Origin of the sequence: Nocardioides sp. zg-1230 (genome assembly GCF_013155335.1) — a bacterium.
GTDB lineage: Bacteria > Actinomycetota > Actinomycetes > Propionibacteriales > Nocardioidaceae > Nocardioides.
On record NZ_JABJQZ010000009.1, the window covers coordinates 1 to 54,375 of the forward strand.

The window sequence follows — 54,375 nt, forward strand, 5'->3', positions numbered from 1 at the left end:
CCTGTGCAGGTTCCACCACCGGCTCAAGACGCACTCGCCCTGGCGCTACGAGATGGTCGCGCCCGGGGCGTTCGAGTGGACCAGTCCCCACGGGCACCGCTACCGCCGCGACCACACCGGCACCAGCCCGATCGATGAGGCCCCGCACGACCCGGGTCTCGCGACGGGCGCCATCGCGCTGCCCTCCTCGACCACCGACCGCGATCCGCCCGGCATCCCACGACCGCGACGACCATGACCCCGCCCCACACCCCTGGCCGACCTACCAGGGGTGCGAAGCACGTGCTGGACCGCGGATCGCAGCCTCACAGCTGCGGCGTCCGCCGACGTCGACGTGCGGACGACGTGCACGCAGACAACCTCGCTCAGCGCACACCCGACGAGTTGCGCCACCGAAGATGGACCAGTCCGTCCTGCGTCACGGTCCGCTCGGCGGTCTCCGCCATGGCTGTGTTCAGCTCCTCGTCGAGGACCCAGGCGACTTCTTCTGCCCAGTCCTCCAGCGACTGGCACGTCTCACCGGTCTGGGGTCCCTCGGGCATCCGGACGAGGGAGAACCGGACGGCGAACAGCTCGGCATGCCTGCCGTAGCGGAAGACGACCCTCAGGTCGCGACCGTCCGACGTGACCTCGACGGGGCGACAGACGTCCACTCGCGCCGGCAGGTTCGTCTTCTCGAGTCGCGCGCGCACGACTGCTGCCACATCATCGGCAGGCCAGAACAAGTCCATGGGCGATCGTTGCCGCCACCCACGACGTACGCAACTCGGCGTCGCGAGTTGGCATGATGTCGGGCGTGCCCGAGCTGACGATCGACACGCTGGACGGCCGGGTGGCTGTCCCCGACAGCTGGCTGGCGTTCGTGGCGCGAGAGCTCCGCGAACCGGACCGGTACGTGGTGGTGAAGGACGGTCGCCGCCACTCGTACGCGCAGGTGTTCAACAACGAGGGGACGCTGCTGCTCGAGTACCGCGACGGCTCCCCCCGGCGTCACTTCCAGGTGGAGGGCGTGGGGATCGGCGAGGTGGCCGACGCCCTGTCGCAGTGGTCCCGGGGCGAGCGTGGATTCGTGGACGGGCACCAGTGGACCCGACTGACCGACTGGGACGGACCAGAGGACGGCTCGTCCGCGTCGACCTGAGACGCACCGCGGAGCGAGAAGAGCGTCAGGTCTCGGGGAACCACACGTCGGTGACCGGCAGCTCGCCCCCCAGGCGGGCGGCGAGCGCGGAGAATGCCGAGGCCGCATCGAGCCCGAAGGCCGCGATCCCGGTCTGGTCCGGCATGTGTACGGTCACCCCCACGACCGTGAGCGGACCGAAACGCTCCTCGTCGGCCGGCGACAGCACCGCGCCCTCGGGGAGGAGCTCGATGGCCGCTGCACGTGCGGCCTCCTCCTCGGGCGACCGCGTCTGGGCCGCCCACGGCTCGCGGAACTCCCGACTGGCCGGTGCGATCGGTGGCGGCGCCCACTGCAGGGACGTTGCGGCTGGCCCGGGCACGGCGGAGGCGATGGCCCGCACGGCCTCGACGCCCCCGAGGGCCATCGCGACCACGGTGCGATCAGGTCCTTCGACCACTGCGCCGTACGTCCGGTGCTTCACCGGACGCCTGCCGACGAGCCGGTTCCGGAGCTCCTTGAAGGTCCACCCCTCCGGAAGGGTCCCCTCGAGCGACGCGATCGCCTGTTCCTCGTCGGGAGTGAGGTCCGTCCCCCGGAGCGCGTTGACCAGTCCCATGCCTCGCAGCATGGCCGACGCGAGGCCCACTGGTCCAGACCACCGTTAGGGTGCTGCCCATGGCTGACGCGACCTCGACAAGCTCGACCGAGCAGACCACTGCGCCCCGCTGGAGGATCATCGGGCCCGGGCTGGTCGTCGCGGCGACCGGCGTGGGCGCCGCCGACCTGGTGGCGACGCTGATCGCGGGCCAGAAGTTCGGCTACACGCTGCTGTGGTGCGTGGTCGTGGGCTGCCTGATGAAGATCGTGCTCGTCGAGGGTGCCGGGCGCTACTCGCTGTCGACCGGGCGGACGATCTTCGAGGGCTGGCGCTCGCTGGGCGCCTGGACCACCTGGTACTTCGCGCCGTACATCGTCATCTGGGGCTTCGTCTACGGCGCCGCAGCGATGGCCGGCACCGGCCTGGCGCTCTCCGGCCTCACCGGCGCCCTCTCCACGACCTGGTGGGGCATCCTGTCCGGCGTCCTGGGCCTGGTGCTGGTGTGGACCGGGCGCTACAGCGTCTTCGAGAAGGTGCTCGCCGCACTGGTCGGGATCATGTTCGTCACGATGGTGGGCGCCGCGCTGCTGACCCTGCCCAACCTCGGTGAGCTCCTTACCGGTCTGGCGCCCCGGATCCCCGAGGACGGCCTGGTCAACACCCTCGCGCTCGCCGGCGGCGTCGGCGGCACCATCACCCTCGCCGCCTACGGCTACTGGCTGCGCGAGAAGGGCTGGAACACCCCGCGCTACATGCGGGTCATGCGCATCGACAACACCGTGGCCTACGTCGTCACCGGCATCTTCGTCCTCGCGACCCTGGTCGTCGGTGCCGAGCTGCTCTACTCCACCAGCGTCGCCATCGAGAGCGGCGACCAGGGCCTCCTCGACCTCGGCGTCGTGCTGCAGGACCGCTACGGCCAGTGGGCCGGGAAGCTCTTCCTCGTCGGCTTCTGGGCCGCCGCGATGTCGTCGCTGGTCGGCGTCTGGAACGGCGTCAGCCTGATGTTCGCCGACTTCATGACCCACGTGACGAACGGCCCCGCCGAGGACGCCCGCGCCGGCGGCAAGTGGTACCGCGCCTACATCCTGTGGCTGACCTTCCCGCCGATGGTGATGATGTTCCTCGGCAAGCCGGTCTGGCTGATCCTCGCCTACGGCGTGCTCGGCGCGTTCTTCATGCCGTTCCTCGCCGTCACCCTGCTGTGGCTGCTCAACACCGACCGCACACCGGCCGAGTGGCGCAACAAGCTGCACTCCAACGTGCTCATGGTGATCATCGCGCTCGCCTTCGTCGCACTGTGCGTCAACGAGGTCCGCAAGGCCGTCAGCGGGGCCTGAGCCTCACGCCCCCGTCGGGTGCCGGACCCACACGTTGGGCTCGACGTACGTCGCGGTGCCGTGCTCGGCGTCGCACATCACCGGCGCCAGCGCCCCGGGCACGACGACGGGCCCGGTCGTGTCGAACGGCAGACCGGTCCACTCGCGCCACTCCTCGACCGTGCCGGGGATGACCATCGACCGCGGCGCGACGCGGTCGAGGCGTCCCCCGGCCCGGACGTGCACGCGCAGCCACGGGTCGACGGGCAGCCCGTCGTCGCGGGTGCGGGCGGCGTACGCCCTCATCGACTCGTGCACGTCGGTCTTGCCGTTGGGCCGCACGGGTGCGAGCAGCTCGGAGAAGCCGAGACGGCCGGCGTTGTCGCGCAGCGCGCCGACGATCCGCCCCGACAGGCCGGTGCCCTGCAGGCCGGGCTCGATGGCGATCTCGACGGCGGAGACGGCGTTCGGCTCCTCCCCCCGCAGCGCGGCGAGCAGGCCGCTGCGGATCGCGAAGTCCCACCCGGCCTCGGGCAGCTCCTCGTCGTCGAGCCGGAAGGGCACGGAGTGCGCCTTGGCGACCTGGCGCCCCGTGTCGTCGAGGCAGACCAGGACGAAGTCGGCGAAGTGCTCCAGCGAGGCGTAGTAGCCGTTGCCGATCGGGTCGTGCTTCATGAACTCGGGCCAGGACGTCTCCATGTCCCAGAAGGTGTCCATGAGGTCGGGCCGCTCGGCGAGGGTGACGATCTCGAGGTGCATGGCGCCATCCTGTCCGAGCCGCACCACCGGCGCCCGGGGTTTTCGGGCGCCGCGGCGACGCAGCACCGCCCCCGGCCGGATGGGGCCGGGGGCGGTGCCTCGTGGTCAAGGCTCGGACTAGCTGCCCGAGATGATGTTCGGGAGGGCGGCGTCGAACATCTCGATGACCGTGGCCGCGGGGAGCACGGTGCTGCGGGGTCGTGCGGCGGCCGCCAGGTCCGCACCCCAGTCGGCCGCGCGCTCACGCTGCAGCGGCGTCCCGTGGTGCCCTGGGCTGGCGAAGGAGCAGTCGCCGACGGTGTAGAAGCTCAGCAGGGCGTCGCTGACCCGCTTCGCGTTCAGCGCGAGCCCCTTCTTGTGGGTGGCGTAGTACGACGCCATGGCGTCGGCCATGAGCTCGGTGCGGCGCGTCGCCTCCGCCGGGTCGGACGGGCCGGTGTCGAACGTGCCGAGCTCGAACTGGACGTGGTGGGCGAACTCGTGCGCCATGATCACGCGCGGCCCCACGTCCCCCAGCCCGATGGCGTCGTACGCAGCGAGGATGCCGTCACCGAAGACCAGCTTGTCGGGCAGGGCGGCGATGAGCGGGTCGGTCTCGCCCTCCGCGGAGAAGGCGTAGGCGTTGAGCGTCCAGAGCGGGTTGTCCTGGAACGACGCGTCCTGGGCCTGCATGTACGTGGCGACGGTCTCCGCCTCCTCCGCGATCTCGGCGTCGGTCATGGGGGCAAGCTCGCCGGTGTCGACCATCGCCTCCAAGGTCCGCGCGATGCGAGCGGCATCGAGCAGCACGTCGCTGTGCATCGCCATCAGCTGGATGTCGTCGGACTCGATGTCCCAGAACCGCTGCAGGTCCCGGAAGGTGTTCTCCAGCTGCCGGGCGTGGGAGTCGAGGGCGTAGGCGGGGTCGCCGGCGGTGCCGAAGAAGAGGGCGTCGTAGGTCGGCACGGACAGCAGCACGACCTGGTGCTCGACGAGGAAGGCGAACTGCTCGTCGGTCATCTCGGCGAAGAGGCCGTCGATGTACCCGTCCAGCAGCGTCGTGCTGCACTCGCTGGGGGCGACGGCCTCCTGCAGGGCGGCCTGGGCGGGGACCTCGACCAGGGTGTGCCGGGCCTGGGCCGGCGCTGCGCTCGGGGCGGGCGCTCCGGTCGCGGTGGCGGCCGGGGCGAGGAATCCGAGCGGGAGGACCGCGGCGCCGAGCGCCAGGGACCAACGGAAACGTCTGCTCACAAGGTTCTCCTAGGGTGGGACGTGTCTGGGCTGCTCCGTCCTGGTGAGGACGGTCCCTCCAACGTAGGACGACGGCGCCCCGGCCCGGAAGACCCTCAGAGGCGCTCGGCGACGCGGCGGGCCGCGATCTGGAGGACCTCCCAGGTGGTCGCGAACGGCGGCGCGTAGGACAGGTCCATCCAGGCGAGGTCGTCGACGGAGCCGCCCGCCCACAGCACGGCTGCGGCGGTGTCGATGCGCTTGCCCGCGCCGTGACCGCCCACGACCTGCACGCCGAGCAGCCGCCTGGTCGTGCGGTCGGCCATCACCCAGATCGCGATCGGCTCGGCCTCGGGCATGTAGCCGGCCGCCGTGGTGCCCTCGGTGACCAGCGCCACCGGGTCGAACCCGGCGCTCACGGCGTCCGCGCGCGACAGCCCGGTGCGGGCGATCTCCAGGTGCACCGCGCACGCGGAGAAGCGGGTGATCGAGGTGTCGACCATGCCGTCGAAGGACAGGTCGCCGCCCGCCAGGCTGTCGCCGAGCGCCCGGCCGTGCTTCGAAGCATGGGTCCCCAGCGGCCGGAACACCCACTGGTCGTCGATGCGACGGCGCACCTCGCAACAGTCCCCCGCCGCCCACACGTGGTCGGCCACACGGCCGTGCGGGTCGGGCCGCAGCGCCCCGTCGTCGGTCATCTCCAGGCCGCTGCCCGCCAGGAAGGTGGTCGCCGGCCGCACGCCGACCGCCACCACCACCAGGTCGGCCTCCCGCGACCCGCCGTCCCAGTGCACCCCCGTCACCCGGTCGCCGTCCAGCTCGAGACCGGTGACCTCGGCGCCGAGCACCAGCTCCACCCCGGCGTCGACGAGACCGGTGTTGACCAGGTCGGACATCTCGTCCTCGAGCATCGCCATGCCGCGGGTGCGGGTCAGGACGGTGACGCCGAACCCCTGCTCGAGCGCGGCCTCCGCGACCTCGACGCCCACGTAGCCCGCGCCCACGACCACCACGTGCGCGCCGGGGCCGACGCGCGTGAAGCTGCGCACCCAGGCGGCGCCGTCGTCGAGGGTCTTGACCACCCCCACGCCGTCGTACGACGTCCCGTCGGGGCGCAGCGCCCAGTCGGGCACCACGGCCGGGGCGCCGGTGGCGACGACCAGGTCGTCGTACTCCAGCACCTCCCCCGCGGCCGTCGTCACCGTGCGGGCCGCCAGGTCCGCGGCGACCACCTCGGTGCCGAGGCGCAGGTCGATGCCGGCGTCGCGGTGCTGCTCGGGCGTGCGGGCCACGAGGTCGTCCCCGCTGTCGACGTCGCCGGCCATCCAGTAGGGGATCCCGCAGGCGCTGTAGGACGTGTGGCTCCCCGCCTCGAGGGCCGTGATCGCCAGCGTCTCGCCGCGCCTCGCCGCAGTGCGCAGGGCCTGGTGCGCCGCCGACATGCCCGCGGCGTCCGCGCCGACCACGACGACCCGGCGGGAGGCCGTCACGACTCGGTCTGCTTCGCCCAGAGGTTGACGCCCGAGTCGACGGCGAAGCGGTCGATCTCGGCCAGCTCGGCCTGGGTCAGCGGAGGCGCCGCGAGGGCGTCGAGGTTGGTGTCGAGCTGCTCGACGCTGGAGGCCCCGATCACCGCGCTCGTCACGCGGTCGTCGCGCAGCACCCACTGCAGCGCCAGCTGGGCCAGCTTCTGGCCGCGCCCCTCGGCGATCGCGTTGAGCGAGCGCACGCGCGTGAGCGTCTCGTCGTCGAGGCCGGTGAGGGTGGAGTCGTCGCGGGCCGCGCGGGAGTCCTGCGGGACGCCATCGAGGTAGCGGTCGGTGAGCAGCCCCTGGGCGAGCGCGGTGAACACGATGCAGCCCATGCCCTGCTCCTCGAGCTCGTCGAGCAGCCCGCCCTCGATCCAGCGGTTGAGCATCGAGTAGGACGGCTGGTGGATCAGCAGCGGGGTGCCGAGCTCGCGGGCGATGGTCGCGGCCTCGCGCGTCCGCTCCGGGGAGTAGGACGAGATGCCGGCGTAGAGCGCCCGCCCGGAGCGCACCGCGGTGTCCAGCGCCATCATCGTCTCCTCGACCGGGGTCTCCGCATCGAAGCGGTGGCTGTAGAAGATGTCGACGTAGTCGAGCCCCATCCGCGCCAGCGACTGGTCGAGCGAGGCCAGGACGTACTTCCGCGAGCCGCCGCCCTGCCCGTAGGGCCCCGGCCACATGTCGTAGCCCGCCTTGGTGGAGATCACCAGCTCGTCGCGGTAGGGCGCGAAGTCGTCGGCGAGGTAGCGCCCGATGTTCTCCTCCGCACGGCCGTAGGGCGGGCCGTAGTTGTTGGCCAGGTCGAAGTGGGTGACCCCGCGGTCGAACGCGCGCCGCAGGATCGCGCGCTGCGTCTCCTCGGGCCGGTCGGTGCCGAAGTTCTGCCACAGACCGAGGGACAGGGCCGGCAGCCGGAGGCCGCTGCGGCCGGTCCTGCGGTAGGGCATCCCGGTCGCGTCGTCGTACCTGTCGGGGGCTGCGTCGTAGGCCATGGGCCACATCCTGCCCGGTCGGTCATCGGGGATGCCCCCGGGCTGGACCGGGGCAATACCCGATGGCCCGATCGGCCCCACACGGCCTGTACTGGTCGCATGGCTGCTTCTCCGGGCTCGCGGGTGCGCAGCACCGCGCTGCGACTCGCCGTCTCGTCCGTGCGACGGGTCCCCGCCGGCGTGCGGTTCCCGCTCCAGCGCGACGGCGTCGACCCCGTGCCACGGCTCGAGGCGAGCCGCGCGGGCGGCGACGTCGTACGCCTCGCCCGGCTGCTCGGCACCCGAGTCTGGCTCGTCACCGGGTACGACGCCGCGCGAGCCGTGCTCGCAGACCACGACGCGTTCGCCAACGACGTGCGTGGCCTCATCGGTCGTCAGGACCGGGCGCCTGCCGAGCGGATCGGCGGGCTGGGCATGACCGACCCGCCCGACCACGAGCGCCTGCGACGGGTGCTGACGCCGTACTTCACGCGGCGCCGGCTGACCGAGCTCCAGGACGACGTCGACCGCGTCGTCGCGGCGGCCCTCGACGACATGGCCGCGCACGGACCGGAGGTCGACCTGGTGGCTCGTTTCGGCTTCGCGGTGCCCTTCGGCGTCATCTGCGACCTGCTCGGCATGCCGGCCGTCGACCGTGACGAGTTCCGGCGGCGCGGGGCGGCCCGTTTCGACCTGACGGCCGGGAGCGCACGCCTTTTCGACACCGCGGCCGGCACCCGGCAGTTCCTCATCGACCTGGTGTCCGCCGAGCGCCGCTCGCCCCACCTGCCCGAGGGGCTGCTGGCCCGCATGGTCGCCGAGCACGGCGCGGACCTCGACGACGTCGAGCTCGGCGGGCTTGCCGACGGGGTGTTCCTCGGCGGCTACGAGACCAGTGCCAGCATGCTCTCGCTCGGCACCTGGGTGCTGCTCCAGCACCCGGCGGCGTGGGCGACGTTGCGTCGCGGCGAGCCCGCGGAGGTCGACCGCGTCGTCGAGGAGCTGCTGCGGTTCGTCTGCCCCGTGCAGGTCGCCTTCCCACGCGTGGCGCGGCACGAGGTCCGGGTGGGTGAGCAGCGGGTCCGCGCCGGAGACGTCGTCGTCGTGTCGCTGACCGGCGCCGGACGCGATCCGGCCCGCCACACCGACGCGTCCCGCTTCGACCCCACCACTGCCTCCGCCGGCACGCTCGCCTTCGGCCACGGGCTGCACCGGTGCGTCGGGGCGGAGCTGGCCCGGATGGAGCTGCGCACCGCGCTCGTCGCCCTGGCCCGTCGCTTTCCCGACCTGGCGCTCGCCTGCGACCCGGCAGACCTGAGGTTCACCGAGCTCGCCATCGTCCACGGCGTGGAGGCGCTGCCGGTCCGTCTCGGGTGAGGCCCACCACCCGCTGCGTACGGTGGAACGGTGGTCCGGAGCGTCGTCGCCCTCCTCGCCGCGGCCGTCGTCGCGGTGGTGTCGGGCTGCTCGGGCGAGGGCGCCGGACGCTCGGGGACGGCCTCGACGGAGGCGCCCGCCGAGCGACGTACGACGAGCACGCCCGCCGCGACGCCCACCAGCCCGCCGAACCCCACCCCGAGCACCACCCCGAGCACCACGTCGTCCGCCACCCCCACCGAGGAGCCGACCGCGGAGCCCGGGCCGGCGGCGGCGCGGGAGCCCCGCCGCTCCTTCGTCACCATCCCCGCGATCGGCCTGCGCGACTTCCCCGTCGTCCGCTACCGCGGCAGCCCCGACGACGCCCCCGGGACGGCGCTGCAGAACGCCGGCGAGATGGCCTCGCCGCGCGGGCCTCGTGGCGGCGCCGGCCCCGGCGAGGTCGGCAACTTCATCGTGACCGGCCACCGACTGACCGGCACCGCTCCCCTGCGCTACTCGCCGTCACTGGAGAAGGGCGACCGGATCCTGGTCCGCTCGGGCGACACCGTCCACGTCTACGAGGTGCGCCGCACCCGGTGGACGTCGTTCCGCCAGCCGGCCTCGCTCCGCGCCCAGCGCGCGGAGGTCCCCGGCCGCCCCGGCCGGAGCGCCACGCAGTCGATGATCACCCTCTCCACCTGCGCCACCCTCGAGGACCACGCCAACGGCAACTACTGGTCCGACGAGTTCGACAACCCCGAGCACCGCATCGACAAGATCGGCGTCCTGGTCGCGACCCGCCCCGCCTGACGAAACCCGGTTGCCCGCCGGGCGAGCGGCGCGGTGGAATGCCGACCATGCCCGACACGCCCGAGCTCACCGCCAGGTGGCGTGACTCCGCCTTCCTCGACGCCGCACACGCGTGGATCGCCGCCCGGCTCGCCGAGCACGACCGCGCCGTCGTCGGCACGATCGAGCAGCCGCACGTCACCGACTGGTCGACCGTCATGCGGGTGCCGACCGCGGACGGGCCGGTCTGGTTCAAGGCCAACGACGAGAGCATGCGCCACGAGGCGGCCGTCACCGCGCTGGTCGCTCCGCGCTCCGCCGGACGGGTCCCGGTGCCGCTGGCGGGCGACCCGCACGCCGGCTGGCTCCTGATGGCCGATGCCGGGCCCCGCCTGCGCGATGTCGTCCCCGTGGAGCGCAGCCTGCGGCGGTGGCACGACGTGCTGGAGGCCTACGCCCGGATCCAGCTCGCGTGCGAGGACGAGGTCGACGCGCTCCTCGCCGCTGGGCTGCCCGACCGGAGGCTCCCCACCCTGCCCGCGGCGTACGACGCCCTCCTCGCGCAGCTCGACGACGTCGACCCTCGCCTCCCGGACACCGGCGCGATCGCCGACCTGTGCGAGCGGCTGGCCGCCTCCGGGATCCGCGAGACCGTCCAGCACGACGACCTCCACGACGGGCAGGTCTTCCTCGGCGACGGCGTGCACCAGGTGCTCGACTGGGGTGACGCCTGCGTCTCCCACCCGTTCTTCACCCTCGCGGTCACGCTCGAGGGCGTGGTGGCCTGGGGTGTCGACGACGAGGAGGGGTCGGAGGACCTCGAGCCCTACCTGGCGTCGTACCTGCGTCCCTACGCCGAGCGCTACCCGCTCACCGGCGCCGACCTCCGCGAGGCCGCGCAGCTCGCGATGCGCCTGGGCTGGGTGTGCCGCGCGATCAACGGCGCTCTTCCGCAGGACCCGGGCCAGACGCACACCCGGTTGCGGATGTTCCTGGACGGCAGGCCCTAGGAGGGCGCTTCGGCCCGCCTGGTCTCCAGCACCCGGAAGCCCTTGCTGCTCGCCAGGCGCTCGGTCGGCCAGCCCTGCTCGGTCAGCCACCGCTGCAGCGAGTCGGCACCGAGGTTCTTGCCGACGACCATGACCATCCGCCCGCCCGGGGCCAGGCGCGGCAGCCACGTCAGCAGCAGCTCGTGCAGCGCCTCCTTGCCGATGCGGATGGGCGGGTTGGACCAGATCTCGTCGAAGACCTGGTTGCCCGGCACCTGCTCGGGCAGGCAGGCGACGAAGCGCGAGTCGAGGCCTGCGGCGCGGGCATTGTCGTTCGCCAGGAGCAGCGCGCGCTCGTTGACGTCGACACCGGTCACGTTGGCCAGCCGCACCGCCTTCGCGATCGCCAGGCCGATCACGCCGTAGCCACAGCCGAGGTCGAGGAACTGGCCCTGCACCGGCGGCTCGAGCTCCTTGAACAGCACGGCGGTCGCGTGGTCGAGGTGGCCGCGGCTGAAGACCCCGGACCCGGTGTCCAGCGTGAAGGTGCTGCCCCACAGCTCGGCGGTGAAGCTCTCCCGCTCGAAGGGGACGCCGGGGTCGGCGGAGAAGTAGTGCTCAGGCATCGATCGCCTCTCGTCGGGCTCGTGCGCGCTCGGCCTGGGCGGCCAGCTCGTCGTCGTCGGGGTAGCCGACCTCCTCCAGCGTGAGGCCGTGGGCGTGCACCACGCGCACGCCCTGGTCGCGTCGCCGCCCGGCCATCACCTCGGCCGGCCAGGTGACGGGCCGGCGCCCCTCCCCGACCGCGAGGAGGCAGCCGACCAGCGCGCGCACCATGTTGTGGCAGAAGGCGTCGGCACGGACCGTGCCCACGACGAGGCCGGCGTCATCGCGGCGCCAGTCGAGGTCGAGCAGGGTGCGGACGGTGGTGGCCCCCTCCCGCTGCTTGCAGAAGGAGGCGAAGTCGCGGAGGCCGACCAGGGGCGTCGACGCCTCGTTCATCGCGTCGAGGTCGAGGCGCCGTCCCCAGGTGAGCACGTGGCCGCGCACGAGCGGGTCGGCGAGCTCCTGCGCGTCGGCGATCCGGTAGGCGTAGCGCCGCCAGATCGCCGAGAACCGGGCGTCGAACCCGTCGGGAGCCTCCACCACCCGGCGTACGCGCAGGTCAGGCGGCAGGATCCCGTCCACCCGCCGCGCCAGGGCCTGCAGCGGCGGGTCGGTCGAGCGGCCGGCGGAGGCGGCGACCACATCGGCGTCGACGTCGGCGTGGGCCACCTGGCCGCGCGCGTGCACGCCGGCGTCGGTGCGACCGGCCACGGTCACCCGCACCTCCGGCACGCGCAGAGCGGTGGCCAGCGCGGCCTCGAGCGTGCCCTGGCCCGTACGACGTCCCGGCTGGGCGGCCCAGCCGGAGAAGTCGGCGCCGTCGTAGGCACAGTCGATCCGCAGGCGCACGACAGCGATCCTAGGCGGCGACCGCGCGCGACCTACCCGCACCCCGACTTTGTTCAACCAGATGGTTGACAAGCCCGTCCGCGCGGGCCTACCGTCTATTCAACCAATCAGTTGAAGAAGGTGCTCCGTGACCGACCAGCTCTCCCGCGTCTTCGCCGCCCTGGCCGACCCGACCCGTCGGGACATGGTCGCCCGCCTCACCGAGGGCGACCACACGGTCAACGACCTGGCCGCGCCCTACGACGTGAGCCTCCAGGCCGTCTCCAAGCACCTCAAGGTGCTCGAGGACGCCGGCCTGGTGACGCGGACACGGGAGGCACAGCGACGTCCGGTCCACCTGGAAGCCGAGGTGTTCGACCTCATGACGAAGTGGATCGAGCGCTACCGCCAGCAGGCCGAGGAGCGCTTCACGCGCCTCGACGCCGTGCTCGCGCGGATGCAGGACGCAGACGACCCGAGCCCCACCCGACCGCAGGAAGGAACCGCATCATGACCACCACGCAGTCCCCCGACGCCGCCACCCGCTACCCCGAGGCCGCGATCGAGCCCGATCCGACAGTGCCCGCCATCCACATCTGGCGCGACTTCGCCGCCACCCCCGCGCAGCTGTTCCGGGCGCACACCGACCGCGAGCTCTTCGCGCAGTGGAGCGGACCGAGCAGCGTCGGCGCCGAGATCACCGAGTGGGACGCCCGCGACGGCGGCAGCTGGCGCTACACCGCCCGCGGCATGGACGGCCGCGACGAGTTCGAGACGTCGTTCCACGGGTGCTTCCACACGGTGCGTGAGGACCGGATCGTCCAAACCTTCACGTGGGACGGCATGCCCGACGACGTCGCCCTCGAGACGATGACCTTCGAGGACCTCGGCGACGGCCGCACCCGGCTGCACGCGTTCAGCCTGTGCGACTCCTTCGAGGCGCGCGACGGCTGGCTGAGCAGCGGCATGGAGGTCGGCGTGCACGACGGGTACGCCGCGATCGACCGCCTCCTCGCCGACGGCACCCTCTGATGGCACTGCCCGACGACCCGGCCGACCGCCACGCGGCGGTCGCCGGGGGCTTCGGCCGGCTGGTGACGCAGACCATCGACTGGTCCGCGCCCGCGCCGGTCGACGGATGGACGGCCCGTGACGTCGTCGAGCACCTCGTCACGTGGTTCCCTGGCTTCCTGGCGGGGGGCGGCGTCGACCTGCCCACCGGCCCTTCGGTGGCCGACGACCCGGTAGCCGCCTGGCGGCACCACTCCGACGCCGTGCAGTCGGTGCTCGAGGAGCGCGGCGACGAGTCCTTCACCCACCCCCGCGCCGGCAGCCACCGGCTGGCCGACGCGGTCGACCGGTTCTACACGTCCGACGTCTTCATGCACTCGTGGGACCTCGCCCGCGCCGGCGGCCGGGACGCCGGGCTCGACGAGGACTTCGCCGCCCAGCTGTTGGGAGGAATGCGCCCGATCGAACAGCTGCTGCGCGACTCGGGACAGTACGGCCCCTCCGTCCCGGTCCCCGACGACGCACCGGTCGTCGACCGGCTCATGGGGTTCATCGGCCGCGACCCCGCCTGGCAGCCCGTCGACCGTGGCGCCTCATGAGCACCGTGGTCATGAACAACGTGGTCTCGCTGGACGGGTTCATCGCCGACCTCCACGACGACCCGGGCCCCCTGTTCGACTGGTACTTCAACGGAGACCGGCCCCTCGACGCGCAGGACATGGACGACCCCGCACCCGGGGGTCTGCGCGTGTCGCAGACGTCGTACGACTACGTCCGGCCCGTGTGGGACTCCATCGGCACGATGGTGATCGGCCGCCACCTCTTCGACATCACCAACGGGTGGGAGGGACGTCCGCCGACGGGCGACCACGTCGTCGTGGTGTCGCACCGACCGAAGCCCGACGGTTGGCACCCGGAGGCGTCGTACCACTTCGTCGACGACGTGGCCACAGCGATCGAGACCGCTCGCGAGCTGGCCGGGGACCGGGTCGTCGCCCTGGCCGCGGGGGACGTGGGCGGTCAGGCCCTCGCACTCGGCCTCGTCGACGAGGTGGCGATGGACGTCGCGCCGGTGGTGCTCGGCAGCGGCAAGCGCTATTTCGGATCGATCGAGACCCAGCACCTGCTCGAGGACCCGCACGTCGTCGTCCAGGGCGACCGCGTGCTCCACCTCCGGTTCCGCGTACGCCGCTGACCGACCGCGACCGGGTCGGACCCTCCTCGTAGGGTCGACGCATGCGATACGTGGTGTACGGCGCGGGTGCCGTCGGCGGGGTCGTCGGAGCCCACCTCCACCTCGCGGGCAGCCCCGTCACGCTCGTCGCCCGTGGGGCGCACCTGGCCGCGATCCGCGATCGGGGACTCACCCTCGACGCCGGCGACGGCCGCCACCGCATCGACGCCCCGGGCACCGACACGGCGGCGGAGGTCGGCTGGACCGACGACACGGTCGTGGTGCTGGCGGTCAAGTCCCACCAGGCGGCGATCGCCCTGACCGACCTTCGTGCCCACGCTCCCGCCGACGTGCCCGTGGTCTGCGCCACCAACGGCATCGCGACCGAGACCGCCGCCCTGCGCCTCTTCGCGCGGACGTACGCCGTCTGCGTCATGCTGCCCGCGACCCACCTCGAGCCGGGCGTCGTCGTGGCCTCCTGCCACCCCACGCCCGCGATCCTCGACATCGGCCGCTTCCCCGGCGGCACCGACGGCCTCACTGCCGCCGTTGCCGACGACCTCCGCGCCGCGGGCATCGAGTCGGAGGAGCGCGCCGACATCATGGCGATGAAGCGCCGCAAGCTCGTGATGAACCTCGGCAACGGCGTCGACGCGTCGTACGCGCAGGGCGAGGCGGCCGACCGGCTCGCCGAGCTCGCGCAGGCAGAGGGCGAACGGGTGCTCGCCGCGGCCGGGCTCACGGTCGTCTCCGCCGAGGAGGACCGCGAGCGGCGCGGGTCGATCCTCCGGCGCCGGCCCGACCTCGTTCGCCGGGGCGGCTCGACCTGGCAGAGCCTCACCCGGGCCACCGGCGACTCCGAGATCGACTACCTCGCCGGCGAAGTCGTGCTGCAGGGCCGCCTCCACGGCGTACCCACCCCCGTCAACGAGGCCGTGGTCGCCGCCACCCGCCACCTCACGGCCACCGGCGGCCCGGCCCGCAGCCTGGACGCCGCCGAGGTCCTCGCCCGCCTCTGACCCCCCGGAGACCCACGAAGGCCCGCCACCCCGAACGGGGTGACGGGCCTCGCGAGGACCTGGGTGATCAGGCCTTGGACTCGTCCGACTCCTCGGCAGCCTCGGCGGCGGCCTCGTGCTCAGCGGCAGCGGCCTCGTGCTCGGCAGCGGCGGCCTCGTGCTCGGCGGCAGCGGCCTCGTGCTCGGCAGCAGCGGTCTCAGCGGTGGTGTCCTCGGTCTCGACGACCTCGGTCTCCTCGGCGGAAGCAGCAGCGGGCGCCGGAGCGGCAGCAGCCTGGGTCTTCTTGGCCGAGGGAGCCTTCGGGCTGTAGGCCTCGGTCACCAGCTCGATGACCGCCATGGGGGCGTTGTCGCCCTTGCGGGGGCCGATCTTGGTGATGCGGGTGTAGCCACCGGGACGCTCGGCGAAGGTCGGCGCGATCTCGGTGAACAGCGTGTGCACGACCGACTTGTCGCGGATGGTCTTGAGGACCTCACGACGGTTGTGCAGGTCGCCGCGCTTGGCCTTGGTGATCAGCTTCTCCGCGACCGGGCGCAGCAGGCGCGCGCGGGTCTCGGTGGTGGTGATCCGGCCGTGCTCGAACAGGGCGGTGGCCAGGTTCGAGAGCATCAGGCGCTGGTGGGCGGGGCTGCCGCCGAGGCGGGGGCCCTTCTTGGGCTTGGGCATGTGGTGCCTTCCTTCTCTCGGGCCGTGTCAGGTACCCGGGTAGACGACCGGCCCAGCCATGCGCTGGGCCCGGTCGGTTTTGGTGGTACGACCCTCGTGGCGAGGGCCGGGAGATCAGAGCTGCTCGTCCTCGATGAACGCATCGTCGTCGTCGTCGCCGTAGGCGGCGAGGGCGGCGTGCGGGTCGAAGCCGGGCGCACTGTCCTTGAGCGAGAGGCCCATCTCGACGAGCTTGGCCTTCACCTCGTCGATGGACTTGGCGCCGAAGTTGCGGATGTCGAGCAGGTCCTGCTCCGAGCGCGAGATGAGCTCGCCCACGGTGTGGATGCCCTCACGCTTGAGGCAGTTGTAGCTGCGGACGGTGAGCTGCAGGTCCTCGACCGGCAGGGCCAGGTCGGCGGCGAGCTGCTCGTCGACCGGCGACGGGCCGATGTCGATGCCCTCGGCCTCGACGTTGAGCTCACGGGCCAGCCCGAAGAGCTCCACCAACGTCTTGCCGGCCGAGGCGATCGCGTCGCGGGGACGGATCGACGGCTTGGTCTCGACGTCGATGACGAGCTTGTCGAAGTCGGTGCGCTGCTCGACTCGGGTCGCCTCGACCTTGTAGGTCACCTTCAGCACGGGGCTGTAGATCGAGTCGACCGGCATGCGGCCGATCTCGTTGTCGGCGCCCTTGTTCTGCACCGACGAGACGTAGCCGCGGCCGCGCTCGACGACGAGCTCCATCTCCAGCTTGCCCTTGTCGGACAGCGTGGCGATCTTGAGCTCGGGGTTGTGCACCTCGACACCGGCGGGTGGGGTGATGTCGGCGGCGGTGACGTCACCGGCGCCGGACTTGCGCAGGTACATCACGACCGGCTCGTCGTGCTCGGAGGACACCACGATGCCCTTGAGGTTGAGGATGATCTCGGTCATGTCCTCGGTGACGCCCTCGATCGTCGAGAACTCGTGGAGGACGGAGTCGACCTTGATGCTGGTGACCGAGGCACCCGGGATCGAGCTGAGGAGCGTACGACGCAGCGAGTTGCCGAGCGTGTAGCCGAAGCCGGGCTCGAGGGGCTCGATGACGAACCGCGAACGGAACTCGTCGACGGTCTCTTCCGTGAGGGTCGGGCGCTGAGCGATAAGCACGGAGTTTTTCCTTTCCGGATCCACCCACTATTTGACGGATCCGAACCTGATGAGGTTGGCGGAGAAGAAGGAATGGGACGAGCTGCGCCGGTGGCCGCCCGCCGAGGGCGACCACCGGCGGTGGATCACTTCTTGGAGTAGAACTCCACGATCAGCTGCTCCTGGACCGGGACGTCGATCTGGGCCCGGACCGGGACCTGGTGGATCAGGACGCGCATCCGCGACGGGATGACCTCCATCCACGCGGGGGTGACGCGCTCGCCGTGGGTCTCACGGGCCACGATGAGCGGGGTCAGCTCGAGCGACTTCTCGCGCACGTCGATGATGTCGTGGTCGGTGACCTGGAAGGACGGGATGTCGACCTTCTTGCCGTTGACCAGGAAGTGGCCGTGCACGACGAGCTGGCGGGCCTGGCGGCGCGTACGGGCGAAGCCGGCGCGGTAGACCACGTTGTCGAGGCGGCACTCGAGGAGCTGCAGGAGGTTGTCGCCGGTCTTGCCCTGGCGCCGGCTGGCCTCCTTGTAGTAGCGGACGAACTGCTTCTCCATCACGCCGTAGGTGAAGCGCGCCTTCTGCTTCTCACGGAGCTGCAGCAGGTACTCGGACTCCTTGATGCGACCGCGGCCGTGCTGGCCGGGGGCGTAGGGACGCTTCTCGAAGGCAGCGTCGCCGCCGACGAGGTCGACACCGAGACGGCGCGACTTGCGGGTCATGGGACCGGTGTAGCGGGCCATGTGTCAGTCTCTCTTTCTCAGTCTCGGGGTCAGACGCGGCGGCGCTTGGGCGGCCGGCATCCGTTGTGCGGGGTGGGCGTGACGTCCTGGATGGTGCCGACCTCGAGGCCGATGGCACCCAGCGACCGGATGGCGGTCTCACGACCCGAGCCCGGGCCCTTGACGAAGACGTCGATCTTCTTCATGCCGTGGTCCATGGCGCGACGGCCAGCGGCCTCGGCAGCCATCTGGGCGGCGAAGGGGGTGGACTTGCGCGAGCCCTTGAAGCCGACGGTGCCGGCAGAGGCCCACGAGATCACCGCACCGGTCGGGTCGGTGATCGTGACGATGGTGTTGTTGAACGTGCTCTTGATGTGGGCTTCGCCCTGGGCGACGTTCTTCTTCTCCTTGCGGCGCACCTTGGTCGCGCGGCTCTTGGGAGGCATTCAGTAACTCCTGATGAGGTCTGGTCTGGAAGCTTCGGTGACGACGAGGATCAGCGCAGGGCGCCGATCACTTCGCCTTCTTCTTGCCGGCGACGGTGCGCTTGGGGCCCTTGCGGGTGCGCGCGTTGGTCTTGGTGCGCTGACCGCGGACCGGGAGGCCCATGCGGTGGCGGCGACCCTGGTAGCTGCCGATCTCGATCTTGCGGCGGATGTCCGCCTGGACCTCACGGCGGAGGTCACCCTCGATCTTGAAGTTGGCTTCGATCTCGTCGCGAAGCTTGACCAGCTCCTCGTCACCGAGCGTGTGAACGCGAGCGTTCGGGTCGACGCCGGTGGTCTCGAGCAGCTGCTGGGCGCGGGTACGGCCGATGCCGTAGATGTAGGTGAGAGCAACCTCGATGCGCTTGTCGCGCGGGAGGTCAACACCAACGAGGCGTGCCATGTGGCGGTTCCTTGTCTGTTCTCGCATCGGTTTCGGTTCGTGTCGCGTCCCATCCCGCCTCGGGTGGGCTCCGGCCGGTGCTCCGGAGGTGACTTCAGTCCGTCTGGGCGGACCTAGCGATCACGTTGTGTGGTTGTGCGGTGTTGCTGGTCTCAGCCTTGCCGCTGCTTGTGGCGCGGGTTCTCGCAGATGACCATGACCCGGCCGTGACGGCGGATGACCTTGCACTTGTCACAGATGGGCTTGACGCTGGGGTTGACCTTCATGTCAACAACTTCCTTGCTTCTCGGCTGGCTGACCTGCGCTGATCGGTGATCTCGCAGGCTCGATCACTTGTAGCGGTAGACGATGCGACCCCGCGTGAGGTCGTACGGCGAGAGCTCCACCACGACCCGGTCCTCGGGGAGGATCCGGATGTAGTGCTGTCGCATCTTGCCGCTGATGTGCGCGAGCACCTTGTGCCCGTTGGCCAGCTCCACACGGAACATGGCGTTGGGAAGGGCCTCCACGACGGTGCCCTCGATCTCGATCACGCCTTCTTTCTTCGGCATGTCCTCCACAATCTGTCGTCTTGTTGTCTACCGTGACCCGGGAACCGCCCGGCACCCGCGAGGGTGGCCGGTGGACCTCGTGAGGCGGTCCGGGGAGCCTCTTCCCGGGCACGCGCGCAAGCGTCTGGGACGATCGCACGAGATTCCGGGCAGCCGCGAGGCGCCACGAAACACAGCCCACGTTGGGCCGACGCACCAGTTTAGTCAGGCGTGCGTCGAGAACGCCAATCAACGAGGCCCCGCACCCGCCGGGCGGCCGCCGTGACACGCCCGGGCGCGGGGGCCGGGCCCTCGACCGCCGTCGGCTCGGCGTCGCGCACCGGCGTGGACGTCGTACGACGCAGGGAGCGGAGGCTGATGGCGGCCCGGACCCGCTGCCAGCGGCCGACGTCCTGCGACATCGCCCGGCGCTCGGCGTCGACCGACTCCCAGTAGGTGCTCGCCGCCGCGACCTCGGGCACGCTCGGGCCGAAGACGAAGCTGTCGGCCCGGCGGGCCAGCGCGCCGGCCTGCCCGGACACGATGCCGGCCGACTGCTCACGCCGGGTGACCGTCGGACCCAGCGGCACCGGCTGTCCCAGGTCGCGGGCGTGGTCGACCAGCTCGCGCCAGGCGCCGACGAACCGCGCCGACGGCGACGCCGCGCTCCGGCGACGGTGCCGTCGCCACGCCTTGAGCCCGATCACCGCGGCCAGCAGCAGCGCGACCACGAGCAGGGGCAGGCCGACGTACGTCATCACGACACCGATCCACGCGGGGACGCCCGGGATCAGGCCCTCCTCGTCCTCCTCGGCCTTCTTCTTGCGCGTGGCCTTGCGCTCCTTGAGGTCGGCGTCGCTCTGCTCCCCCGCATCCGACGGCGGCGGGATGGGGTTGGGCGGCGGGATGACCGTCCCGGACATCGGCGTGTTGGTCTCGGGCTGCTGGTCGGCCGGCGGCGTGTCCGACATGAACTCCTCGGTCGGCAGGGTCTTCCACGACCCGTCGGCGGCCCTGAGCTCCACCCACGCCGCGACGTCCTTGCCGGTGACCCGACCGCCCTCCGGCACGACGGCGCCGAGCACCACGCGGGCGGGTACGCCGATGTCGTTGGCGATCAGCGCCATCGTGGCGGCGTACTGCTCGTCGTTGCCGACGATCTGCGGCGCGTTGACGAACTCGTCGGACAGCCGCCAGGCGCTGTGGCCGGCGACGTAGATGCGCTCCGTGCGACCGATGCCGTCGGAGTACTTGCCCTCGGTGCGCAGGTGCTCGGCGGCCGCCAGCACGCGGTCCATCGGGTCGGTGCCGGCCCCCTCGGTCCACTTCTCGGTCGGGCCCTGGATGAAGGACGCCCCCGCCGGGAGCGGCGTCAGGTCGGCGGACCCTACGGTCTCCTCGGTGAGCTCGTCATCGGGCTGGACGGAGGTGAAGGAGTAGCGGTCGCCGCGCTGCATCCCGGTCGGGACGACAGCGGTCGAGGTGGCGAGGTTGTAGCGGAACACCTCAGCCCTGGCGCGTGCGTCACCGGTCTGGAAGTCCATCGACCGCAGCGCGCCGACGGTGGGCAGCCACACGCCGCTCCACCCCTCGCCCAGGGTGACGCTCGCCTCGACCTCCTCGCCCTCGACCGGGTTGTCGATCGTGGTCGACACACGCTGGAACGAGTCGTCGGCCGGGCCCGGCAGCGCGTCGTCGGTGGCGCCCCAGACCATCCCGTCGTAGCGATCCATCGCCGCGAAGCGCACCCGAGTCCCCGCCGGGACGCCCTCGATGTCGAGCAACGTCTTGTCGTAGACGTTGGCGGGGTTGGGCTCGCCCTTGAGGTCGACGTACTTGCGGAAGCCGGCGAGCGGCGAGGGGTAGCGACCGATGTCGAAGGGCGGCTCCACCCAGGTGCGGGCCACCGCGCGCCGGGAGTCGTCGGCGACGAACAGCGCGCTGGCCGGGTGCGCGAGCAGGGCAGCGAGGCCGAGCATCACGACGGCGCCGACCCCGCGGACGTACGACGTGCTGCCTCCGTGCACGGCGGCGCTCGCCCGGCGGGCCCGGACCGCCAGCCAGGCGAGGGCCAGCGCGGTGAAGAGCGCACCCTGCACGACGAGGGACTGGGGGTGCCGCACCCCGAGCAGGATCGCGCCGGAGAGCACGACCGTCATGCCGGCCACCGGCAGCAGCGCCGCGAGCCAGGCCCGGCGCACCGACTGGTGGGCGAGTGCCGTGCCGACCAGTCCGGCCACCATCCCCGACAGCCACGGCAGCACCAGCAGCGGGCCGTCGCCGTCGACGGGCGGCAGCGTGGTGAGCAGGTCCTTCCAGCCGAAGATCGCCTGGTCAGCGACGCGGGCGAGGGTCGAGCCGCCGGGGAGCGTGTAGGTGTCGCCCAGCGAGCGCAGGCAGAGCGGTCCCCCGAGCAGGAAGAACAGCACGAGGCAGATCACGACCGCGGAGATGACCGGCCAGCCGGCCGCGCGGGTCAGGTGGGTGACCACGACCGCGATCACGGCGCCGAGCAGGCCGACCACGAGGTGGGCCGAACCGGTGAACGAGGAGCCGAAGGCCGACAGCGCCACCGCGGCCAGGGCGAGCGCGAAGCCCATGTCGACCCACGAGTGGCGGTCGGGCACCAGCGCGCTGCGGCGCACGCGCGTGCGGGTGCCCGTCTCAGAAGACCTCCGGGGCGCTTCGGGGGTGTTCGTCATCGGACGCTCCAGCGCAGGAGACCGCCGAGGTCCTCCTTGGCGGCGAGGTGGAGCACGGGGAGGCCGCCCGTCTCGGTGACGCGGCTGTTGCCGTGGGGCTCGACCACGATGCCGAGGCGTCGCACCTCAGGCGGGAAGGCCGCCGACGCTCGCAGCAGGTCGGTGAACGGCGACTCGCTGCCCCCGATGAAGAAGGCGAGGCTGGTGTCGGGGGCCAGCATGCTGGCCTGACGCCCGGACTCGACCAGACCGCGGTCGCCGAAGTCGGCACGGCAGACGGCGTCGAGGGCCAGGTGGCCGTCGGCGCCCGAGGAGGCGTGCGTGCCGCACACGAAGGACACGTCGAACTCGTCGAGCACCGCCCGTACGGCGATGGACGCAGCGACCGCCATCGCGGTCTCGAAGTCCTCCGGGTCGGACCACGCGTCGAGGCGGTCGTCGACGACGATCGTGGCGTGGCTGCGGCGGGTGTCGAGGTACTGGCGCACGAGCAGGGCCGACTCGCCGGTCGAGGCCATCACCTTCGCCGACGACCGCCAGTGGATGTGGCGCAGGTCGTCACCCGGGACGTACTCACGCAGCGCGTGGAAGGCGAGGTCGCTCTGGCTGACGGCGTCGGTGGAGACGCCCTCGAGGTCGCGCAGCAGTCCGGCACCCAGGGACTCCATCGGGACGAGGTGCGGGCGCACGAGCACCTCGCGCACCGGGGTCCAGACCACGTCGCGGGAGAAGATCCCGACCGGGTCACCCCGGCGGGTCATCGCCGGGCCGACTGCGATGACGCCCCGGCGCTCGGTGCGGATGGTGAACGACTCCTCGTGGGCCGCCCCGGGCGCGAGCGAGCTGATGCCGTAGCGGTGGACGGCCGACCCGACCGGGACCTCGAGCGTCGTCGGGACCAGGCGGGAGGAGGCACGGTTGACGACCTGGACGCCGGCCGCGACCGACTCCCCCGCCGCCACCCGCTCGGGCTGCAGACGCAGGTCGACCGACACGGACGTCCGGCCGAGGAGGAAGGGCAGCGCGAGCACCGTCAGCAGCAGGCACCCCGTTCCCAGCACCGCGAGCTCGCGCCACTGCGCGACGACGGCGACCAGGAGCGCACCCAGGCCGAGACCGAGGACCAACCAGCCGATCGGCTTGATGACCTCGAGCGCGTCGTTCAACCGCTGCCTCATGGACCCCATCGACGCGTCAGGCCCCCACGCGGTCGGTCGGCGGGGCGACGGCGTCGAGCAGGCGCGAGATGACCGTCTGGACGTCGACACCGCTGAACTGCGCCTCGGCGTCGAGCAGCAGGCGGTGCGAGAGCACCGGCTCGGCGAGGTCCTTGATGTCGTCGGGCACCACGTGGTCGCGACCGTCGGCGGCAGCCCACGTCTTCGCGACGCGGACGAACGCCAGGCAGCCGCGCGCGGACAGCCCGAGCTTGACGTGCGGCTGCCGGCGCGACTCCTCGGCCAGCTCGGCGACGTAGCCGATGACGGCCGGGTCGACGTAGACCTCGTCGGCCAGGCCGCTCATCTGCGCGATGGTGGCGGCGGTGATCACGGGCGTGACCAGGGCAGCGCGGTCACGGACGGCGGCGTTGTTGAGGAGCTCGACGGTCGCCTGTCGGTCGGGGTAGCCGACCGAGGTCTTCATCAGGAAGCGGTCGAGCTGCGCCTCGGGCAGCCGGTAGGTGCCGGCCTGCTCGATGGGGTTCTGGGTGGCGATGACGAGGAACGGCTTGCCGACCGGGTGGGCGACGCCGTCGACGGTGACCCGACCCTCCTCCATCACCTCGAGGAGCGCCGACTGCGTCTTGGGCGACGCCCGGTTGATCTCGTCGGCGAGCACGATCGTGTGGAAGATCGGGCCGGGGTGGAACTCGAACGTGCCCTTGTGCTGGTCGTAGACCGTGACGCCGGTGACGTCGGAGGGCAGCAGGTCGGGCGTGAACTGGATGCGGGCGTGGCTGCCCTGCACCGTGTTGGCCAGCGCGCGGGCCAGCATCGTCTTGCCGGTGCCCGGGAAGTCCTCGAGCAGGACGTGCCCCTCCGAGAGCAGGCAGGTCAGCGCGAGCCGGACCACGTGGCGCTTGCCGAGGACGGCCTTCTCCATGTTGTCGGTGAGCTGGTCGAAGGTCGACTTGAACCACTCGGCCTGTTCGTGGCTGATCGTCAAGAGGTGCTCCTGGTGGTGTGGGCGGATCGGTGCGCGGCGGGCGGGGACGGCGCTACGGGAACGGTGTCCTGAAGATGACGTTGCCGAGCCCGTTGGCGAAGCTGCAGTTGCCGACGACCTGCTCACCCGAGGCGTAGTAGGCGTCGACCTGCCCGGAGAAGTCGCCCGAGCCGCCCTTGGAGCGCCGGGGCCAGAACTTGTCGAAGTCGCAGCTCCAGTTGGTCGCCGTCCCCTCGGCGAACCTGATGGTGATGACGGCGTAGGCGCAGGTGTCGGCGGTGCAGGTCCTGCCGGCGGCGACGTCGACAGCGTCGGCGCACGCCGGTTGGTCGGCGGAGCCGTCCTGGCAGCGGTCGCCCCGGCTGATGCCGATGGTCGGCGGGGGCGGCGGCGCGGAGTTGACGCTGCTCGACCCCGAGTCCTGGCCGCGACCGCCCGGTGCGTCGTCGCTGACGGTCACGAAGATCTCTTGCTCCTGTGCCCAGTTCTCGGTGCTGAACGCAGGGGTGGTGAAGCTGAAGGCCCCGACTCCCGTGGGCCGGAACCGCTGGATGCCGGTGCTGCCACCGCCCTTGTTGCGGATCTCGTACTCCACGACCGCGGGGTCGCCGTTGCTGGTGCCCGACACCACCCACTGGATCGACTTGCCGTTGACGATCGGCTGGATCGACCCGAGCGCGTCGTCGAGGCGACCGAAGCTCTGCACGTTCTGCACCCCGCTCAGCGTGCAGCCCGCCGGGGCGTCCTCGTTGCACACGCGGAGCTGGACGGAGTAGGGCTGCTCGTTGCTGGGGGTCGGGATCCGCTGGGTGTTGGTTCCGGTCTGCTGCGGGATGGAGTGGACGACACCCCCCGCCACCAGGATGTCGACCTTGCTCACGTCGCCGCGGGAGTCGGGCACCGTGTACCTGACCTCGGCCTCCTGGCTGGTGCCGGTGGGGTAGACGTCGAACGCACCCCAGGCCGCCGGGCGGCCGACCGCCTCGATCACGGTGCCCGCGCTCGGCTGGGAGCGCTTGCCGGGTTGCTCGGGAGGCTGGTTGGCCGCGACGACGGTGTAGGTGTAGGTGAGGCCGTCGTAGGGCACGCCGGCGTGGGTGCACGTCAGCGAGGCCAGCCGCTGGCAGCCGGGCACGACGCCGGCGGTCACGCCGTTGGAGTAGCTGACGGTGTAGACCGTGGGACCGGGCCCCTCCGGCGGGACGGCCTGCCACGCGATGCGGATGCTGGTCTGGTTGGCGCCCGACTCGAGATCTGTCACCGCAGGGGCCGCCGGCGCCGGCGGCGTGCCGAGGGGCTGCATGGGCGAGGAGGTGCGCGGGAGCGAGTAGCCCACCTTGTTCTGGGCCTTGATGGTGAAGGGGTAGGTCTGGTTGTTGTCCAACCCGGTGATGGGGTACGACAGCGAGCTGCCCGGGACGACGATCGGGCCCCCTCCTGGCCACGTGATCGTGTAGTCGAGGATCCTCGAGGTGTTGGTCGACGGCTTGTCCCAGGCGATGGTGATCTGCCCGTCGTCGCGACCGATCATGCGGATGTCCTGCACGCGACCTGGCTGGGTGTCGGCCCGCGCCGAGCGGGACAGGTTGCTCCAGTCGCTGGCGCCGACGCGGTTGACCGCCTGCACACGGAAGCTGTAGTTGCCTCCTGTCTTGAGCTTGCGGAAGACGCACTCGTTGGTGTCGCACCGCTGCGTGGTGCGCGACCGCTCCTCGCGCACCACGTAGTGGGTGACGGGCGCCCCGCCGTCGTCGTCGGGCGGCGCCCACCCCATCTTGATCGTGCCGACCTCGTCCGACAGCGGGTAGGGACGCGGCTCGCCGGGCGGCGACGGTGTGCCGATGACCCTGAACTGGATGCGCCCCTCCGCCCTGCGTGAGGACGGCGGGTCGTCGGCGGCGACGTCGCTGACGACGAGCCGGAAGCTCGCCTCCGCGCCGCGGGTGTCGCGCTCGGCGGTCAGCGTGAGCCGGCTGCCGCTGACGCTCGCCCGCACGCCGGGCGTCCCGGTGTTCTGGACCTCGACGACCCGTGGATCGGGGTCGGCCACGCCGCCCACGAGGTAGGCGCGCAGGTCGTAGGTGCGGGTCTGCCCGGCCTCCATGGTCTCGACGCGGATCGGCAGCAGCCTCGGCGGCGGTGCCTGGGCGAGCCGGAAGCGCACCTCCTGCGGGTTGCTGTCGCCGGCGCGCACCGTCAGGACGGCCTCGCCGCCCTCCGTGGCGTCGTCCGCGGCCGTGACGGCGACGACGGAACCGACCGGACCGCCGACCTCGACGCCGTCGACGGTCTGGCTCCACTCGGCGGTGAAGTCGAGGCCGACAGCGTCACGCGGGTCGACGGTGAACACCTTGCAGTAGGTCGCGATGTCGAGGTCGTAGCGCTGGCCGGCAGACATCGGGATGACGCTCGAGGGGCACTCGAGCGACGGGGTGTCGTCCCCCACCACGACCGGGATCGAGAGGACGGCGGTCACGCCGTCGTCGATGGTCGTGGCGTCCTCGTTGCCGCTGGCGTCGGTCGCGGTCGTCACCTCGACGAGCACCGAGCCCGGCCCGCGGAACCCCGCCGGCGCCGAGAGCGTGAACCCGTTGTCGCCGTCGGGGCCGACGGTCAGCTGGGCCGGGGAGGCGGACCACGAGCGTCGGCCCGAGGCCAACCGCACGCGGCCGCCGTCGGGCGCGGCGATGTAGTCGGACACCTTGCCCGTGGTGCTGTCGCCGGAGTCGAGCTCGATCAGCGACCCGGGCAGGACGTAGGGCAGGCCGTCGCCCGTCGGCGGGATGTAGACCGAGGCGGCGGCGGTCGCGCCGTCGGCGTCGCGGACCTGGAAGGGCAGCACCTTCGGCGCCTCGCCCCGGTCGGCCCGGACCTGCACGCCGTCGACGACCCGGGCCGACGGGTCGCCCGACACCTCGACCACCTCGAGGTCCTCGGCGGCACCATCGGGGTCGTAGGCGCCCTCGAGGACGTCGACGACCACGCTCCCGCTGTCATCGGCACGACCGAAGGCGTCGTAGACGATCGGGGGGTTGTCGTAGTCGGCCGCCGTGGTCAGCGTCATGGTCGCGCGTGACTCGTCGATGCCGTTGGTGACCCGGTAGACGAGGACGGTCGGCGGCGCCTCGGCGGAATCGGGGGCCTGCACGGTCACCAGGTTGGTGTCGGGATCGAGGCGCGCGCCTTCGGGGCCGTCGAGGATCTCGACCTCGACCGAGTCGCCGGCGGCGATGAAGTCGTTGGCCAGCGGGTCGAAGGTCGCCGTGCGCCCGGGCTCGACCGTGAGCCGGTCCTCGACCGCCAGCGGCGGCTGGGGCTGTCCCGGCACGACGACGGCCACCCGGACCGTGCCGGTCGCGAAGGCGCCCTGGGAGTCGACGACGGAGTAGGTGAACTCGTCGGTGCCGACGGTGCGCGGATAGGCCTGGTACTCGATGAAGTTGCCGCCGACGGCCTCGATCCGACCGAGCCGCGGGGCGGAGGTGATGCCGGTGACCGTGACCGGGTCACCGTTGCGGTCCACCCCGACCCCCGGCACGCGCACCTTCACGGTGTCGCCGGAGACCACCCGACCCTCGAGGGTCGGCGGCTCGGGCGCGTCGTTCGGGTCGTCCGCCGGCACCACGGTCACCTTGAGGGTGCCGTCGGCGCGCTTGCCCTCGAGGTTCTGGGCGACGTAGGTGACCGTGTAGGTGTCGCGCTCGGTGACCTTCTCGGGCGCCACGTAGCGGACCACGCGCCCGGACACGAAGGCCTTGCCCACGTCGCCGGTCACGTCTATGGGCGCGACCACGGCGAGCTGGCCCGGGGTGTCGCTGCTCGTCAGGTCGTTGAGCAGCGTCAGGCGGTCGCCGGCCGGGGACACGTCGTTGTCGAGCACGGGCGCTGCGACGGCACCGCCGGCTCGCACCACGACCTTGTCAGAGACCGTGATGGGGGTGTTGTCCGCGGGCGCCGGACGCTGGGTGACCACGACCTCCCCCCGGACTGCCGAGCTGGTGCCGTTGCTGATCGTGTAGGAGACGGTCTGCGTCACGGGCGCGATGTCGGGACTGGCCGCGGAGATGCGGAGCCAGCGTCCGTCGACGATGGCCACGTCGAGCTGACCGGCCCGGTCACTGACGGCCCGTTGCACGACCAGCAGCCCGCCGGCCGGGTCGAGGTCGTTGGCCAGCACGTCGACGATGCCCGGGGCCTGTCCGTAGACGGTGAGGGTGTCAGGCATGGCGATGGGCTCCGCCGAGCGCTTGGGACGCGCCTTCACGTCGACCCGGATCGTCCCCTGGTCCAGGGGCGCGTTGCCGAAGCCCGCGTCGTAGCTCAGGAAGTAGGTCCCGGCGCGCTCGCCGGTGAAGGTGAGCTGGCCGGCGTCGAGGTCGGTGACCACCTTGGCGTTCGGCTGCTGCGGCACCTTGCCACCGAGCGAGAGCTCGGCGTCCGTGGCATTGGGGTCCGAGCCGGGCAGGTCGTTGAGCAGCGGCCGGATCTTGATCGGCTTGCCGACCTCGCCGCGTACGACGTCGGGCTCGGCTTGCGGGGCGTAGGCCTTCTGGTCCTTGGGTGCCTGCACCTGGAAGCTCATCGACTTCGTGATCGGGTCGGAGCGACCGTCGGTGACGGCGAACTCCACGCGGACCAGCTGGGGCCCGTCAGCCGCGCCAGACGGGGCGGTGAAGCGGATCCGGCCGTCGGCGGTCGTGCGTGCGGCCGCACCCGTCTCCTCACCCCCCACGGCCTTCGCCGAGTCCAGGAGCAGGGTGTCGCCGTCGCGGTCGTCGCGCCAGTCGCCCAGCACCGGGACGGCGAGCTCCCCGCCGTGCGGCACCTTGTAGGTCGGCTTCTTCCACCCCTCGCGGGTGGTCGGCGGGTCGTTCTGCCCGGAGCCACGCACCTCGACGTCGACGGAGGCGTTCGCCGAGAGGCCGTTGCGGCCGTCGTCGATGAAGTAGTCGAAGCGTGCGGGCCGGGCGTCCTCGGGCATCTGCAGGACCAGCGTCTGGCCGTCGGGGCTGATCTCGACGCGCGCCCCGCCGGAAGGCTGGTCCACGTCGACGATGCTGAGCAGCCGGCCGGCGGGGGCCGAGTCGTTGTCCAGCGGGTGGAGCACCGTGGTGCGGCCGGCCCGGACGCCGTACGAGTCGGGCTTGGCGCGCGGCGGACGGCGGTCGGCGTCGCTCTGGTTCTCGTTCTCCTCGTCGTCGTCCTTGTTCTTCTTCTTCGACGTGAAGGCTTCCCAGTTGTCGATCCGGATCGGCTTGTCCTGCTGCACGTCCCAGACGGCGCCGCTGTTGGCGTCGTTGAGGACGATCTCGCCGCGGTTCACCCGGAACGCGAGGCTGGTCGCGTTGCCCGTGAGGTTCCTCTCGACGACGTCCTGCGACCCGCACTGCACGGCGTACGCACCGAGCCCGCCGGACCAGGCACCGAAGACGCACGCGCCGAGACGGACGGGCTCGACGGCAGAGGTGCCGGAGCGGTCGGAGACGGTGGTGACGTCACCGGACTCGAGGTCGACGCTCAGGAGCCCGTCGGGCGCCCCGACCAGCACGGCGTCGTGGGCGGGCCCCGGCTGCTGGAGCCTGCTGCCCGGCGTGACGGACACGGTGGTCCCGTCGACCACGCTGAGCACGCCGGCGTCGGCGTCGAGGGTGACGATGCGGTCGCCGACCGTGGTGACGTCGGAGACCTGGCCGGCGTCGCCGGACAGGTCGCGCGTGCGGGGCTTGCGGAACCCGGCGTCGGTGGGGGCCATCGTCGTGACGGTGCCCTCCTCGGTGGAGGTCACCACCACGGTGCCCGACTGGCTGACCGTCAGGGCTGCCCCCTCGCCGGCCTCGGCGAGCGGCTCGGCCTGCCTGTCGACGGCGCTCACCACCGGCTTGCCGAGCTGGTCGTCGTAGCGCACCGCCCAGACCTCGCCGGTCTCGGCGTCGGCGGTGGCGAGGGTGCCGCCGGCCATGGCGACGTCACCGGTGACCGGGATCGCGGCGGAACCGCCGTCCTGGGCCTCGAGCCGGCTGGTCTCGATGACCTGCCCGCGGCTGGTCCCGGCGTCGAGGGTCACGACGGCCGCGCCGTCCTGGACGATGTCGAGGCGCGCCTTGCCGTTGTCGCCCGGCACCACGCCGTCGAGCTGGTTGATCGGCTTGTTGAGACGGCCGGACCAGCCCTTCTTGCCGTTGACGACCCACACGCCGCCGTCGTTGAGCTCGGCCTCGTGCTTCTTGTAGCCCTCTGCGGACACGGCGTAGACGACGACGGCGGTCGATGCGACCGCCAGCGCGACGCCGGAGGCGATGCCTGCCCGGTGTCGACGCAGCGCACTCAGACGTGCCACGCCAGTCCCCCTTGGCCCCACGGACGAGGTGCGCCCGCCGCACTCACCCAGGAAGGAGGGTATGTATGTCGCGGAGGTTCGGACAAGTTTCCGACAAATCCCGACCATGTGCGCCGGACAGGCGTGATGGGTGATGATGGAACCGTGGGCGTGTACGAGGGGAGCCGACGTTGATCGTGGAAGCGCGGTACGCCAGCGGGGACGGCGTGCTCGTCGGCAGTGGCGCGCACTGGGTGCTGCTGACCGACCCCGGCGACGAGCGGGTCGTCCAGGACATCTGGGACGCCCTCGCCCTGACGGCTCCGTCCGGGGCGAGCGTCGCCGAACGGGTGCTGGCGATCGCCGAGAAGGCGTTCAAGGGCGACCCGCCCGGACTGGCCCTCGTCGACTTCACCTCCGGCGCCTCGACGACGCTGTCCCGCGGCCTCGGGCACGTGCGCCTCGCCGGGCCTGCCCGGGTGCTCAGCCTCGACGCGGGAGCAGACCCTGAGACCCTCACCAGCGCCCGACGCCTCGTGGGCGGGGTCGTCGCCGCCGACCGGGTGGAGCTCACGCCCGTCTCGGCCCGCACGGCCCCGGCGCACCGCGCCCAGGAGACCGCGCCGCCCGTGGCAGCCGCCCTCATCGACGGCATCCCGGACGCCATCCTCGCAGCCAAGGGTCCCGACGGCCCTCCCCCGCGCACCCGCGTACGCCGTCCGGTCGAGGACACCGGCTCCCTCGTCGACACCTCCGAGCCCGACCCGCTGATGATGCAGCGGATCGAGGAGGGTGCCCACACCACGATCCGGCCTCCCGCGGCCCCGCCGCCCGAGCCCGACGACCACGACGGCGCGACGTCGCTGCGACCGGCCCACCTCACCCACAGCACGGCTCCCACGGTGCTCGCCGTCAGCTGCCCGCTCGGTCACCTCACTCCCCCGATCTCGCCGCAGTGCCGGGTGTGCCACCAGCGGGTCGCCCCGCAGGAGCCACGACGGGTGGACCGGCCGCCGCTGGGTGGCCTGCGCCTGCCCACCGGCGAGGTCGTGCCCCTCGACCGGGGCGTGATCCTGGGCCGCAAGCCCGCGCCGGCGCAGGGCAGCACCGACTGGCCGCACCTCGTCCACCTGCCGTCCGACCACTCCTTCGTGTCGAGGCGGCACCTCCAGATCGAGCTCGACGGCTGGGACGTCATCGCCCGTGACCTCGACAGCCGCGGAGGCACCACGATCGCTCCCCCGGGTCGCGACCCGGAGCGGATGAGGCCCGGCGACGCCTACGTGCTCGACCCCGGCACGGTGCTCGACATGGCCCAGGTCTACAGCGTCCGCTACGAGTCGGGGGCGGTCGCCCGGTGAGCGCACCTGTCATCCCGGGGTTCGCGTTCGTCGAGCACCTCGGCAGCGGCGGCTTCGCCGACGTGTTCCTCTACGAGCAGCAGTGGCCGCGCCAGCGCGTCGCCGTCAAGGTCGTACGCCCCGACGTCCCGCTGACCGACCGCGAGAAGTACCTGTTCACCGCCGAGGCCAACGCGATGGCGCGCCTCGCCGACCACCCCTACATCGTCTCGGTGATCACGGCCGGGGTCACCGCCGAGGGCGGCCGGCCGTTCCTCGTGATGCGCTACTGCCCACCGCCCGACCTCGGCGTGCGGGTGCGCGCCAACCCGATGGCCCCGGTCGACGCTGTCTCCACCGGCATCAAGCTGGCGAGCGCGATCGAGACCGCGCACCGCTCCGGCATCCTGCACCGCGACATCAAGCCCAGCAACGTGCTCGTCACGACCTACCACGAGCCTGCGCTGACCGACTTCGGCATCGCCGGGCACATGGCCGACCTCGAGGGTGACAACGACGTCCGCATCTCCTACCCGTGGTCGCCGCCCGAGCTGCTCGACGGCCGGTCCAACGGGTCGGTGGCCTCCGACGTCTACTCCCTCGGCGCGACCATCTGGCACCTGCTCGTCGGCCGGTCCCCCTTCTCGATCCCCTCGGGCGACAACTCGACGCGCGCCCTGAGCGCACGCATCCTGCACGCCGCTCCCCCGGCCACCCAGCGTCCTGACGTCCCGCCGGCGCTCGACCGGCTCCTGCAGCAGTGCCTGGCCAAGCGTCCCGAGCACCGACCGGCCAGCGCCCTCGAGCTCGCTCGCGCGCTCCAGCGCATCGAGTCGGCGGCGGGCTGGGCGCGCACGGCCGTGGCCGTGGAGGGCGACCGTCCCGACGCGTCCGTCGGCGTGGGCCAGGCGACCGGGGCGTCGGGCTCGTACGGCCCCTCCGGCTCGTTCGGTCCCTCCGGCTCGTCGGAGCCGGCCGAGGACGCCACGGCGATGAAGCCGGTCACGGTGATCTCGGCGAGCGGCCCGCGCCGTATCGCAGCCCAGGACCCCTCGCCGCCCGGCACGGACGGCGGGGAGGAGCGTGCCGGCGTACCGGGCCTGGTCTGGGCAGGCGTCGGGGTCGCGGTCCTCGCGCTCCTGGTGGGCTTCCTCGTCCTCGGTGGCAACGACCGCGACGAGGACCCCGGCGTGGTCGTCCCGACCGAGTCGCAGACACCGGGCGACGTCGTCCCCGACGTCCTCACCGAGGCGGTCGCGCTCACCGGCAGCCGTACGCCGCGCGGTGTGCTGTTCGAATGGCGCCCGCCCGTGCCGGTGGAGAACGGCGACTCGTTCAGCTGGCACCGCGACGACACCGGCGAGTACGGCAGCACGTCGCGGAGGCGACTGCTCGTGCGCACCGACGACCCGGTGTGCCTCGACGTGCGGATGACCCGCGGGTCGGACAACTCGCCCAGCGCGAGCCAGTGCGTGTCCTGACCCGCGGGTCCCGACGTCAGGGGGTCAGTCGTCCTCCCAGTCGCGGCGCGGCCCGGTCGCCGCGTCCTGCTCCTCGGCCGACATCCGGCTCGATGCCCACAGCGACAGCACCGCGGTGATCGCCAGCGTGGCGACGATGACCACGAGCGAGAGCCAGATCGGGATCTCCAGCCACGCGTAGTCGAGGTGCTCGCCACCGTTGATGAACGGCAGCTCGTTCTCGTGCAGGGCGTGGAAGAAGAGCTTGACGCCGATGAACGCCAGCAGGAACGCGAGCCCGTAGGAGAGGTAGATCAGGCGCTGCAGCAGGCCGCCGATGAGGAAGTAGAGCTGGCGCAGACCCATCAGCGCGAAGATGTTGGCGGTCAGCACCAGGTAGGGCTCCTTGGTGATGCCGAAGATCGCCGGGATCGAGTCGAGCGCGAACAGCAGGTCGGTCGTGCCGAGGGTGAGGATCACGATGAACATCGGCGTGATCATCTTCTTCGCGCCCTCGCCGGTGATGACCAGGCTCTTGCCGTGCCACTCCGAGGTGGCGGGGAAACGACGCTCGACGAACGCGACGAGCTTGTTCTCCTCGAACTCGTCGTCCTCGTCCTCGCCGCCCTCCTTGGCCAGCTTCACCGCCGTGTAGACCAGGAACAGGCCGAAGATGTAGAAGATCCAGCTGAAGTTGCTGATCGCGGCGGCGCCCACGGCGATGAAGATCGCACGCATGACGAGGGCCATCACGATGCCGATCATCAGGGCGTACTGCTGCAGTTCCCGCGGCACGGCGAACTTGGCCATGATGATGATGAAGATGAACAGGTTGTCGATGGAGAGCGAGTACTCCACGAGCCAGCCGGAGTAGAACTCCAGCGCGGGCGTTCCGCCTGAGGTGTACCAGACGCCGAGGCCGAAGAGGATGGCCAGGCCGACGTAGATCGAGAGGTAGGTCGCGCACTCCTTCATGCTCGGCTCGTGCGGCCTGCGGCCGACCACGGCGAGGTCGAAGGTGAAGATCGCTAGGGTCACCACGCCAGTGGCGATCCAGACCCAGGTGGGTACGTCCACGCTGTTGCTCCTAGGGATGAGGCGAGATCGGTGTCCGCGCAGCGCACGGACGCCAGAGGTCTCTTCCGCTCGCACGCCCCAGGGGACCTGGGGCGACGAACCAGTGGCACCGGGCGCCGCTCGCGCGCACGCCGTACTGACGACACCACTGCCGAGGAATACTCCCCTCCAACCGCGTCAGTGTGTCACGCGGTCCGAGGGGGGCGTGAAATCGCCGTCAGCGTCCGCCGAATGGGACGCCGAGCGCGGCCAGCCGGGACCGCCCGCCGTCGACCGCGGTGAGCACCCACGCGCCCTCTGGCGTCACGGTGAAGGTGTGCTCGAAGTGTGCCGCGAAGGACCCGTCCACGGTCGCGACGGTCCACTCGTCCTCGAGCAGGTCGGTGTGCTTGCCGCCCAGCGTGACCATCGGCTCCACGGCGAGCGCGAGGCCCTCCACGATCGACGGGCCGCGGCCGCGCCGCCCGACGTTGGGCACGTTGGGCGGCATGTGCATCTCCGTGCCGATGCCGTGGCCCGTGTAGTCCTCGAGGATGCCGTAGCGGCCCTGCGAGCGGACGTAGGTCTCTACGGCGTGGCTGATGTCGCCCACCTTCCCGCCGAGCCGCGCGGCGGCCATGCCGCGCCACAGCGACTCCTCGGTGACCCGCAGCAGCTCGGTGACGTCGTCGGCCACCTCACCCACAGGCACGGTGATCGCCGCGTCGCCGTGCCAGCCCTCGACGATGGCGCCGCAGTCGATGGAGATGACGTCACCCTCTGCCAGGGTGCGCTGCCCGGGGATGCCGTGCACCACCTCGTCGTTGACCGAGGCGCAGATCGTCGCCGGGAACGGCGGGTGGCTGTAGCCCTTGAACGACGGCACGCCCCCGTGGTCGCGGATGTGGGCCTCGGCCAGGGTGTCGAGCTCCTGGGTGGTCACCCCTGGCCGTACGGCGGCGCGCAGCAGCTCGAGGGTCTCCCCCACGAGACGCCCCGCGACGCGCATCAGGTCGATCTGCTCGGGGGTCTTGATCTCGATCCCACGGTCGCGAAAGCCCACGAGGCTCAGCTCTCGGGGATCACGTCGAGGGCGTCGAAGATCCTCTTGGTGACTTCGTCGACCTCACCCATCCCGTCGACCTCGACGAGGATCCCGCGCTCGCGGTAGACCCCGATGAGCGGCTCGGTCTGCTCGAGGTAGATCTCCTGGCGGCGCCGGATGACGTCCTCGGTGTCGTCGGCGCGACCGTCCGTCACCGCACGCTGCAGCAGGCGCTGGACGAGCTCCTCGGAGTCGACCGTGAGCACGACAACGGCGTCGAGCCGGTGGCCGGTGAACCCGATCATCCCGTCGAGCTCGGTGACCTGGGCCAGGGTGCGGGGGTAGCCGTCGAGCAGGAAGCCGGGCGCTGCGTCGGCCTCGTCGATGCGGTTGCGCACCATCAGGTTGGTGACCTCGTCCGGGACGTACTCCCCGGAGTCCATGTAGCGCTTCGCCTCGACACCGAGCGGCGTGCCCTGCGAGACGTTGGCGCGGAAGATGTCACCGGTGGAGATCGCCGGGATGCCGAAGTGGTCGGCCACGAAGCGGGCCTGGGTGCCCTTGCCCGCACCCGGCGGGCCCATGAGGATCAGTCTCATCTACTTCAGGAATCCTTCGTAGTTGCGCTGCTGGAGCTGGCTCTCGATCTGCTTCACGGTGTCGAGGGCCACGCCAACCATGATGAGGATGGACGTGCCGCCGAACGGGAAGTTCTGGTTGGCCTGGATCATCGCGAAGGCGACGAGCGGGACCAACGAGATCAGGCCGAGGTAGAGGGCTCCAGGGAACGTGATGCGGGACAGGACGTAGGACAGGTAGTCCTCGGTCGGCTTGCCCGCCCGGATCCCGGGGATGAAGCCGCCGTACTTCTTCATGTTGTCCGCCACCTCGACAGGGTTGAAGGTGATCGAGACGTAGAAGTACGTGAAGAAGATGATCAGCAGGAAGTACGTCGCCATGTAGAGCGGGTGGTCGCCGTTGACGAAGTAGGTCCCGATGAAGTCGAGCACGGGGTTCTGGCTCTCGGGGTTGAACTGCACCGCCATCGCCGGCAGGTAGAGCAGCGACGAGGCGAAGATGACCGGGATGATGCCGGCCTGGTTGACCTTGAGCGGGATGTAGGTGGAGTTGCCACCGAACATCTTGCGACCGACCATCCGGCGCGCGTACTGCACCGGGATGCGGCGCTGGGCCTGCTCGATGAAGATGACGCCCGCGACGAGGATCAGGCCGATCACCATCACGATCGCGAAGGTGACCCAGCCCTGCGAGGTCTGCACGCTCCACAGCGACGCCGGGAAGGTGGCGACGACCTGGGTGAAGATGAGGATCGACATGCCGTTGCCGATGCCGCGGTCGGTGATGAGCTCGCCGAGCCACATGATGACGGCGGTGCCCGCCGTCATGGTGACGACCATGACGAGGAAGGTTGCGGTGCCGTCGTCGTGCAGCAGGTCGCGCGTGCAGCCCTGCAGCAGGGCGCCGTTGCGCGCGAGGGCCACGATGCCGGTCGCCTGCAGCACGGCCAGGCCGAGCGTGAGGTAGCGCGTGTACTGGGTGATCTTCGTCTGGCCGGCCTGCCCCTCCTTCTTCAGCGCTTCGAGCCGCGGGATCACCACGACGAGCAGCTGCAGGATGATGGAGGCCGTGATGTACGGCATGATCCCCAGCGCGAAGATGGTGAGCTGGAGCAGCGCACCACCCGAGAAGAGGTTGATCAGGCTGTAGAGGCCGCCCTCTTCCAGCTGGTCGATGCACGCCTGGACGTTGGCGACGTGCACACCGGGGGTGGGCACCTGGGAGCCGAGCCGGAAGATCGTGATGATCAGCAGGACGAAGAGCAGCTTGCGCCGCAGGTCCGGAGTCCGGAAAGCGTTGGCGAACGCGCCTAGCACTGGTTCCTCTTTCGTATGGGTGCCCAGCCAGGATCGGCGGGCGGACGAGACACCCTCGCCGTCGTACGGCGGAGGGCCCGGGAGAGCCTAACAGTCGGGGTACGACCCGCTTTCACCCCAAGCATCAAGGGGAGAACGACGAAGGCCCGGCCGACAGTTCCCACTGTGCGGCCAGGCCTTCATCGGATGAGCGAGATCGTGGCCTCAGGCCACGGTCGCGGTGCCGCCTGCAGCCTCGATCTTCTCCTTGGCGGAGCTCGAGAACGCGTTGGCACTGACCTGGACGGCGACCGAGATGTCGCCCTGGCCCAGGACCTTGACGGGCTGGTTCTTGCGGACCGCGCCCTTGGCGACGAGGTCGTCGACGGTCACGGTGCCACCCTCGGGGAAGAGCTCCCCGAGGCGGTCGAGGTTGACGACCTGGAACTCCACGCGGAAGGGGTTCTTGAAGCCCTTCAGCTTGGGCAGACGCATGTGGATCGGCATCTGGCCACCCTCGAAGGCAGCCGGCACCTGGTAGCGCGCCTTGGTGCCCTTGGTGCCGCGGCCGGCAGTCTTGCCCTTGGAGCCCTCACCGCGACCCACGCGGGTCTTGGCGGTCTTGGCGCCCGGAGCGGGACGCAAGTGGTGCAGCTTGAGCGTCATGTCACTCCACCTCCTCGAACGTCACCAGGTGACGGACAGTGTTGATCATGCCCCGGATCTCCGGGCGGTCTTCCTTCACGACGACGTCGCCGATCCGCTTGAGACCGAGCGAACGCAGCGTCTCGCGCTGGTTGGCCTTGAGGCCGACCAGCCCGCGCTTCTGCTGGACCTTGAGCTGTGCCATCAGGACTGCACCCCCGCGGTCTCGGCCTGGCCCTCGGCGCGCGCCTTGAGCAGCGCGGCGGGGGTCACGTCCTCGACGCGCATGCCACGGCGAGCAGCCACGGCCTCGGGCTCCTCGAGCATCCGCAGCGCCTCGACGGTCGCGTGGACGATGTTGATCTGGTTGGACGAGCCGAGCGACTTGCTCAGCACGTCGTGGATGCCGGCGCACTCGAGGACCGCACGCACCGGGCCACCGGCGATGACGCCGGTACCGGGAGCGGCGGGACGCAGCAGGACGACGCCCGCGGCCTTCTCACCCTGCACCGGGTGCGGGATGGTGCCCTGGATGCGGGGGACCTTGAAGAAGTGCTTCTTGGCCTCCTCGACACCCTTGGCGATCGCCGCGGGAACTTCCTTCGCCTTGCCGTAGCCGACGCCGACCAGGCCTTCACCGTCGCCGACGATCACGAGGGCGGTGAAGCTGAAGCGACGACCACCCTTCACGACCTTGGCGACTCGGTTGATCGCCACGACTCGCTCGATGTAGACAGACTTCTCGGCCTGGCCACGACCGTTGTCGCGTCCGCGACGGTCGCCCGAGCCACCGCTGCGCTGTCCGCGCTGGGCTCCGCTCATGAGATGTGCTCCATATCTAAGTTCTCTCTCTGGTCGCGTGACGCGATCAGAAGGACAATCCGCCCTCGCGGGCGGCATCGGCGAGGGCCGCGATGCGGCCGTGGTACTTGTTGCCGGCCCGGTCGAAGACGACGTCCTCGATACCGGCGGCCTTGGCACGCGACGCCACCAGCTCGCCGACCTTCTTGGCCTTGGCGGTCTTGTCGCCCTCGGTGCCACGGACGTCGGCCTCCATGGTGGAGGCGTAGGCCAGGGTGGCGCCCTGCAGGTCGTCAACGACCTGCACCGAGAGGTGCTTGGCCGACTTGGTGACCACCAGGCGCGGACGCTCGGCGGTGCCGTTGATCCGCTTGCGACCACGCGCCTGGCGGCGCAGGCGCGCCCGGACGCGGTTGGCGGTGTGCTTGTTGTTGCTCAGCGAGATCGCCATGTCACTTACCGGCCTTTCCGACCTTGCGGCGGATGTGCTCGCCGGCGTAGCGCACGCCCTTGCCCTTGTAGGGCTCGGGCTTGCGGAGCTTGCGGATCTTGGCCGCGACCTCGCCGACGAGCTGCTTGTCGATGCCGACGACGCCGAGCTTGGTCGGGCCCTCGGTGGTGAAGGTGATGCCCTCGGGGGCGTCGAAGATGATCGGGTGCGAGTAGCCGAGCTGGAACTCGAGCTGGGTCGGACCCTTGGGCAGGACGCGGTAGCCCACGCCCACGATCTCGAGCTTCTTCTCGTAGCCCTCGGTGACGCCCACCACCATGTTGTTGATGAGCGTGCGGGTCAGGCCGTGCAGCGAGCGGCTGTTGCGCTCGTCGTCGGGGCGCGTGACCTCGAGTACGCCGTCCTCGCCCTTGGCGACCGTGATCGGCGAGGCGATGGTGTGCGACAGGGTGCCCTTGGGGCCCTTGACGGTCACCAGCGACTCATCGATCGCGACGTCGACACCGGACGGGACCGCGATGGGGAGCTTGCCAATGCGCGACATGCTTCTCTCTCTTCCTGGTCTCAGATGGTCCGGGTCACCAGACGTAGGCGAGGACTTCGCCGCCCACGCCCTTCTGGTTCGCCTGGCGGTCGGTGAGCAGGCCCTGCGACGTCGAGATGATCGCGACACCGAGGCCACCGAGGACCTTGGGCAGGTTGGTGCTCTTGGCGTAGACACGCAGGCCGGGCTTGCTGATACGGCGCACGCCGGCGATCGAGCGCTCCCGGTTGCGGCCGTACTTGAGGGTCACGGTCAGCGTCTTGCCGACCGAGGGCTCGCCCTCGGCGGTGACGTTGTCGGCGACGTCGTAGGAGGTGATGTAACCCTCCTGCTTGAGGATCTCCGCGAGGCCGGCCTTCATCTTGCTGTAGGGCATCGACACCACGTCGTGGTACGCCTGGTTGGCGTTGCGCAGACGCGTGAGCATGTCTGCGATCGGGTCAGTCATCGTCATGATGTGGTTCTTTCTCGTCGTGGTTTCCCGCCGCTCGCGGCCGCGGGACCTTCAACGTATTTCGGTGGTTACCAGGAGACGGTGTTGGTTACCAAGAAGACTTGGTGACGCCGGGGAGCTCGCCGCGGTGGGCCATCTCCCGCAGGCAGATCCGGCACAGGCCGAACTTGCGGTAGACGGCCTTCGGGCGACCGCAACGCTGGCAGCGGGTGTAGCCGCGGACAGCGAACTTCGGCTTGCGGGCGGCCTTGACCTTGAGAGCAGTCTTCGCCATGTCAGTTCTCCTTGAACGGGAAGCCGAGCTGCTTGAGCAGCGCGCGGCCCTCGTCGTCGTTGGTGGCGGTGGTCACGATGGTGATGTCCATGCCGCGCGACCGGTCGATCTTGTCCTGGTTGATCTCGTGGAACATGACCTGCTCGGTGAGACCGAAGGTGTAGTTGCCGCGACCGTCGAACTGCTTGGGCGAGAGGCCGCGGAAGTCGCGGATGCGGGGCAGCGCGAGGGACAGCAGGCGGTCGAGGAACTCCCACATGCGGTCGCCGCGGAGCGTGACGTGTGCGCCGATCGGCATGCCCTCACGCAGTTTGAACTGCGCGATCGACTTGCGGGCCTTGGTCACGGCCGGCTTCTGGCCGGTGATCGCGGTGAGGTCGCGGATCGCGCCCTCGATCAGCTTGGAGTCACGCGCAGCCTCGCCGACGCCCATGTTGACCACGATCTTGGTCAGGCCGGGCACCTGCATGATGTTGGCGATGTCGAACTCGGAGCGCAGGGCGGGAACGATCTCCTCGCGGTAGCGCGCCTTGAGACGGGGAATCTCAGTGGTCTGGGTCTCGGCCATCTCAGATCTCCTTGCCGGACTTGCGGGACACACGGACCGACCGGGTCGCGGCGTAGGTCGAGCCGTCGGGACGGCGCTTGGTGACCTCGTCGCGGCGGAAGCCGACGCGCGTGACGCCGTCACCCTCGACCAGCATCACGTTGGAGACGTGGATGGGGGCCTCGCGGGTGATGATGCCGCCGGTGGTGTTGGTCTGCTGCACGGACTTGGTGTGGCGCTTGACGAGGTTGACGCCCTCGACGATCACTCGGTCCTCCTCGCGGAGCACCGAGATGACCTTGCCCTGGGCACCCTTGTCCTTGCCAGCGATCACCTTGACGGTGTCGCCCTTCTTGATGTTCATGTTCTTACCCATCTCTCACAGCACCTCCGGGGCGAGCGAGATGATCTTCATGAAGCGCTTCTCGCGCAGCTCGCGGCCGACGGGGCCGAAGATGCGCGTGCCACGGGGCTCGCCGTCGTTCTTGAGGATGACGGCGGCGTTCTCGTCGAAGCGGATGTAGGAACCGTCGGCGCGGCGACGCTCCTTGACGGTGCGCACGACCACGGCCTTGACGACGTCGCCCTTCTTGACGTTGCCACCGGGGATCGCGTCCTTGACGGTGGCGACGATGACGTCACCGATGCCGGCGTAGCGACGCCCAGAGCCACCGAGAACACGGATGCAGAGGATCTCCTTCGCACCGGTGTTGTCGGCGACCTTGAGTCGCGACTCCTGCTGGATCATTGATTTCTCCTGGTTGTCGAGCTGGTTCTCGCCCTCTCAGCGGGGAGCGAGCCTGGCCGAACTGATATGTGGAAACTTGTGCTCGGGGCCCGAGGGCCCCAGGTCACTTGGCCTTCTCAAGCACCTCGACGAGGCGCCAGCGCTTGGTGGCCGACAGCGGACGGGTCTCCATGATGAGGACCCGGTCGCCGATGCCGCACTGGTTGGTCTCGTCGTGTGCCTTGAGCCGCGACGTCTTGCGCATGACCTTGCCGTAGAGGGCGTGCTTCACGCGGTCCTCCACGGCGACGACGATGGTCTTGTCCATCTTGTCGCTCACGACGAGGCCCTCACGGACCTTGCGCTGGTTGCGCTCGCCGGCGGACTGGGTCGCAGTGTTCTCGCTCATGCCTTCGCCTCTTCGTTGGTGCCCGGGGTGGTGCGGATGCCGAGCTCGCGCTCGCGGACCACGGTGTAGATGCGGGCGATGTCCTTCTTGACCACGCGCAGGCGGCCGTTGCTCTCCAGCTGGCCGGTCGCGGCCTGGAACCGGAGGTTGAACAGCTCCTCCTTGGCCTCGCGCAGCTTCGCCTCGAGAGCGGGTGCGTCGAGCTCGTCGAGCTCGTGGGCGTTCAGCTTGGTAGCCATCAGAATTCACCGGCCTCACGGGAGATGAACCGGCACTTCATCGGGAGCTTGTGCATCGCGCGGCGCATGGCCTCACGAGCAGTCACCTCGTCGACACCGGAGAGTTCGAACATGACGCGGCCGGGCTTGACGTTGGCCACCCACCACTCGGGCGAGCCCTTGCCGGAACCCATGCGGGTCTCGGCCGGCTTCTTGGTCAGGGGACGGTCCGGGTAGATGTTGATCCAGACCTTTCCGCCACGCTTGATGTGACGGGTCATGGCGATACGGGCCGACTCGATCTGTCGGTTGGTCACGTAGTGACCCTCGACAGCCTGGATCCCGAAGTCACCGAAGGCGAGCGTGGTGCCGCCCTTGGCTGCGCCGCGACGCTTGGGGTGGTGCTGCTTGCGGTGCTTGACACGACGGGGCATCAACATGGCTCAGGCCTCCGTTCCTGCGCTCGGTGCAGCCTCGGCCGGAGCCTCGCTGGACTCGGCGCGAGGTGCGCGGTCGCCGCGCGAGCCACGGCTCGGGCGCTCGCCGCCACGGGTGTTGGGACGACCGCCGCGACCGGGGGCACCGGCGCGCGCGGCCTGCTGGGCCTGGCGCTCGGCACGGGTGCCGGCGACCTCGCCCTTGTAGATCCAGACCTTCACGCCGATGCGACCGAAGGTGGTCTTGGCCTCGTAGAAGCCGTAGTCGATGTCGGCGCGGAGCGTGTGCAGGGGCACGCGGCCCTCGCGGTAGAACTCCGTGCGCGACATCTCGGCACCGTTGAGGCGACCCGAGCACTGGATCCGGATGCCCTTGGCACCGGAGCGCATCGAGGTCTGCATGGCCTTGCGCATCGCGCGGCGGAACTGCACGCGACCGGCGAGCTGCTCGGCAACTCCCTGGGCGACCAGCTGCGCGTCGATCTCGGGCTGCTTGACCTCGAGGATGTTGAGCTGCACCTGCTTGCCGGTGAGCTTCTCGAGCTCACCGCGGATGCGGTCAGCCTCGGCGCCGCGGCGACCGATGACGATGCCCGGGCGGGCGGTGTGGATGTCCACCCGCACGCGGTCACGGGTGCGCTCGATCTCGACCTTGGAGATGCCCGCCCGCTCCATGCCCTTGGAGAGCAGCTTGCGGATGGCGACGTCCTCACCGACGTAGGACTTGTAGAGCTTGTCGGCGTACCAACGGCTCTTGTGGTCGGTGGAGATGCCCAGGCGGAAGCCGTTCGGGTTGATCTTCTGACCCATCAGGCACCCCTTCCGTTCTTGTTGGCGCGGCCGTTCTTCGTGGCCAGCACGTCGGCCGGCTGCACCGCGAGGGTGATGTGGCTGGTGCGCTTGTTGATGCGCGTCGCACGGCCCTGGGCACGCGGACGCCATCGCTTCATCGTCGGGCCCTCGTCGACCATGGCGACGGAGAGCACGAGGTCGGCCCGGTTGAGGCCCTCGGTGGTCTCAGCGTTGGCGATCGCGCTCTCCAGCACCTTGTAGACGGTCTCGGAGGCGGCCTGCGGCGCGAACTGCAGCAGGGTCAGGGCCTCGTCGACCTGGAGGCCGCGGACCATGTCGACGACACGGCGGGCCTTCATCGGGGTGATCCGCACGTAGCGTGCGCTGGCGTACGCGCCCGGCTGGTCGCCGAGCAGCGTGCTGCGGCGCGCACTGGTGCGGCTGCGCTCGGTGGTGCTCATCGACGGCGTCCCTTCCGGTCTTCCTTGACGTGCCCGCGGTAGGTGCGGGTGGGGGCGAACTCCCCGAGCTTGTGGCCGACCATGGAGTCGGTCACGAAGACCGGGACGTGCTTGCGACCGTCGTGCACGGCGATGGTGTGACCGATCATGTCGGGCACGATCATCGACCGGCGCGACCAGGTCTTGATGACGTTGTGGCTGCCCTTCTCGTTCTCGGCGTCCACCTTCTTCTGAAGGTGGTCGTCGACGAAGGGGCCCTTCTTGAGGCTGCGAGGCATGTCGGTTACTTCCTACCCTTGCCGGACTTGCGACGACGGATGATCTGGGAGTCGCTGGCCTTGCGCTTGCGCGTGCGGCCCTCGGGCTTGCCCCAGGGGGAGACGGGGTGGCGACCACCGGACGTCTTGCCCTCACCACCACCGTGCGGGTGGTCCACCGGGTTCATGACGACACCGCGGACGGTCGGGCGGACGCCCTTCCACCGCATGCGGCCGGCCTTGCCCCAGTTGATGTTGGACTGCTCGGCGTTGCCGACCTCGCCGATCGTGGCGCGGCAGCGCACGTCGACGAAGCGCATCTCGCCGGAGGGCATGCGCAGCGTGGCGCGGCTTCCCTCGCGGGCGACCAGCTGGGCGGAGTTGCCGGCCGAGCGGGCGATCTTCGCGCCGCCGCCCGGTCGCAGCTCCACGCAGTGGATGGTCGTGCCGACCGGGATGTTGCGCAGCGGCAGGTTGTTGCCGGGCTTGATGTCGGCGTTGGGGCCGGACTCCACCGCGGTGCCCTGGGTCAGACCCTTGGGCGCGACGATGTAGCGCTTCTCGCCGTCGGCGTAGTGCAGCAGCGCGATGCGCGCGGTGCGGTTGGGGTCGTACTCGATGTGAGCGACCTTCGCCGGGACGCCGTCCTTGTCGTAGCGACGGAAGTCGATGATGCGGTAGGCGCGCTTGTGACCGCCACCCTTGTGCCGGGTGGTGATGCGGCCCTGGTTGTTGCGGCCGCCGTTCTTCGGCAGCGGGCGCGTCAGCGACTTCTCGGGCGTGGACCGGGTGATCTCGACGAAGTCGGCCACCGACGAACCACGACGGCCCGGGGTGGTCGGCTTGTACTTGCGGATAGCCATATCAGTTCCTAGTCAGGAGCCCGGTCAGGAGACCGGACCTCCGAAGATGTCGATGCGGTGACCCTCGGCGAGGCTGACGATCGCGCGCTTGGTGTTGGGGCGCTTGCCCATGCCGTAGCGGGTGCGACGCGTCTTGCCCTGGCGGTTGATCGTGTTGACCGAGGTGACCTTGACGTCGAAGACCTTCTCGACCGCGATCTTGATCTCGGTCTTGTTGGCGTCCGGGTGGACGATGAAGGTGTACTTGTTGGCGTCGAGCAGGCCGTAGCTCTTCTCCGACACGACCGGGGCGATCAGGACGTCGCGGTGGTCCTTGTGCAGGGTGCTCACTTGTCGCTCTCCTTCTCGTCGGCGCGGGTCAGACCGGCGGCCTCGGCGTCCTCGGCGGACTTGAACCAGAAGTCGCCACCCGCGACGTCGTAGGCGGCGTCGCCCTCGACGAGGTAGGTGCCGGACTCGAGGCCCTGGACCTCGTAGCCCTTCGGGTTCTTGCCACTCTTGAGCGGGGCCTTCGCACCGGCCGGGAGGACCGGCTCGTCGGTGGCCTGCTCGGTCGCGGCGGGCTTCTCGGCCGTCTCGGCCTTGGCGGCCGGGGCAGCAGCGGCGCCGACGAAGACGTCGTAGGCACCCTTGGTGAAGACCACGTCGTCAGCGGCCAGCACGTCGTAGGTGTTGAGCTGGTCGACGGCGACGATGTGGACCTCGGGCGCGTTGCGCAGCGAGAGCCAGGTGAGGGCGTCGGAGCGCTCGAGCACCACGAGGTAGCCCACGCGGTCGGTCAGCGAGGTCAGCGCCGCGAGCGCGGCCTTGGTGGAGGGCTTGTCGCCCGACACCAGGCCGTCGACCACGTGGACGCGGTCGTTGCGGGCCCGGTCGGAGAGGGCACCGCGCAGGGCGGCGGCCTTCATCTTCTTGGGGGTGCGCTGGTCGTAGCTGCGCGGCTGCGGGCCGTGGACGGTGCCACCGCCGGCGAACTGCGGAGCGCGGGTCGAGCCCTGACGGGCGCGGCCGGTGCCCTTCTGCTTGTAGGGCTTGCGGCCACCGCCGCGGACCTCGCCGCGGGTCTTGGTGGCGTGCGTGCCCTGACGCGCAGCGGCCTGCTGGGCCACGACGACCTGGTGGATCAGGGGGATGTTGACCTCGACACCGAAGATCTCGGCGGGGAGGTCGACCTTGACGGTCTTGACAGCCATGCTCAGGCCTCCTTGCCAGTAGCGGCGGAGTTCTTGGCGGCCGAGCGAAGGACGACTAGACCGTTCTTGGGGCCGGGAACGGCACCCTTGACGAGGATCAGGCCCTTGTCGGCGTCGACGGCGTGCACCGTCAGGTTCTGGGTGGTCACCGTGTCGTTGCCCATGCGGCCCGACATGCGGGTGCCCTTGAACACGCGGCCCGGGGTGGCGCAGGCGCCGATGGAGCCCGGCTTGCGGTGGTTGCGGTGCGCACCGTGCGAGGCGGAGACGCCGGAGAAGCCGTGACGCTTCATCGTGCCGGCGAAGCCCTTGCCCTTGCTGGTGCCGGTGACGTCGATCTCCTCGCCGGCGGCGAAGGTCTCGACGGTCAGCTCCTGGCCCACGGTGTAGCTCGCGGCGTCGGCCGTGCGGATCTCCGCGACGTGACGACGCGGCGTGACGCCGGCCTTGGTGAAGTGACCGGCCTCGGGCGAGTTGACCTTGCGGGCCTCGATCTCGCCGAAACCGACCTGGATGGCGTTGTAGCCGTCCACCTCGGGCTGGCGGACCTGGGTCACGACGTTGGTCGCGGCCGCGATCACGGTGACGGGGACGACCTTGTTGTTCTCGTCCCAGAGCTGGGTCATGCCGAGCTTGGTGCCCAGCAGCCCCTTCACGTTGCGTTCGAAAGTCTTAGCCATGTCGTCGCCTCAGAGCTTGATCTCGATGTCGACACCGGCAGGCAGGTCGAGACGCATCAGCGAGTCGACGGTCTTCGGCGTCGGGTCGATGATGTCGATCAGGCGCTTGTGGGTGCGCATCTCGAAGTGCTCGCGGGAGTCCTTGTACTTGTGGGGCGAGCGGATGACGCAGTACACGTTCTTCTCGGTCGGCAGCGGCACAGGGCCGGCGACCTTCGCACCCGTACGGGTGACGGTGTCCACGATCTTCCGCGCCGAGGTGTCGATCACCTCGTGGTCATAGGCCTTGAGCCTGATGCGGATCTTCTGTCCCGCCATAGGTCCGTGTCCTCTTCGATCTCGTACGCCTGGTCTGGTTTCGGCTCCCGGCCCCTGGTGGGCTGGCGCCGCCTGTCTCTCCTCCACCCTCCGACCCCCGCGGTCGGGCGTGTCGCGCTCCCCACTGAAAAGCTGGGCCTCGTGACACGACCCCGGGAGGGTCGGTGTTTCTCTGGGTGGCACCCGCCGGTCGGCGGATCTGGTCGGGTCTCCGATCACCGTGGTGATCCGGTGCGGTGCACGCAGGACGACTGGCTCGATCAAGGAGACGCGATTCAGAAGTCAAGGTGTGTGCCGCACCCCGGCGACCCGCCGGAGCAACCGGAACATCTTGGCAGACGCGGCAGCCCCACGCCAAATCGCACGCGACGGGGCGGTCGACGGCCCGGGCCGAAGGCCTCTTGTCCCCTCCCCGGGGCGGACCTACCGTCGACGGATGGCCGGCCCGGTCGCGCTGATCCTCTGCACCCTGATGCTGGGTGCAGCGGTCGGCACCGTCCTCTACCAGGCAGAGCTCGGCAGGCTGGTGCGGCGCGTCCGCACCCGCGTCGCCCCTCCCCCGGCGGCACCGTCGACCCCGTCGATCGAGGAGCTCGCAGCCGCCCTCCGGCGGGTGCGTCGCGAGGTGCTGGCCCCCGCACCGGGCACGCCGATGGCACGTCGGCGCGGCACCGTGGCGGCGTACGACGACCTGCTGGCGCTGGCGGCACAAGCACTCGGGGTGCCCGACCTGCTGACCGGCATGCGCGAGGGCGCCGACCGCGACGCGGAGCGCCTGCGGCTCGAGCACCTGCTGCGGGGAGCCGGGCTGGTGTTCGATCAGCCCCGGTCGGACCGTCTGTAGCAGAAGTCGGCGATGTCGCGGCCGACGTCACGGCCCTTCCGCTCGAAGCGGGTGACCGGCCGCTCGTCCCACCGCTCGACGCGGCCGCCCTCGAGGGTCGGCTCCGCGTCGAGGACCTCGCGCATCTGGTCGGCGTAGTCGGCCCAGTCGGTGGCCAGGCGCCACGCACCACCGGGCACCAGTCGCGACGAGGCGAGCGCGGCGTTTGCCGGGTTGACCAGCCGGCGCTTGCGGTGCTTGGTCTTGCGCCACGGGTCGGGGAAGAAGGTCCACAGCTCGGTGAGGCTGGCGGGACCGAGGAGGTTCTCGAGGGTCCAGACGGCGTCGACGGAGCAGAAGCGCACGTTGTCGGCGCCGGCCTCCGCGACACGCCAAAGCGAGTCGGCGATACCGGGGAGCCACACCTCGAGGGCGAGCACGTTGTGGTCGGGACGCGCGGCGGCGAGCACCGAGGTGGCCTCACCGATGCCGGGTCCGATCTCGACGATGAGGGGCGCCTCGCGACCGAACCACTCCGCGAGCGAGAACCCGGGCCGGTCGACGGCCTCCTCGGGGATCACCCAGTCGGCGTGGTGGGCGGCCCACGACTCGGCCTGCCGCGGCGTGAACCGGCTGCCCCGACGCGAGTAGGTGAGCACCTCGCGCATGCGGCGCCCGTCCGCGGTCAGCTTGTGGTGCGGGCGGGCGGGGCGTACGACGTCGTTCACGGGGCCCATCCTCCCCGCTCCCCCGCCTCGGACGCACATCAGCGCGGGCGGGGTCCTGGGACCCACGGGTCAGAGGTGCTCGAGTGCTCCGGTGAGCACCGAGCGCAGCCGCTGCTCGATGTCGTCGAACTCGGGCTGGCCGATGATGAGCGGCGGGGCGAGCTGGATGACCGGGTCGCCGCGGTCGTCGGCGCGGCAGTAGAGGCCGGCCTCCCACAGCGCGCCGGAGAGGTAGCCGCGCAGCAGCCGCTCGGACTCGGCGTCGTCGAACGTCTCCTTGGTCTCGCGGTCCTTGACCAGCTCGATGCCGTAGAAGTAGCCGTGCCCGCGCACGTCGCCGACGATCGGGATGTCGAGCAGCTTCTCCAGGGTCGCCCGGAACGCGGGGGCGTTCTGCTGGACGTGGTCGGTGAGGCCCTCGCGCTCGAAGATGTCGAGGTTGGCCATCGCCACCGCCGACGAGACGGGGTGGCCGCCGAAGGTGTAGCCGTGCGCGTAGGCCGTCGTACCGCTCTTGAACGGCTCGAACAGGCGGTCGCTGGCGATCATCGCCCCGATCGGCGAGTAGCCCGAGGTCATGCCCTTGGCGCAGGTGATGATGTCGGGCTGGTAGCCGAACTCGGCCGCACCGAACATCTCCCCCACCCGGCCGAACGCGCAGATGACCTCGTCGGAGACGAGCAGGACGTCGTACTCGTCGCAGATCTCGCGGACCCGCTCGAAGTAGCCGGGCGGCGGCGGGAAGCAGCCGCCGGCGTTCTGCACCGGCTCGAGGAACACGGCGGCAACGGTGTCCGGGCCCTCGAACTCGATCGCCTCGGCGATCCGGTCGGCGGCCCAGCGGCCGAACGCCTTCTCGTCGTCGCCGACGTACTCCGGTCGCCGGTAGAAGTTGGTGTTGGGCACCTTGTGGGCACCCGGGACGAGCGGCTCGAACATCTCCTTCAGCGGCGGGATGCCCGTGATGGACAGCGCGCCCTGCGGGGTGCCGTGGTAGGCGACCGCGCGGGAGATCACCTTGTGCTTGTTGGGCCTGCCGGTGAGCTTGTAGTACTGCTTGGCGAGCTTCCACGCCGACTCGACCGCCTCACCGCCACCGGTGGTGAAGAAGACGCGGTTGAGGTCTCCGGGGGCCATCGCGGCGACCCGGTCGGCCAGCTCGACGGCACGCGGGTGCGCGAAGGACCACAGCGGGAAGAACGCCAGCTCCTTGGCCTGCCGCGCAGCGGCCTCGGCCAGCTCCTCGCGGCCGTGGCCCACCTGGACGACGAAGAGGCCGGCGAGGCCGTCGATGTACTCGCGGCCGTGGCTGTCCCAGATCTTGTGGCCCTCGCCCCGCACGATCAGCGGCATCTCGCCGCCGTTCTCGTAGGTCGAGTGCCGGGTGAAGTGCAACCAGAGGTGGTCGCGGCCGGCGGCCTGGTAGTCGAACGACTGGTCGATGCTCATCGGGTACCCCAGTTGTAGTGCTGCTTGTTGAGCTTGAGGTAGACGAAGGTCTCCGAGGAGACGACGCCCTCGAGCTCTCGGACCTGACGGATGACGTCGAGCAGGTGCGGGTCGTCCTCGCACACCACCTCGACGAGGAGGTCGAAGCTGCCGGCGGTGGTGACCACGTAGTCGACCTCGCGCAGCTGCGCCAGGCGGTCGCCCACCTTCATCGGGTCGCCCTCCGTGCGGACACCGATCATGGCCTGGCGCGTGAACCCGACCTGGGTCGGGTCGGTGACCGCCACGACCTGCATCACCTCGGAGTCGAGCAGCTTCTGGACCCGCGCGCGAGCCGCGGCCTCGGACAGGCCGACCGCCTTCGCGATGGCGGCGTAGGAGATCCGGCCATCCTCCTGGAGCAGCTCGATGATGCGCTTGGCGGTCGCGTCGAGCCGCACGGCTCCCTCGGTCACGTCCTCACCCCGCAACGCTTGCTCATGGCGCCCATGGTGGTGCCCGAACCGACGGTTCGCAAGTCATCTAGCGTGGAATCCGCATTTCACGGCTGTTAATTCTGCGATTCCCGCACAATCTTCGGCAACAAGTATGGCGATCGGCGCCCCACCCGTCCTACTCTCCCCTCACTGCACCCGACCGGGAGGACCCCCGTGACCAGCCCACGCACGCTGCGCAACTTCATCGGTGGCACGTACGTCGACGGCGGCGCCGGCGCTACCAGCGACGTCGTCGACCCGACGACCGGCCAGGTGGTCGCCCAGGCGCCCGTCAGCGGGGCGGAGGAGGTCGACGCGGCCTACGAGGCGGCCGGCCGGGCTTTCGAGGAGTGGGGGCGTACGACGCCGTCGGAGCGGCAGCAGGCCCTCCTGGGGATCGCCGAAGCCATCGAGTCGCACGCCGAGGAGCTGATCGCCCTCGAGTCGGCCAACACCGGCAAGATCAAGTCGCTCACCGCGAGCGAGGAGATCCCCCCGATGGTGGACCAGCTGCGCTTCTTCGCCGGCGCGGCACGGGTGCTGGAGGGCAAGGCGGCCGGCGAGTACATGGCCGGTCACACGTCGTGGATCCGGCGCGAGCCCATCGGCGTCGTCGGCCAGGTCACGCCGTGGAACTACCCCCTCCTCATGGCCGTGTGGAAGATCGGCCCGGCCCTCGCGGCCGGCAACACCGTCGTCCTCAAGCCGAGCGACACCACGCCGGAGAGCACCCTGCGGCTGGCCGAGCTCGCCGCGGAGCACCTGCCCGCCGGCACGCTCAACGTGGTGACCGGCGACCGCGAGACCGGGCGCCTGCTCGTCGAGCACCCGACGCCGGGGCTGGTCGCGATCACGGGGTCCGTCCGGGCCGGGGCCGAGGTCGCGGCGAGCGCCGCCCACCAGGTCAAGCGGGTGCACCTCGAGCTGGGCGGCAAGGCTCCGGTCGTGGTCTTCGACGACGCCGACATCGAGGCCGCGGTCGAGGGGATCGCGATCGCCGGCTACTTCAACGCCGGTCAGGACTGCACCGCGGCCACGCGCGTCCTCGTCGCCCCCGGCATCCACGACGACTTCGTGGCCGCGCTCGCCGACTACGCGAAGGGGTCGGCCCCGGTGGGCCTTCCTGACGACGAGGACGCGCTCTTCGGCCCCGTCAACAACGCGACCCAGCTGGCCCGGGTGAGCGGGTTCATCGAGAACCTGCCGGCCCACGCCACCGTGTCCGCCGGCGGCAACCGTCGTACGGACCTGGGCGAGGGCTACTTCCTCGAGCCGACCGTCCTCTCGGGGCTGCGGCAGGACGACGAGGCGATCCAGAACGAGATCTTCGGCCCCGTCATCACGGTGCAGCGCTTCACCGACGAGGAGGAGGCGGTCCGCTGGGCCAACGGCGTCGACTACGGCCTCGCGTCGTCGGTGTGGACCAAGGACTTCGGCCGGGCGATGCGGATGTCGAAGGCGCTGGACTTCGGGTGCGTGTGGATCAACACCCACATCCCGCTCGTCGCGGAGATGCCGCACGGCGGCTACAAGAAGTCCGGCTACGGCAAGGACCTCTCGATGTACGGCTTCGAGGACTACACGCGCATCAAGCACGTCATGGCGAACATCGAAATCTAGACGGCGAGAGCTGAGCAGCGACGCGGAGGAGATCCACTGATGACACCCATCCCGAGGCGACGGCGCCCCCGGTCCACACCGGCCGCTGCGTTGACGGCGGCAGCAGGAGGCGGGTTGAGCCGTCGGGCGCTGCTCGGCACCGGCGTCGCAGCCGGCGCCGGTCTGGCGCTCACCGGGTGCGCCCCGCCCGAGCCGCCGGCGGCCGGCGGGATCGCTGCCCTCGACCTCCCCACCGACGTCTCCGACACCGAGAAGACCCTCAAGTGGGCCAACTGGACGGCCTACCTCGACATGAACGGCAAGGAGACGACGTCGCCGACCCTCGACGCGTTCCGGGAGCAGAGCGGCATCGACGTCAGCTACTTCGAGGAGATCGACGACAACGACTCCTACTACGCCAAGGTCGGCCCCCAGCTGCGTGCCGGCCAGAGCATCGACCGCGACATCATCACCCTGACCGACTGGATGGCGGCCCGGCTCATCCGCGACCAGGTGGTCCAGCCGCTGGAGCTCATCCAGATGCCCAACGTGGTCAACAACCTCCTGCAGCCGCTCAAGGACGCCTCCTTCGACCCCGGTCGCCTCAACTCGATCACGTGGCAGAGCGGCTTCGCGGGCATCGGCTACAACAGGGAGAAGGTCGGTCGCGAGCTGAAGTCGCTCGACGACCTGTGGACCGACGACCTCAAGGGCCGGATCGTGGTGCTCTCGGAGTTCCGCGACACGGCCGGCCTGGTCATGCAGTCCCAGGGCGTCGACATCGAGAGCGACTGGGGCCAGGCCGAGTTCGAGAAGGCGCTCGACTTCATCGAGCAGAAGATCGACGAGGGCTACATCCGCAAGGTGAAGGGCAACTCCTACATGGAGGACCTCACCAGCGGCAACGCGGTGGCGGGCATCACGTGGAGCGGTGACATCTTCGTCCTCGCCTACGACACCGAGGACCCCAACTGGACCTTCACCCTGCCCGAGTCGGGCGGCACGCTGTGGTCGGACAACCTGATGGTCCCCATCACCTCGACGCACCGCCGGAACGCCCAGCGACTGATGGACTACTACTACGACCCTGCCGTCGCAGCCCAGGTGGCCGCCTGGGTCAACTACGTGTGCCCGGTCGAGGGCGCCCAGGCCGAGATGGAGAAGATCGACCCCGAGCTCGCCGAGAGCCCGTGGATCTTCCCGACCGCCGACTTCATCGCCGACAACAACGTCCAGCAGTTCCGGGTGCTCGACGCGGACGAGGACATCCTGTACGCCGACCTGTGGTCCACGAAGGTGATGGGGAACTGACATGGCCGGATTCCGCGAGGCGCGAGGCGACCTCCAGCTCGAGAGCGTGACCAAGACCTTCGGCGACTTCACCGCCGTCGACGACATCGACCTGACCGTCCCGCGCGGCTCGTTCTTCGCGCTGCTCGGGCCCTCGGGCTGCGGGAAGACCACCACCCTGCGGATGGTCGCCGGCCTCGAGCAGCCCACCGCCGGGCGGGTGCGGATCGGCGACACCGACCTCACCGGGTCACGGCCCTACGAGCGACCGGTCAACACCGTCTTCCAGTCCTACGCGCTCTTCCCCCACCTGACCATCCGCGACAACGTCGCCTTCGGGCCGAAGCGTCGCAAGGTCAAGGACGCGGCGCAGCACGCGGACGACGCCCTCGAGCTGGTGCAGATGACCCCCTTCGCGGCCCGCAAGCCCGCCCAGCTCTCGGGCGGCCAGCAGCAGCGCGTCGCGCTGGCCCGGGCGCTGGTCAACCACCCGGAGGTGCTGTTGCTCGACGAGCCGCTGGGCGCCCTCGACCTCAAGCTCCGACGCGAGATGCAGGTCGAGCTCAAGCGCATCCAGACCGAGGTGGGCCTGACCTTCATCCACGTCACCCACGACCAGGAGGAGGCCATGACCATGGCCGACACGGTCGCGGTGATGAACAGGGGCAGGATCGAGCAGCTCGGCCCTCCCGCCGAGCTCTACGACCTCCCCCGCACCCAGTTCGTGGCCAACTTCCTGGGCCAGGCCAACACCGGGGTCGGCCGGAT

Annotated in this window: 63 protein-coding genes and 1 pseudogene (1 of these 64 only partly in view); 17 read left to right on the forward strand and 47 right to left on the reverse strand. The window is 70.6% G+C overall.

Features of this window, described 5'->3' with window-relative positions; all coding sequences use genetic code 11:
• Positions 1–238 (forward strand): annotated as a pseudogene (locus HOO61_RS22625) (hypothetical protein); the annotation flags it as partial.
• A gap of 127 nt (positions 239–365) precedes the next feature.
• Here the strand turns inward: HOO61_RS22625 and HOO61_RS22630 are convergent.
• Entirely contained in the window at positions 366–731 is a 366-nt protein-coding gene (locus tag HOO61_RS22630) for a hypothetical protein (RefSeq protein WP_172262106.1), read from the reverse strand.
• A gap of 65 nt (positions 732–796) precedes the next feature.
• On the opposite strand from HOO61_RS22630, the gene HOO61_RS22635 reads away from it, so the two are divergent.
• Positions 797–1,141: a hypothetical protein gene (locus HOO61_RS22635; protein ID WP_172262108.1), complete on the forward strand. Its 345-nt coding sequence runs from the start codon at positions 797–799 to the stop codon at positions 1,139–1,141.
• 25 nt (positions 1,142–1,166) lie between these two features.
• Here the strand turns inward: HOO61_RS22635 and HOO61_RS22640 are convergent, their stop codons facing one another.
• Positions 1,167–1,739: a hypothetical protein gene (locus tag HOO61_RS22640; protein WP_172262110.1), complete on the reverse strand. Its 573-nt coding sequence runs from the start codon at positions 1,737–1,739 to the stop codon at positions 1,167–1,169.
• A gap of 59 nt (positions 1,740–1,798) precedes the next feature.
• Here HOO61_RS22640 and HOO61_RS22645 point away from each other — a divergent pair, with 59 nt between their 5' ends.
• The gene (locus HOO61_RS22645; RefSeq protein ID WP_172262112.1) at positions 1,799–3,061 is read left to right on the forward strand and encodes an Nramp family divalent metal transporter; all 1,263 of its coding nucleotides are present in this window, start codon (positions 1,799–1,801) and stop codon (positions 3,059–3,061) included.
• Between the two features lie 3 nt (positions 3,062–3,064).
• On the opposite strand, the gene HOO61_RS22650 is transcribed toward HOO61_RS22645, so the two are convergent.
• The 4 genes from HOO61_RS22650 to mgrA all read right to left on the reverse strand — a co-directional run bounded on the left by HOO61_RS22650 (position 3,065) and on the right by mgrA (position 7,529).
• The gene (locus HOO61_RS22650) at positions 3,065–3,799 is read right to left on the reverse strand and encodes an N-acetyltransferase (protein ID WP_172262114.1); all 735 of its coding nucleotides are present in this window, start codon (positions 3,797–3,799) and stop codon (positions 3,065–3,067) included.
• Positions 3,800–3,916: 117 nt separating this feature from the next.
• Entirely contained in the window at positions 3,917–5,029 is a 1,113-nt protein-coding gene (locus tag HOO61_RS22655; RefSeq protein ID WP_172262116.1) for a hypothetical protein, read from the reverse strand.
• A 95-nt stretch (positions 5,030–5,124) separates the two neighbouring features.
• Entirely contained in the window at positions 5,125–6,498 is a 1,374-nt protein-coding gene (locus HOO61_RS22660) for an FAD-dependent oxidoreductase (protein ID WP_172262118.1), read from the reverse strand.
• Positions 6,495–7,529 (reverse strand): L-glyceraldehyde 3-phosphate reductase, encoded by a 1,035-nt coding sequence (mgrA, locus tag HOO61_RS22665; RefSeq protein WP_172262120.1) that lies wholly within the window; start codon positions 7,527–7,529, stop codon positions 6,495–6,497. Before mgrA ends, HOO61_RS22660 begins: the two co-directional genes overlap by 4 nt.
• A gap of 99 nt (positions 7,530–7,628) precedes the next feature.
• On the opposite strand from mgrA, the gene HOO61_RS22670 reads away from it, so the two are divergent.
• Genes HOO61_RS22670 through HOO61_RS22680 form a run of 3 tightly spaced genes read left to right on the forward strand, consistent with a single transcriptional unit; the run spans position 7,629 to position 10,666 of the window.
• A complete protein-coding gene (locus HOO61_RS22670; protein ID WP_172262122.1) occupies positions 7,629–8,885 on the forward strand; it encodes a cytochrome P450 in 1,257 nt (418 codons plus the stop codon).
• Positions 8,886–8,915: 30 nt separating this feature from the next.
• A complete protein-coding gene (locus HOO61_RS25110; RefSeq protein ID WP_172262124.1) occupies positions 8,916–9,677 on the forward strand; it encodes a sortase in 762 nt (253 codons plus the stop codon).
• A 47-nt stretch (positions 9,678–9,724) separates the two neighbouring features.
• Positions 9,725–10,666: an aminoglycoside phosphotransferase family protein gene (locus tag HOO61_RS22680; RefSeq protein ID WP_172262125.1), complete on the forward strand. Its 942-nt coding sequence runs from the start codon at positions 9,725–9,727 to the stop codon at positions 10,664–10,666.
• On the opposite strand, the gene HOO61_RS22685 is transcribed toward HOO61_RS22680, so the two are convergent.
• Positions 10,663–11,271, reverse strand: coding sequence for a class I SAM-dependent methyltransferase (locus tag HOO61_RS22685; RefSeq protein ID WP_172262126.1), 609 nt, complete (start codon positions 11,269–11,271; stop codon positions 10,663–10,665). The two genes, HOO61_RS22680 and HOO61_RS22685, sit on opposite strands and share 4 nt — an antisense overlap.
• Positions 11,264–12,100 (reverse strand): tRNA pseudouridine(38-40) synthase TruA, encoded by an 837-nt coding sequence (truA, locus tag HOO61_RS22690; RefSeq protein ID WP_172262127.1) that lies wholly within the window; start codon positions 12,098–12,100, stop codon positions 11,264–11,266. The genes HOO61_RS22685 and truA overlap by 8 nt, the downstream gene beginning before the upstream one ends.
• Before the next feature lie 127 nt (positions 12,101–12,227).
• Here truA and HOO61_RS22695 point away from each other — a divergent pair, with 127 nt between their 5' ends.
• The 5 genes from HOO61_RS22695 to HOO61_RS22715 are packed head-to-tail and all read left to right on the forward strand — an operon-like array spanning position 12,228 to position 15,283.
• The gene (locus HOO61_RS22695; protein ID WP_172262128.1) at positions 12,228–12,593 is read left to right on the forward strand and encodes a metalloregulator ArsR/SmtB family transcription factor; all 366 of its coding nucleotides are present in this window, start codon (positions 12,228–12,230) and stop codon (positions 12,591–12,593) included.
• The gene (locus HOO61_RS22700) at positions 12,590–13,111 is read left to right on the forward strand and encodes an SRPBCC domain-containing protein (RefSeq protein ID WP_172262129.1); all 522 of its coding nucleotides are present in this window, start codon (positions 12,590–12,592) and stop codon (positions 13,109–13,111) included. The genes HOO61_RS22695 and HOO61_RS22700 overlap by 4 nt, the downstream gene beginning before the upstream one ends.
• The gene (locus HOO61_RS22705; protein ID WP_172262130.1) at positions 13,111–13,689 is read left to right on the forward strand and encodes a TIGR03086 family metal-binding protein; all 579 of its coding nucleotides are present in this window, start codon (positions 13,111–13,113) and stop codon (positions 13,687–13,689) included. The genes HOO61_RS22700 and HOO61_RS22705 overlap by 1 nt, the downstream gene beginning before the upstream one ends.
• Positions 13,686–14,285: a dihydrofolate reductase family protein gene (locus HOO61_RS22710; RefSeq protein WP_172262131.1), complete on the forward strand. Its 600-nt coding sequence runs from the start codon at positions 13,686–13,688 to the stop codon at positions 14,283–14,285. The genes HOO61_RS22705 and HOO61_RS22710 overlap by 4 nt, the downstream gene beginning before the upstream one ends.
• 41 nt (positions 14,286–14,326) lie before the next feature.
• Positions 14,327–15,283, forward strand: coding sequence for a ketopantoate reductase family protein (locus tag HOO61_RS22715; protein WP_172262132.1), 957 nt, complete (start codon positions 14,327–14,329; stop codon positions 15,281–15,283).
• Between the two features lie 67 nt (positions 15,284–15,350).
• Here HOO61_RS22715 and rplQ read toward each other — a convergent pair whose 3' ends face one another.
• From rplQ to HOO61_RS22770, 11 genes are all read right to left on the reverse strand, one after another.
• The gene (gene rplQ, locus HOO61_RS22720; RefSeq protein ID WP_172262133.1) at positions 15,351–15,950 is read right to left on the reverse strand and encodes a 50S ribosomal protein L17; all 600 of its coding nucleotides are present in this window, start codon (positions 15,948–15,950) and stop codon (positions 15,351–15,353) included.
• A gap of 114 nt (positions 15,951–16,064) precedes the next feature.
• On the reverse strand, positions 16,065–17,081 hold the full coding sequence (locus HOO61_RS22725; protein WP_121141540.1) for a DNA-directed RNA polymerase subunit alpha: 1,017 nt from the start codon (positions 17,079–17,081) through the stop codon (positions 16,065–16,067).
• A 125-nt stretch (positions 17,082–17,206) separates the two neighbouring features.
• On the reverse strand, positions 17,207–17,815 hold the full coding sequence (gene rpsD, locus HOO61_RS22730) for a 30S ribosomal protein S4 (RefSeq protein ID WP_172262135.1): 609 nt from the start codon (positions 17,813–17,815) through the stop codon (positions 17,207–17,209).
• Positions 17,816–17,844: 29 nt separating this feature from the next.
• On the reverse strand, positions 17,845–18,240 hold the full coding sequence (gene rpsK, locus HOO61_RS22735) for a 30S ribosomal protein S11 (protein WP_056906616.1): 396 nt from the start codon (positions 18,238–18,240) through the stop codon (positions 17,845–17,847).
• A 67-nt stretch (positions 18,241–18,307) separates the two neighbouring features.
• Entirely contained in the window at positions 18,308–18,682 is a 375-nt protein-coding gene (rpsM, locus tag HOO61_RS22740; RefSeq protein WP_172262137.1) for a 30S ribosomal protein S13, read from the reverse strand.
• A gap of 152 nt (positions 18,683–18,834) precedes the next feature.
• The gene (gene rpmJ, locus HOO61_RS22745) at positions 18,835–18,948 is read right to left on the reverse strand and encodes a 50S ribosomal protein L36 (RefSeq protein WP_004008316.1); all 114 of its coding nucleotides are present in this window, start codon (positions 18,946–18,948) and stop codon (positions 18,835–18,837) included.
• A 63-nt stretch (positions 18,949–19,011) separates the two neighbouring features.
• On the reverse strand, positions 19,012–19,233 hold the full coding sequence (infA, locus tag HOO61_RS22750; protein WP_056599768.1) for a translation initiation factor IF-1: 222 nt from the start codon (positions 19,231–19,233) through the stop codon (positions 19,012–19,014).
• A gap of 200 nt (positions 19,234–19,433) precedes the next feature.
• Positions 19,434–21,914, reverse strand: coding sequence for a transglutaminase-like domain-containing protein (locus HOO61_RS22755; RefSeq protein WP_172262139.1), 2,481 nt, complete (start codon positions 21,912–21,914; stop codon positions 19,434–19,436).
• Positions 21,911–23,092: a DUF58 domain-containing protein gene (locus HOO61_RS22760; protein ID WP_172262141.1), complete on the reverse strand. Its 1,182-nt coding sequence runs from the start codon at positions 23,090–23,092 to the stop codon at positions 21,911–21,913. Before HOO61_RS22760 ends, HOO61_RS22755 begins: the two co-directional genes overlap by 4 nt.
• A gap of 16 nt (positions 23,093–23,108) precedes the next feature.
• Positions 23,109–24,080: a MoxR family ATPase gene (locus HOO61_RS22765; RefSeq protein WP_172262143.1), complete on the reverse strand. Its 972-nt coding sequence runs from the start codon at positions 24,078–24,080 to the stop codon at positions 23,109–23,111.
• 52 nt (positions 24,081–24,132) lie between these two features.
• Positions 24,133–30,417: an Ig-like domain-containing protein gene (locus HOO61_RS22770; protein ID WP_172262145.1), complete on the reverse strand. Its 6,285-nt coding sequence runs from the start codon at positions 30,415–30,417 to the stop codon at positions 24,133–24,135.
• 176 nt (positions 30,418–30,593) lie between these two features.
• On the opposite strand from HOO61_RS22770, the gene HOO61_RS25115 reads away from it, so the two are divergent.
• Both HOO61_RS25115 and HOO61_RS22780 read left to right on the forward strand, forming a co-directional pair.
• Positions 30,594–31,757, forward strand: a complete 1,164-nt coding sequence (locus HOO61_RS25115) for an FHA domain-containing protein (protein WP_172262147.1) — start codon at positions 30,594–30,596, stop codon at positions 31,755–31,757.
• Positions 31,754–33,217: a serine/threonine-protein kinase gene (locus tag HOO61_RS22780; RefSeq protein ID WP_172262149.1), complete on the forward strand. Its 1,464-nt coding sequence runs from the start codon at positions 31,754–31,756 to the stop codon at positions 33,215–33,217. The genes HOO61_RS25115 and HOO61_RS22780 overlap by 4 nt, the downstream gene beginning before the upstream one ends.
• Positions 33,218–33,241: 24 nt before the next feature.
• Here HOO61_RS22780 and HOO61_RS22785 read toward each other — a convergent pair whose 3' ends face one another.
• The 25 genes from HOO61_RS22785 to rpsJ all read right to left on the reverse strand — a co-directional run bounded on the left by HOO61_RS22785 (position 33,242) and on the right by rpsJ (position 47,242).
• Positions 33,242–34,273: a TerC family protein gene (locus HOO61_RS22785; protein WP_172262151.1), complete on the reverse strand. Its 1,032-nt coding sequence runs from the start codon at positions 34,271–34,273 to the stop codon at positions 33,242–33,244.
• 217 nt (positions 34,274–34,490) lie between these two features.
• Complete coding sequence (gene map, locus HOO61_RS22790; protein ID WP_172262153.1) at positions 34,491–35,315, reverse strand: type I methionyl aminopeptidase; 825 nt, start codon at positions 35,313–35,315, stop codon at positions 34,491–34,493.
• Positions 35,316–35,320: 5 nt separating this feature from the next.
• Positions 35,321–35,896: an adenylate kinase gene (locus tag HOO61_RS22795; RefSeq protein WP_172262155.1), complete on the reverse strand. Its 576-nt coding sequence runs from the start codon at positions 35,894–35,896 to the stop codon at positions 35,321–35,323.
• Positions 35,897–37,192, reverse strand: a complete 1,296-nt coding sequence (gene secY, locus HOO61_RS22800) for a preprotein translocase subunit SecY (RefSeq protein ID WP_172262157.1) — start codon at positions 37,190–37,192, stop codon at positions 35,897–35,899.
• A 204-nt stretch (positions 37,193–37,396) separates the two neighbouring features.
• Positions 37,397–37,837 carry a 50S ribosomal protein L15 gene (gene rplO / locus HOO61_RS22805; protein WP_172262159.1) on the reverse strand — a complete coding sequence of 147 codons (441 nt, stop codon included), beginning with the start codon at positions 37,835–37,837 and terminating at the stop codon, positions 37,397–37,399.
• A 1-nt stretch (position 37,838) separates the two neighbouring features.
• A complete protein-coding gene (rpmD, locus tag HOO61_RS22810; RefSeq protein ID WP_056599717.1) occupies positions 37,839–38,021 on the reverse strand; it encodes a 50S ribosomal protein L30 in 183 nt (60 codons plus the stop codon).
• On the reverse strand, positions 38,021–38,638 hold the full coding sequence (gene rpsE / locus HOO61_RS22815) for a 30S ribosomal protein S5 (protein WP_172262161.1): 618 nt from the start codon (positions 38,636–38,638) through the stop codon (positions 38,021–38,023). Before rpsE ends, rpmD begins: the two co-directional genes overlap by 1 nt.
• A 46-nt stretch (positions 38,639–38,684) precedes the next feature.
• On the reverse strand, positions 38,685–39,068 hold the full coding sequence (gene rplR, locus HOO61_RS22820; protein ID WP_056599708.1) for a 50S ribosomal protein L18: 384 nt from the start codon (positions 39,066–39,068) through the stop codon (positions 38,685–38,687).
• Between the two features lies 1 nt (position 39,069).
• Positions 39,070–39,612 (reverse strand): 50S ribosomal protein L6, encoded by a 543-nt coding sequence (gene rplF / locus HOO61_RS22825; protein ID WP_172262163.1) that lies wholly within the window; start codon positions 39,610–39,612, stop codon positions 39,070–39,072.
• A 34-nt stretch (positions 39,613–39,646) separates the two neighbouring features.
• On the reverse strand, positions 39,647–40,066 hold the full coding sequence (rpsH, locus tag HOO61_RS22830) for a 30S ribosomal protein S8 (protein ID WP_172262165.1): 420 nt from the start codon (positions 40,064–40,066) through the stop codon (positions 39,647–39,649).
• A gap of 88 nt (positions 40,067–40,154) precedes the next feature.
• A complete protein-coding gene (locus tag HOO61_RS22835; protein WP_011757321.1) occupies positions 40,155–40,340 on the reverse strand; it encodes a type Z 30S ribosomal protein S14 in 186 nt (61 codons plus the stop codon).
• 1 nt (position 40,341) lies between these two features.
• A complete protein-coding gene (gene rplE, locus HOO61_RS22840) occupies positions 40,342–40,908 on the reverse strand; it encodes a 50S ribosomal protein L5 (RefSeq protein ID WP_129453384.1) in 567 nt (188 codons plus the stop codon).
• A gap of 1 nt (position 40,909) precedes the next feature.
• Positions 40,910–41,263 carry a 50S ribosomal protein L24 gene (gene rplX / locus HOO61_RS22845; protein WP_216659223.1) on the reverse strand — a complete coding sequence of 118 codons (354 nt, stop codon included), beginning with the start codon at positions 41,261–41,263 and terminating at the stop codon, positions 40,910–40,912.
• 3 nt (positions 41,264–41,266) lie between these two features.
• Positions 41,267–41,635 carry a 50S ribosomal protein L14 gene (gene rplN / locus HOO61_RS22850; RefSeq protein ID WP_056599693.1) on the reverse strand — a complete coding sequence of 123 codons (369 nt, stop codon included), beginning with the start codon at positions 41,633–41,635 and terminating at the stop codon, positions 41,267–41,269.
• A gap of 103 nt (positions 41,636–41,738) precedes the next feature.
• A complete protein-coding gene (gene rpsQ, locus HOO61_RS22855; protein ID WP_172262169.1) occupies positions 41,739–42,023 on the reverse strand; it encodes a 30S ribosomal protein S17 in 285 nt (94 codons plus the stop codon).
• Complete coding sequence (gene rpmC / locus HOO61_RS22860; protein ID WP_204811325.1) at positions 42,020–42,262, reverse strand: 50S ribosomal protein L29; 243 nt, start codon at positions 42,260–42,262, stop codon at positions 42,020–42,022. The genes rpsQ and rpmC overlap by 4 nt, the downstream gene beginning before the upstream one ends.
• Positions 42,262–42,681 (reverse strand): 50S ribosomal protein L16, encoded by a 420-nt coding sequence (gene rplP / locus HOO61_RS22865; RefSeq protein ID WP_056599680.1) that lies wholly within the window; start codon positions 42,679–42,681, stop codon positions 42,262–42,264. Before rplP ends, rpmC begins: the two co-directional genes overlap by 1 nt.
• A gap of 3 nt (positions 42,682–42,684) precedes the next feature.
• Positions 42,685–43,488 carry a 30S ribosomal protein S3 gene (gene rpsC / locus HOO61_RS22870; protein WP_172262171.1) on the reverse strand — a complete coding sequence of 268 codons (804 nt, stop codon included), beginning with the start codon at positions 43,486–43,488 and terminating at the stop codon, positions 42,685–42,687.
• Positions 43,488–43,931, reverse strand: a complete 444-nt coding sequence (gene rplV / locus HOO61_RS22875) for a 50S ribosomal protein L22 (protein WP_172262173.1) — start codon at positions 43,929–43,931, stop codon at positions 43,488–43,490. The genes rpsC and rplV overlap by 1 nt, the downstream gene beginning before the upstream one ends.
• Positions 43,928–44,209 (reverse strand): 30S ribosomal protein S19, encoded by a 282-nt coding sequence (gene rpsS / locus HOO61_RS22880; RefSeq protein WP_090969263.1) that lies wholly within the window; start codon positions 44,207–44,209, stop codon positions 43,928–43,930. Before rpsS ends, rplV begins: the two co-directional genes overlap by 4 nt.
• A gap of 5 nt (positions 44,210–44,214) precedes the next feature.
• The gene (gene rplB, locus HOO61_RS22885; protein ID WP_129453376.1) at positions 44,215–45,051 is read right to left on the reverse strand and encodes a 50S ribosomal protein L2; all 837 of its coding nucleotides are present in this window, start codon (positions 45,049–45,051) and stop codon (positions 44,215–44,217) included.
• 24 nt (positions 45,052–45,075) lie between these two features.
• Entirely contained in the window at positions 45,076–45,381 is a 306-nt protein-coding gene (gene rplW, locus HOO61_RS22890) for a 50S ribosomal protein L23 (RefSeq protein WP_056599661.1), read from the reverse strand.
• Entirely contained in the window at positions 45,378–46,244 is an 867-nt protein-coding gene (gene rplD, locus HOO61_RS22895; protein ID WP_172262175.1) for a 50S ribosomal protein L4, read from the reverse strand. The genes rplW and rplD overlap by 4 nt, the downstream gene beginning before the upstream one ends.
• A 2-nt stretch (positions 46,245–46,246) precedes the next feature.
• Positions 46,247–46,924: a 50S ribosomal protein L3 gene (rplC, locus tag HOO61_RS22900; RefSeq protein ID WP_172262177.1), complete on the reverse strand. Its 678-nt coding sequence runs from the start codon at positions 46,922–46,924 to the stop codon at positions 46,247–46,249.
• A gap of 9 nt (positions 46,925–46,933) precedes the next feature.
• Positions 46,934–47,242 (reverse strand): 30S ribosomal protein S10, encoded by a 309-nt coding sequence (gene rpsJ, locus HOO61_RS22905; RefSeq protein ID WP_008360994.1) that lies wholly within the window; start codon positions 47,240–47,242, stop codon positions 46,934–46,936.
• 436 nt (positions 47,243–47,678) lie between these two features.
• On the opposite strand from rpsJ, the gene HOO61_RS22910 reads away from it, so the two are divergent.
• The gene (locus HOO61_RS22910; RefSeq protein ID WP_172262179.1) at positions 47,679–48,086 is read left to right on the forward strand and encodes a hypothetical protein; all 408 of its coding nucleotides are present in this window, start codon (positions 47,679–47,681) and stop codon (positions 48,084–48,086) included.
• Here the strand turns inward: HOO61_RS22910 and HOO61_RS22915 are convergent.
• The 3 genes from HOO61_RS22915 to HOO61_RS22925 form a co-directional block, all read right to left on the reverse strand.
• Complete coding sequence (locus tag HOO61_RS22915; RefSeq protein WP_367650286.1) at positions 48,062–48,793, reverse strand: tRNA (guanosine(46)-N(7))-methyltransferase TrmB; 732 nt, start codon at positions 48,791–48,793, stop codon at positions 48,062–48,064. The genes HOO61_RS22910 and HOO61_RS22915 overlap by 25 nt on opposite strands.
• Positions 48,794–48,862: 69 nt before the next feature.
• Complete coding sequence (locus tag HOO61_RS22920; RefSeq protein WP_172262183.1) at positions 48,863–50,242, reverse strand: aspartate aminotransferase family protein; 1,380 nt, start codon at positions 50,240–50,242, stop codon at positions 48,863–48,865.
• Positions 50,239–50,697, reverse strand: a complete 459-nt coding sequence (locus HOO61_RS22925) for an Lrp/AsnC family transcriptional regulator (RefSeq protein ID WP_172262185.1) — start codon at positions 50,695–50,697, stop codon at positions 50,239–50,241. The genes HOO61_RS22920 and HOO61_RS22925 overlap by 4 nt, the downstream gene beginning before the upstream one ends.
• Before the next feature lie 195 nt (positions 50,698–50,892).
• On the opposite strand from HOO61_RS22925, the gene HOO61_RS22930 reads away from it, so the two are divergent.
• The 3 genes from HOO61_RS22930 to HOO61_RS22940 all read left to right on the forward strand — a co-directional run.
• Positions 50,893–52,338 carry a gamma-aminobutyraldehyde dehydrogenase gene (locus HOO61_RS22930; protein WP_172262187.1) on the forward strand — a complete coding sequence of 482 codons (1,446 nt, stop codon included), beginning with the start codon at positions 50,893–50,895 and terminating at the stop codon, positions 52,336–52,338.
• Between the two features lie 114 nt (positions 52,339–52,452).
• Positions 52,453–53,628: a PotD/PotF family extracellular solute-binding protein gene (locus HOO61_RS22935; RefSeq protein ID WP_216659225.1), complete on the forward strand. Its 1,176-nt coding sequence runs from the start codon at positions 52,453–52,455 to the stop codon at positions 53,626–53,628.
• Position 53,629: 1 nt separating this feature from the next.
• Positions 53,630–54,375: the 5' portion of an ABC transporter ATP-binding protein gene (locus HOO61_RS22940; RefSeq protein WP_172262191.1), read on the forward strand. It continues 361 nt past the right edge of the window; only the first 746 of its 1,107 coding nucleotides appear in the window; its start codon is at positions 53,630–53,632; its stop codon lies beyond the right edge, outside the window.

Excerpts from the sequence above, each read along its gene's own strand:
- HOO61_RS22630 (WP_172262106.1), bottom strand. The coding sequence starts at position 731 with ATGGACTTGTTCTGGCCTGCCGATGATGTGGCAGCAGTCGTGCGCGCG.
- HOO61_RS22640 (WP_172262110.1), bottom strand. The coding sequence starts at position 1,739 with ATGGGACTGGTCAACGCGCTCCGGGGGACGGACCTCACTCCCGACGAG.
- HOO61_RS22645 (WP_172262112.1), top strand. The coding sequence starts at position 1,799 with ATGGCTGACGCGACCTCGACAAGCTCGACCGAGCAGACCACTGCGCCC.
- HOO61_RS22650 (WP_172262114.1), bottom strand. The coding sequence starts at position 3,799 with ATGCACCTCGAGATCGTCACCCTCGCCGAGCGGCCCGACCTCATGGAC.
- mgrA (WP_172262120.1), bottom strand. The coding sequence starts at position 7,529 with ATGGCCTACGACGCAGCCCCCGACAGGTACGACGACGCGACCGGGATG.
- HOO61_RS22670 (WP_172262122.1), top strand. The coding sequence starts at position 7,629 with ATGGCTGCTTCTCCGGGCTCGCGGGTGCGCAGCACCGCGCTGCGACTC.
- HOO61_RS22680 (WP_172262125.1), top strand. The coding sequence starts at position 9,725 with ATGCCCGACACGCCCGAGCTCACCGCCAGGTGGCGTGACTCCGCCTTC.
- HOO61_RS22685 (WP_172262126.1), bottom strand. The coding sequence starts at position 11,271 with ATGCCTGAGCACTACTTCTCCGCCGACCCCGGCGTCCCCTTCGAGCGG.
- HOO61_RS22700 (WP_172262129.1), top strand. The coding sequence starts at position 12,590 with ATGACCACCACGCAGTCCCCCGACGCCGCCACCCGCTACCCCGAGGCC.
- HOO61_RS22705 (WP_172262130.1), top strand. The coding sequence starts at position 13,111 with ATGGCACTGCCCGACGACCCGGCCGACCGCCACGCGGCGGTCGCCGGG.
- HOO61_RS22710 (WP_172262131.1), top strand. The coding sequence starts at position 13,686 with ATGAGCACCGTGGTCATGAACAACGTGGTCTCGCTGGACGGGTTCATC.
- HOO61_RS22715 (WP_172262132.1), top strand. The coding sequence starts at position 14,327 with ATGCGATACGTGGTGTACGGCGCGGGTGCCGTCGGCGGGGTCGTCGGA.
- rplQ (WP_172262133.1), bottom strand. The coding sequence starts at position 15,950 with ATGCCCAAGCCCAAGAAGGGCCCCCGCCTCGGCGGCAGCCCCGCCCAC.
- rpsD (WP_172262135.1), bottom strand. The coding sequence starts at position 17,815 with ATGGCCCGCTACACCGGTCCCATGACCCGCAAGTCGCGCCGTCTCGGT.
- rpsK (WP_056906616.1), bottom strand. The coding sequence starts at position 18,240 with ATGCCTCCCAAGAGCCGCGCGACCAAGGTGCGCCGCAAGGAGAAGAAG.
- rpsM (WP_172262137.1), bottom strand. The coding sequence starts at position 18,682 with ATGGCACGCCTCGTTGGTGTTGACCTCCCGCGCGACAAGCGCATCGAG.
- rpmJ (WP_004008316.1), bottom strand. The coding sequence starts at position 18,948 with ATGAAGGTCAACCCCAGCGTCAAGCCCATCTGTGACAAGTGCAAGGTC.
- infA (WP_056599768.1), bottom strand. The coding sequence starts at position 19,233 with ATGCCGAAGAAAGAAGGCGTGATCGAGATCGAGGGCACCGTCGTGGAG.
- HOO61_RS22755 (WP_172262139.1), bottom strand. The coding sequence starts at position 21,914 with ATGACGAACACCCCCGAAGCGCCCCGGAGGTCTTCTGAGACGGGCACC.
- HOO61_RS22760 (WP_172262141.1), bottom strand. The coding sequence starts at position 23,092 with ATGAGGCAGCGGTTGAACGACGCGCTCGAGGTCATCAAGCCGATCGGC.
- HOO61_RS22795 (WP_172262155.1), bottom strand. The coding sequence starts at position 35,896 with ATGAGACTGATCCTCATGGGCCCGCCGGGTGCGGGCAAGGGCACCCAG.
- rplO (WP_172262159.1), bottom strand. The coding sequence starts at position 37,837 with ATGACGCTCAAGCTGCACCACTTGCGTCCCGCTCCGGGCGCCAAGACC.
- rpmD (WP_056599717.1), bottom strand. The coding sequence starts at position 38,021 with ATGGCACAGCTCAAGGTCCAGCAGAAGCGCGGGCTGGTCGGCCTCAAG.
- rpsE (WP_172262161.1), bottom strand. The coding sequence starts at position 38,638 with ATGAGCGGAGCCCAGCGCGGACAGCGCAGCGGTGGCTCGGGCGACCGT.
- rplR (WP_056599708.1), bottom strand. The coding sequence starts at position 39,068 with ATGGCGATCTCGCTGAGCAACAACAAGCACACCGCCAACCGCGTCCGG.
- rplF (WP_172262163.1), bottom strand. The coding sequence starts at position 39,612 with ATGTCGCGCATTGGCAAGCTCCCCATCGCGGTCCCGTCCGGTGTCGAC.
- rpsH (WP_172262165.1), bottom strand. The coding sequence starts at position 40,066 with ATGACGATGACTGACCCGATCGCAGACATGCTCACGCGTCTGCGCAAC.
- HOO61_RS22835 (WP_011757321.1), bottom strand. The coding sequence starts at position 40,340 with ATGGCGAAGACTGCTCTCAAGGTCAAGGCCGCCCGCAAGCCGAAGTTC.
- rplE (WP_129453384.1), bottom strand. The coding sequence starts at position 40,908 with ATGGCCGAGACCCAGACCACTGAGATTCCCCGTCTCAAGGCGCGCTAC.
- rplX (WP_216659223.1), bottom strand. The coding sequence starts at position 41,263 with ATGGGTAAGAACATGAACATCAAGAAGGGCGACACCGTCAAGGTGATC.
- rplN (WP_056599693.1), bottom strand. The coding sequence starts at position 41,635 with ATGATCCAGCAGGAGTCGCGACTCAAGGTCGCCGACAACACCGGTGCG.
- rpsQ (WP_172262169.1), bottom strand. The coding sequence starts at position 42,023 with ATGAGCGAGAACACTGCGACCCAGTCCGCCGGCGAGCGCAACCAGCGC.
- rpmC (WP_204811325.1), bottom strand. The coding sequence starts at position 42,262 with ATGGCTACCAAGCTGAACGCCCACGAGCTCGACGAGCTCGACGCACCC.
- rplP (WP_056599680.1), bottom strand. The coding sequence starts at position 42,681 with ATGTTGATGCCCCGTCGTGTCAAGCACCGCAAGCAGCACCACCCCAAG.
- rpsC (WP_172262171.1), bottom strand. The coding sequence starts at position 43,488 with ATGGGTCAGAAGATCAACCCGAACGGCTTCCGCCTGGGCATCTCCACC.
- rplV (WP_172262173.1), bottom strand. The coding sequence starts at position 43,931 with ATGAGCACCACCGAGCGCAGCCGCACCAGTGCGCGCCGCAGCACGCTG.
- rpsS (WP_090969263.1), bottom strand. The coding sequence starts at position 44,209 with ATGCCTCGCAGCCTCAAGAAGGGCCCCTTCGTCGACGACCACCTTCAG.
- rplB (WP_129453376.1), bottom strand. The coding sequence starts at position 45,051 with ATGGCTATCCGCAAGTACAAGCCGACCACCCCGGGCCGTCGTGGTTCG.
- rplD (WP_172262175.1), bottom strand. The coding sequence starts at position 46,244 with ATGGCTGTCAAGACCGTCAAGGTCGACCTCCCCGCCGAGATCTTCGGT.
- rplC (WP_172262177.1), bottom strand. The coding sequence starts at position 46,924 with ATGGCTAAGACTTTCGAACGCAACGTGAAGGGGCTGCTGGGCACCAAG.
- rpsJ (WP_008360994.1), bottom strand. The coding sequence starts at position 47,242 with ATGGCGGGACAGAAGATCCGCATCAGGCTCAAGGCCTATGACCACGAG.
- HOO61_RS22910 (WP_172262179.1), top strand. The coding sequence starts at position 47,679 with ATGGCCGGCCCGGTCGCGCTGATCCTCTGCACCCTGATGCTGGGTGCA.
- HOO61_RS22920 (WP_172262183.1), bottom strand. The coding sequence starts at position 50,242 with ATGAGCATCGACCAGTCGTTCGACTACCAGGCCGCCGGCCGCGACCAC.